This window comes from Marinobacter sp. ST-43 (assembly GCF_030541085.1).
In the GTDB taxonomy this organism is placed as follows: domain Bacteria; phylum Pseudomonadota; class Gammaproteobacteria; order Pseudomonadales; family Oleiphilaceae; genus Marinobacter; species Marinobacter nauticus.
In genome coordinates this window covers 57,672-102,380 of sequence record NZ_JASSVO010000013.1, presented here as the reverse complement: position 1 = coordinate 102,380, position 44,709 = coordinate 57,672, and the positions used below count along the sequence as shown (strand labels likewise).

At 58.7% G+C, this 44,709-nt stretch carries 44 protein-coding genes and 1 riboswitch (1 of these 45 cut by a window edge); of the genes, 20 read left to right on the top strand and 24 right to left on the bottom strand.

Features of this window, described 5'->3' with window-relative positions; translation table 11 throughout:
- From QPL98_RS14750 to QPL98_RS14740, 3 genes are all read right to left on the bottom strand, one after another.
- A partial coding sequence (locus QPL98_RS14750) for an IS1182 family transposase (RefSeq protein WP_303293517.1) occupies positions 1-1,142 on the bottom strand: 1,142 nt, incomplete at its 3' end.
- 99 nt (positions 1,143-1,241) lie between these two features.
- Positions 1,242-1,895, bottom strand: a complete 654-nt coding sequence (locus QPL98_RS14745; RefSeq protein ID WP_011783808.1) for a peroxiredoxin — start codon at positions 1,893-1,895, stop codon at positions 1,242-1,244.
- 184 nt (positions 1,896-2,079) lie between these two features.
- Positions 2,080-3,441 carry a sodium:alanine symporter family protein gene (locus tag QPL98_RS14740; protein WP_199453527.1) on the bottom strand — a complete coding sequence of 454 codons (1,362 nt, stop codon included), beginning with the start codon at positions 3,439-3,441 and terminating at the stop codon, positions 2,080-2,082.
- A 198-nt stretch (positions 3,442-3,639) separates the two neighbouring features.
- On the opposite strand from QPL98_RS14740, the gene QPL98_RS14735 reads away from it, so the two are divergent.
- Both QPL98_RS14735 and fghA read left to right on the top strand, forming a co-directional pair.
- Complete coding sequence (locus tag QPL98_RS14735; protein ID WP_199453529.1) at positions 3,640-4,071, top strand: CBS domain-containing protein; 432 nt, start codon at positions 3,640-3,642, stop codon at positions 4,069-4,071.
- A 33-nt stretch (positions 4,072-4,104) separates the two neighbouring features.
- Positions 4,105-4,950 (top strand): S-formylglutathione hydrolase, encoded by an 846-nt coding sequence (fghA, locus tag QPL98_RS14730; RefSeq protein ID WP_199453531.1) that lies wholly within the window; start codon positions 4,105-4,107, stop codon positions 4,948-4,950.
- A 1-nt stretch (position 4,951) separates the two neighbouring features.
- Here fghA and QPL98_RS14725 read toward each other — a convergent pair whose 3' ends face one another.
- Positions 4,952-6,079, bottom strand: a complete 1,128-nt coding sequence (locus tag QPL98_RS14725) for an HD-GYP domain-containing protein (protein WP_199453533.1) — start codon at positions 6,077-6,079, stop codon at positions 4,952-4,954.
- Positions 6,080-6,328: 249 nt separating this feature from the next.
- Between QPL98_RS14725 and QPL98_RS14720 the strand changes: the two genes are divergently transcribed.
- Positions 6,329-7,348, top strand: coding sequence for a GGDEF domain-containing protein (locus QPL98_RS14720; RefSeq protein ID WP_199453535.1), 1,020 nt, complete (start codon positions 6,329-6,331; stop codon positions 7,346-7,348).
- On the opposite strand, the gene QPL98_RS14715 is transcribed toward QPL98_RS14720, so the two are convergent.
- Positions 7,309-8,745, bottom strand: a complete 1,437-nt coding sequence (locus QPL98_RS14715) for an MATE family efflux transporter (protein ID WP_199453728.1) — start codon at positions 8,743-8,745, stop codon at positions 7,309-7,311. The two genes, QPL98_RS14720 and QPL98_RS14715, sit on opposite strands and share 40 nt — an antisense overlap.
- A 168-nt stretch (positions 8,746-8,913) precedes the next feature.
- Between QPL98_RS14715 and QPL98_RS14710 the strand changes: the two genes are divergently transcribed.
- A complete protein-coding gene (locus QPL98_RS14710) occupies positions 8,914-9,786 on the top strand; it encodes a carboxylate/amino acid/amine transporter (protein WP_199453537.1) in 873 nt (290 codons plus the stop codon).
- 410 nt (positions 9,787-10,196) lie between these two features.
- Complete coding sequence (locus QPL98_RS14705) at positions 10,197-11,591, top strand: sodium-dependent transporter (protein WP_199453539.1); 1,395 nt, start codon at positions 10,197-10,199, stop codon at positions 11,589-11,591.
- Positions 11,592-11,667: 76 nt separating this feature from the next.
- Here the strand turns inward: QPL98_RS14705 and QPL98_RS14700 are convergent, their stop codons facing one another.
- The 4 genes from QPL98_RS14700 to QPL98_RS14685 form a co-directional block, all read right to left on the bottom strand.
- The gene (locus QPL98_RS14700; protein ID WP_199453541.1) at positions 11,668-12,291 is read right to left on the bottom strand and encodes a hypothetical protein; all 624 of its coding nucleotides are present in this window, start codon (positions 12,289-12,291) and stop codon (positions 11,668-11,670) included.
- 83 nt (positions 12,292-12,374) lie between these two features.
- Positions 12,375-12,953 (bottom strand): QsdR family transcriptional regulator, encoded by a 579-nt coding sequence (locus QPL98_RS14695; protein ID WP_011783819.1) that lies wholly within the window; start codon positions 12,951-12,953, stop codon positions 12,375-12,377.
- 61 nt (positions 12,954-13,014) lie between these two features.
- The gene (locus QPL98_RS14690; RefSeq protein WP_199453544.1) at positions 13,015-13,737 is read right to left on the bottom strand and encodes a 3'-5' exonuclease; all 723 of its coding nucleotides are present in this window, start codon (positions 13,735-13,737) and stop codon (positions 13,015-13,017) included.
- Positions 13,730-15,604 carry a putative nucleotidyltransferase substrate binding domain-containing protein gene (locus tag QPL98_RS14685; RefSeq protein ID WP_199453546.1) on the bottom strand — a complete coding sequence of 625 codons (1,875 nt, stop codon included), beginning with the start codon at positions 15,602-15,604 and terminating at the stop codon, positions 13,730-13,732. Before QPL98_RS14685 ends, QPL98_RS14690 begins: the two co-directional genes overlap by 8 nt.
- 140 nt (positions 15,605-15,744) lie before the next feature.
- Between QPL98_RS14685 and cobU the strand changes: the two genes are divergently transcribed.
- Positions 15,745-16,275: a bifunctional adenosylcobinamide kinase/adenosylcobinamide-phosphate guanylyltransferase gene (cobU, locus tag QPL98_RS14680; protein WP_199453548.1), complete on the top strand. Its 531-nt coding sequence runs from the start codon at positions 15,745-15,747 to the stop codon at positions 16,273-16,275.
- On the opposite strand, the gene QPL98_RS14675 is transcribed toward cobU, so the two are convergent.
- The gene (locus QPL98_RS14675) at positions 16,259-16,858 is read right to left on the bottom strand and encodes a histidine phosphatase family protein (RefSeq protein WP_199453550.1); all 600 of its coding nucleotides are present in this window, start codon (positions 16,856-16,858) and stop codon (positions 16,259-16,261) included. The two genes, cobU and QPL98_RS14675, sit on opposite strands and share 17 nt — an antisense overlap.
- A 4-nt stretch (positions 16,859-16,862) precedes the next feature.
- Entirely contained in the window at positions 16,863-17,921 is a 1,059-nt protein-coding gene (gene cobT / locus QPL98_RS14670; protein ID WP_303293516.1) for a nicotinate-nucleotide--dimethylbenzimidazole phosphoribosyltransferase, read from the bottom strand.
- Positions 17,922-18,047: 126 nt separating this feature from the next.
- On the opposite strand from cobT, the gene cbiB reads away from it, so the two are divergent.
- Together cbiB and cobD are read left to right on the top strand one after the other, a co-directional pair.
- The gene (cbiB, locus tag QPL98_RS14665) at positions 18,048-18,995 is read left to right on the top strand and encodes an adenosylcobinamide-phosphate synthase CbiB (protein ID WP_303293519.1); all 948 of its coding nucleotides are present in this window, start codon (positions 18,048-18,050) and stop codon (positions 18,993-18,995) included.
- Positions 18,992-20,113, top strand: a complete 1,122-nt coding sequence (cobD, locus tag QPL98_RS14660; protein ID WP_303293515.1) for a threonine-phosphate decarboxylase CobD — start codon at positions 18,992-18,994, stop codon at positions 20,111-20,113. Before cbiB ends, cobD begins: the two co-directional genes overlap by 4 nt.
- Here cobD and QPL98_RS14655 read toward each other — a convergent pair.
- A complete protein-coding gene (locus tag QPL98_RS14655) occupies positions 20,069-21,268 on the bottom strand; it encodes a hypothetical protein (protein ID WP_303293514.1) in 1,200 nt (399 codons plus the stop codon). The two genes, cobD and QPL98_RS14655, sit on opposite strands and share 45 nt — an antisense overlap.
- Before the next feature lie 19 nt (positions 21,269-21,287).
- Positions 21,288-23,273 (bottom strand): TonB-dependent receptor, encoded by a 1,986-nt coding sequence (locus QPL98_RS14650; protein ID WP_303293513.1) that lies wholly within the window; start codon positions 23,271-23,273, stop codon positions 21,288-21,290.
- Between the two features lie 116 nt (positions 23,274-23,389).
- Positions 23,390-23,619, bottom strand: a riboswitch (cobalamin riboswitch).
- An 81-nt stretch (positions 23,620-23,700) separates the two neighbouring features.
- Here QPL98_RS14650 and QPL98_RS14645 point away from each other — a divergent pair.
- The 6 genes from QPL98_RS14645 to bluB are packed head-to-tail and all read left to right on the top strand — an operon-like array spanning position 23,701 to position 29,132.
- The gene (locus QPL98_RS14645) at positions 23,701-24,582 is read left to right on the top strand and encodes a cobalamin-binding protein (RefSeq protein ID WP_286714147.1); all 882 of its coding nucleotides are present in this window, start codon (positions 23,701-23,703) and stop codon (positions 24,580-24,582) included.
- 30 nt (positions 24,583-24,612) lie between these two features.
- Complete coding sequence (locus QPL98_RS14640) at positions 24,613-25,572, top strand: iron ABC transporter permease (RefSeq protein ID WP_094624422.1); 960 nt, start codon at positions 24,613-24,615, stop codon at positions 25,570-25,572.
- Positions 25,572-26,342: an ABC transporter ATP-binding protein gene (locus QPL98_RS14635; RefSeq protein WP_286714146.1), complete on the top strand. Its 771-nt coding sequence runs from the start codon at positions 25,572-25,574 to the stop codon at positions 26,340-26,342. The genes QPL98_RS14640 and QPL98_RS14635 overlap by 1 nt, the downstream gene beginning before the upstream one ends.
- A gap of 10 nt (positions 26,343-26,352) precedes the next feature.
- On the top strand, positions 26,353-26,964 hold the full coding sequence (gene cobO / locus QPL98_RS14630; RefSeq protein WP_303293512.1) for a cob(I)yrinic acid a,c-diamide adenosyltransferase: 612 nt from the start codon (positions 26,353-26,355) through the stop codon (positions 26,962-26,964).
- Entirely contained in the window at positions 26,965-28,434 is a 1,470-nt protein-coding gene (locus QPL98_RS14625) for a cobyric acid synthase (RefSeq protein ID WP_303293511.1), read from the top strand. It begins immediately after the preceding gene.
- Complete coding sequence (gene bluB, locus QPL98_RS14620; RefSeq protein WP_303293510.1) at positions 28,431-29,132, top strand: 5,6-dimethylbenzimidazole synthase; 702 nt, start codon at positions 28,431-28,433, stop codon at positions 29,130-29,132. The genes QPL98_RS14625 and bluB overlap by 4 nt, the downstream gene beginning before the upstream one ends.
- A 14-nt stretch (positions 29,133-29,146) precedes the next feature.
- On the opposite strand, the gene QPL98_RS14615 is transcribed toward bluB, so the two are convergent.
- Positions 29,147-29,566: a hypothetical protein gene (locus tag QPL98_RS14615; protein ID WP_303293509.1), complete on the bottom strand. Its 420-nt coding sequence runs from the start codon at positions 29,564-29,566 to the stop codon at positions 29,147-29,149.
- A gap of 15 nt (positions 29,567-29,581) precedes the next feature.
- Positions 29,582-30,178 (bottom strand): nucleotidyltransferase domain-containing protein, encoded by a 597-nt coding sequence (locus QPL98_RS14610; protein ID WP_368389061.1) that lies wholly within the window; start codon positions 30,176-30,178, stop codon positions 29,582-29,584.
- Between the two features lie 96 nt (positions 30,179-30,274).
- On the opposite strand from QPL98_RS14610, the gene QPL98_RS14605 reads away from it, so the two are divergent.
- Positions 30,275-30,943: a DNA-3-methyladenine glycosylase I gene (locus QPL98_RS14605; RefSeq protein ID WP_041654455.1), complete on the top strand. Its 669-nt coding sequence runs from the start codon at positions 30,275-30,277 to the stop codon at positions 30,941-30,943.
- Positions 30,944-30,956: 13 nt separating this feature from the next.
- Here the strand turns inward: QPL98_RS14605 and cobS are convergent, their stop codons facing one another.
- The 9 genes from cobS to QPL98_RS14560 all read right to left on the bottom strand — a co-directional run bounded on the left by cobS (position 30,957) and on the right by QPL98_RS14560 (position 40,112).
- Entirely contained in the window at positions 30,957-31,718 is a 762-nt protein-coding gene (gene cobS, locus QPL98_RS14600; RefSeq protein WP_303293508.1) for an adenosylcobinamide-GDP ribazoletransferase, read from the bottom strand.
- A gap of 75 nt (positions 31,719-31,793) precedes the next feature.
- Complete coding sequence (locus QPL98_RS14595; RefSeq protein WP_303293507.1) at positions 31,794-33,542, bottom strand: glycosyltransferase family 39 protein; 1,749 nt, start codon at positions 33,540-33,542, stop codon at positions 31,794-31,796.
- Between the two features lie 9 nt (positions 33,543-33,551).
- Entirely contained in the window at positions 33,552-34,220 is a 669-nt protein-coding gene (locus QPL98_RS14590) for a TVP38/TMEM64 family protein (RefSeq protein ID WP_141066790.1), read from the bottom strand.
- A gap of 1 nt (position 34,221) precedes the next feature.
- Entirely contained in the window at positions 34,222-34,989 is a 768-nt protein-coding gene (locus tag QPL98_RS14585; protein WP_031211751.1) for a glycosyltransferase family 2 protein, read from the bottom strand.
- A gap of 87 nt (positions 34,990-35,076) precedes the next feature.
- A complete protein-coding gene (locus QPL98_RS14580) occupies positions 35,077-36,489 on the bottom strand; it encodes an ATP-binding protein (protein WP_303293506.1) in 1,413 nt (470 codons plus the stop codon).
- Positions 36,486-37,169, bottom strand: a complete 684-nt coding sequence (locus QPL98_RS14575) for a response regulator transcription factor (protein WP_011783840.1) — start codon at positions 37,167-37,169, stop codon at positions 36,486-36,488. Before QPL98_RS14575 ends, QPL98_RS14580 begins: the two co-directional genes overlap by 4 nt.
- Before the next feature lie 25 nt (positions 37,170-37,194).
- Positions 37,195-38,742 carry a glycosyltransferase family 39 protein gene (locus QPL98_RS14570; protein WP_114434339.1) on the bottom strand — a complete coding sequence of 516 codons (1,548 nt, stop codon included), beginning with the start codon at positions 38,740-38,742 and terminating at the stop codon, positions 37,195-37,197.
- The gene (locus tag QPL98_RS14565; RefSeq protein WP_278349798.1) at positions 38,726-39,733 is read right to left on the bottom strand and encodes a glycosyltransferase family 2 protein; all 1,008 of its coding nucleotides are present in this window, start codon (positions 39,731-39,733) and stop codon (positions 38,726-38,728) included. Before QPL98_RS14565 ends, QPL98_RS14570 begins: the two co-directional genes overlap by 17 nt.
- A complete protein-coding gene (locus QPL98_RS14560) occupies positions 39,705-40,112 on the bottom strand; it encodes a GtrA family protein (protein ID WP_011783843.1) in 408 nt (135 codons plus the stop codon). The genes QPL98_RS14565 and QPL98_RS14560 overlap by 29 nt, the downstream gene beginning before the upstream one ends.
- 226 nt (positions 40,113-40,338) lie before the next feature.
- Between QPL98_RS14560 and QPL98_RS14555 the strand changes: the two genes are divergently transcribed.
- The 5 genes from QPL98_RS14555 to QPL98_RS14535 all read left to right on the top strand — a co-directional run.
- Positions 40,339-41,049, top strand: a complete 711-nt coding sequence (locus tag QPL98_RS14555) for a thermostable hemolysin (RefSeq protein WP_181861270.1) — start codon at positions 40,339-40,341, stop codon at positions 41,047-41,049.
- Complete coding sequence (locus tag QPL98_RS14550) at positions 41,033-43,222, top strand: AMP-binding protein (RefSeq protein ID WP_153739791.1); 2,190 nt, start codon at positions 41,033-41,035, stop codon at positions 43,220-43,222. Before QPL98_RS14555 ends, QPL98_RS14550 begins: the two co-directional genes overlap by 17 nt.
- Positions 43,209-43,991 carry an SDR family oxidoreductase gene (locus QPL98_RS14545; protein WP_153739792.1) on the top strand — a complete coding sequence of 261 codons (783 nt, stop codon included), beginning with the start codon at positions 43,209-43,211 and terminating at the stop codon, positions 43,989-43,991. The genes QPL98_RS14550 and QPL98_RS14545 overlap by 14 nt, the downstream gene beginning before the upstream one ends.
- Positions 43,988-44,608, top strand: a complete 621-nt coding sequence (locus tag QPL98_RS14540) for a hypothetical protein (protein ID WP_303293505.1) — start codon at positions 43,988-43,990, stop codon at positions 44,606-44,608. Before QPL98_RS14545 ends, QPL98_RS14540 begins: the two co-directional genes overlap by 4 nt.
- Before the next feature lie 78 nt (positions 44,609-44,686).
- Positions 44,687-44,709, top strand: the 5' portion of a protein-coding gene (locus QPL98_RS14535) for a diguanylate cyclase (protein WP_199453591.1). 1,492 nt of this gene lie beyond the right edge of the window; the window shows 23 of its 1,515 coding nt (coding positions 1-23); it begins with the start codon at positions 44,687-44,689; the stop codon falls past the right edge of the window.

The window sequence follows — 44,709 nt, the reverse complement described above, 5'->3', positions numbered from 1 at the left end:
GTGCATTGGCTCTGGAGCGGGCATTGATTGCAGCCTGAGCGTGCGTACAGATGCAGACGATCCTTGTTGCTCACCGTCTTGTGAGGCAGCCGCTCTCCAGCAGGGCAGAGGTAAGCGTCCTGTTCGGGCAAATAGGTGAAGTCACGTTTCTGGAAGTACTCGCCGTTTCCCTGATTGTTGACCGCCCGGTTCGATGGCACTGCCACATCGTACCCAGAAGACTGAAGCTCTTTGATCTGCTGACCGTTGGAGTAGCCAGCATCGGCAACGAGGGTTTCTAGTCTGCCCTCCAGTACATCATGGGTCTCTTGGGCGATCGGTTTCAGTTGCTGGTTATCGCTACCTGCCTGTGTCAGGTCGTGGTGAACGATCAGTTGGTATTCCTCGTCAACGGCATTCTGCGCGTTGTAGCCCACCACCGTGCCTTCCCGGCCAGATTTCATCAGCTTGGCGTCCGGCTCTGTACGACAGAGCTGAGTCTTGTCCTCATCGACCAGCGTCTTCAGCTCATCCTGCAGTTCCGCCTTGTGGGTTTCCAGATAAGCCAAGGCTTCGGATACTTTGTCACGGTTCAGATCGGCGTCATCACCTTGTTCCGATGCTGCCAGCTGAGCGAGATAACGATCGATTTTCTGATCCAGCTTGCCCAGCTGCTTCTCCAGCTGCTTGCGGGTAACAGCCTGGTCTTTACTGGCGGCCGCTTTGAACTTGCTGCCATCAATCGCCACCAACTGGCCACTGACCAGTCCTGCCTGTTTGCAGAACACAATGAACTGCCGGCACACCTTCTTGACCGCGTCACCGTTATCTTTACGGAAGTCCGCGATGGTCTTGAAATCCGGTGCCAGCTGCTTCATCAGCCAGAGCACTTCCAGGTTGCGATGACATTCTTTTTCCAGCCGTCGGGTACTGCTGGTCTGGTTGAGGTAGGCGTAGATATAAAGCTTGAGCAAATCGCCGGGGTGGTAAGGGCGGCGGCCGGTATGAGCCGTCTGAGCTTTCCTGAACCCCATCTCTGACAAATTCAGTGAATCCACAAACGCATCAATGACGCGAACCGGGTGATCTTCGGGGACATAATCTTCAACGCTGGGTGGGAGCAACAGCGCCTGACTTCGAGGGGTGCCTTCAAGATGCCTCATAAAAAATAACCGCGAGCCATGTCGCGGTTATTTTGCCAGCTTCGGAGGCTGTTTTCACACAGCCTCCATTTGGCTGCCCTTTTTGTTTGTGGCGGTGGATCAGTCACCACTCCAGTTAGCACGTGGGTCTGGTGTCATCCGCAGGTAGGACTTCACGGCTTTGTAGCCTTTCGGGAAGCGCTTTTTGATCTCATCTTCATCCTGCAGTGACGGCACAATCACCACATCACTGCCACTCTCCCAGTTGCCGGGTGTGGCCACGCGGTGTTCGTCGGTCAGTTGCAGGGAATCGATTACCCGCAGCACTTCATTGAAGTTACGACCGGTGGATGCCGGATAGGTGATGATCAGTCGAACCTTCTTGTTCGGGTCGATGATAAACAGCGAACGCACGGTCAGGCTGTCGTTGGCGTTCGGGTGGATCATGTCGTACTTCTCGGACACCTGGCGGTCGTGGTCCGCAATGATCGGGAAGTTGACCGTGCAGCCCTGAGTCTCGTTGATGTCCTTGATCCAGTCGTGGTGAGAATCGACCGGGTCGACACTCAGGGCAATGGCCTTGACGTTACGTTTGGCAAATTCGTCTTTGAGCTTGGCAGTCAGGCCCAGCTCGGTGGTGCACACCGGGGTGAAGTCGGCCGGGTGGGAAAACAGCACGCCCCAGCCATTGCCCAGCCACTCGTGAAAGCGAATGCGGCCCTCGGTGGAATCCTGTTCAAAATCGGGTGCAGTATCTCCAAGACGCAGACTCATACTTACTCTCCTTCGACACGGTTGTTGGCAAATTCGTGTATTGCGCCGGCGTTGCCCGCCGTTGTTGTCTGATCAGTGTATACGAGTAACTGTGGTGATGGATGCGCCAGTTACAAGGGGGACTTGATCTGGCGCATCCAACGGTTCGCTCACATCCTTGTGAGCGTCTTGCATAGACAGGGTATTACTCCACGCCCAGAGCCTTCTGCTTGTCGAAGTGCTCCCGGGTCAGTTTGAACACTACCGGGCTCAACAGCAGCAGGGCGATCAGGTTGGGCAGTGCCATCATGGCGTTCAGGGTATCGGCCACCAGCCAGATAAAGCCCAGGTTGATGGTGGCGCCCACCGGAATGGCCACAATCCACAGTACCCGGTAAGGCAGAATGGCCTTCACACCGAACAGGAATTCAATACAGCGCTCGCCGTAGAAAGACCAGCCAATGATGGTGGTGAACGCGAAGATCGCCAGGGCAATTGCCACCACGTAGTTGCCAAAGCCCGGCAGGCCGGTTTCAAAGGCCAGGGAAGTCAGTGCCGCGCCGGTTTCGCCGGACGTCCAGGCACCGGAGGTGATGATCACCAGGCCGGTGATGGAACACACGATAATGGTGTCGATGAAGGTGCCCAGCATGGCCACCATGCCCTGCTTGACCGGGTTCTTGGTTTGCGCTGCCGCGTGGGCGATGGGGGCCGAGCCCAGGCCGGCTTCGTTGGAGAAGATACCCCGGGCCACACCAAAGCGGATGGCAGCCCAGACCGCAGCACCGGCAAACCCGCCCTCGGCCGCGGCCGGGCTGAAGGCATAGCTGAACACCATGCTCACCGCTTCCGGAATCTGGTTGGCGTTAATGGCCAGCACAATCAGGCCAATCAGTACGTAAGACACGGCCATGAAGGGCACCAATGCGCTGGCTACCTGGCCGATACGCTTGATGCCGCCAATCAGTACCATGCCCACCAGTACCATCAGGATCACACCGGTTACCCAGTGGGGCAGGCCAAAATTGGTTTCCAGCACATCGGCGACGGAGTTGGCCTGAACCGTGTTACCGATGCCAAAGGCGGCCACAGAGGCAAACACCGCAAACAGGATGCCTAGCCAGGCCCACTTGCTGCCGAGGCCGTTACGGATGTAATACATGGGGCCGCCCACGTGGTTGCCGCGCTCGTCCACTTCCCGGAAGCGAACCGCCAGCACCGCCTCGGAGTATTTGGTGGCCATGCCCACCAGGGCTGTGAGCCACATCCAGAACAGCGCACCAGGGCCGCCCAGGAAGACTGCGGTGGCAACGCCGGCAATATTACCGGTACCCACGGTGGCAGACAGCGCGGTCATCAGGGCCTGGAACGGGGGAATGTCACCGTCGTCCTCGTCACCGCGGGCCCGGCCGCTCCACATCAGGCGGAAACCGGCCCCCAGTTTCATGATCGGCATCAATTTCAGGCCGATACTCAGAAACAGGCCGACGCCCAGGATCATCACCAGCATGGGAGGGCCCCATACCAGTCCGTTGATTTCACTTACAAAATTGGAAATGGCTTCCATGGGTTCTCCCACTGTTTACCACGGATGAATCAGGATTATTGAGCCCTGAAAGGGCATAACCCATTGAGTTTAGTCGACAATTATCCGATGTAAACCGTTTTCATAACGCCGGTTTTTCATTTCGGTGTGCTTTGCCTATGTTTAGAGTATGGAAGTGCTCAATCGGGCACCGTTATTCTGTCTGAAAGGAAGTTGTCGATGCGCTCATTGAAAATATCTGAAGTGATGTGGAACCACATTGAACCGATACGCTGTGGTACGCCGGTCACCAGGGTGGTGAAAGCCCTGCTGGCCAATCACGTCACCGGTTTGCCGGTGGTGGATGATCATCGCCGTGTGCTGGGCTTTGTCTCGGAACAGGACTGTATACACTCGCTGCTGGTCAGCAACTACCACCACGAAGGTGATCCCCTTGTGGATGACGTGATGTTCCGGCAGCCGATGACGGTATCGCCGGACATGTCGGTGGTGGATCTGGCCCAGAATCTGGGGGCTGGAAAGCCAAAAGTGTACCCGGTGGTTGATCATGGCAAACTGGTTGGTATCGTAACGCGTACTGCCATTCTGGCGGAATTTGCCAAGTCCGGTTTCAGCATCGACAAACCCAGCTATGCCGGGGCTGAGGACTGATCGCTAACCACATCTTTGACTCCGGGGGGATCTATGGACCTGTTATCCACCAACGTCTGTTTCGATGGCGAACACCGCCGCTATCGCCATACCTCCGCTACCCTGGAGTGCGACATGGAATTTGCGGTGTTTCTTCCTCCTGCGGCGCTGGGTGCTCAGGCCAAAGAGGTGCCGGTGCTGTACTGGTTGTCGGGCCTCACCTGCACCGATCAGAATTTCATGCAGAAAGCCGGCGCCCAGAAACTCGCTGCAAAGCTGGGCCTGGCCATTGTCTGCCCGGATACCAGCCCCCGTGGCGTAAATCTGCCCGGCGAGGATGACAGCTATGATTTTGGCTCCGGAGCCGGATTCTATGTGAACGCGACCCAGCAGCCCTGGGCGCCGCATTACCGGATGTATGACTATGTGGTCAAGGAGCTGCCGCAGCTGGTGGAAAACGAATTGCCGCTGAATGGTGAACGTTCGGTCAGTGGCCATTCCATGGGCGGGCACGGGGCTCTGATTGCGGCTTTGAAGAACCCGGGGTATTACAGGTCGGTATCGGCCTTTGCTCCAATTGCCAACCCGATGGCTTGCCCCTGGGGCCAGAAGGCGTTTAGCGGATACCTGGGTGACGATCAGTCGGCGTGGGAAGCCTGGGATGCCACCATGTTGATTCCGACGGCAAAGGAACGGCTGCCGCTACTGGTGGACCAGGGTACGGCCGATGAGTTTCTGGACAGCCAGCTGAATCCGGATGCCCTGGCCGATGTGTGTGAGAAGTTTCATCATCACCTGAACCTGCGTATGCATCGGGGCTATGACCACAGCTACTTCTTTATCGCCTCGTTCATTGACGATCACCTGAACCATCATGCCCGGGCGCTGGGGCTGACCTGAGTCAGGAGCGGAAGCCCCAGAGCATGCTGAAATCCATGGTTGGCATGATCTCGGGCTCTTCCGGCGCGCGCACGTTGTATTCCAGCAGGCTGGTATCGCGCTCAAAGGTGCCGCTGTAGCGGTTGCCTCGGGGGCCGAATATCGCCTTCACGAAAGGTCCCCGGGTTCGATCAGCCCGGCGTGTGACCACCCCCACCTCGTTATTCACCAGCCGGACCAGCATGCCCGGGGGGTGATCGCCCAGTACCTGCAGCAATGAACGCGGAATGGCCGGCCGGAACTTGCCATCTGCCAGGGTGGCGATGAGTTTGCGGGCCTCGGTGATGTTCATACGATTGCGGTAGGCCCGTTTGGTAATCATCGCCACATAGCGTTCAGACAGCGCCAGAATTTCCGCTTCCGGCAGGATTTCCCCGCCACTGAGGCCCTCCGGATAACCTGAACCATCCGCCTGTTCGTGGTGCTGGGCAACAATCCGGAGCAGCAGCTTGTTGCTTATGCCGGCAGACTTCAGTGCGTCGATACTGCGCAGGGGGTGCTTGCGAATCACCGCGCGCTGGTCGTCCGTGAGCACCTTATTGGAGGCGTTGAGTTGGTCTGCCACAGGCACCAGCGCGAGGTTGGCGGTGAGCGCGGCGGCGGTGAGCACGGTGGCCCGCTTTTCCTCCAGCCCGAACTGGCGTGCGATGAAATGGCACAGGATGCCGTAGAACAGGATCTGTTCATGGATAGTGGGGCCGATGGAATACAGGTGCACCAGTGCCAGGCTGGCGTCGGGTGCCTCCTGGCAGGTTTTATCCAGCATTCGGCACAGCCCCAGCAGGCGTTTCTGGGCGGTGGGATCTTCCGAGGTAATGGCGTTGAGTGTGACTTCCAGCGTGGTCAGCAAGTCACCGTATTCTGCAAACGGATTCCGCTGGCGCAGGTCTTCAAAGGTTTCCTCTTTCGGCCGCTCGATCTTTCGGGGCTTGAAGCGCCCTCTTTCAAACAGCTGCTCGAGCTGGCTGTTGGTCTGAATCACATAGCCCTGACGCAGAAGAATATTGCCTTCTGAGTCGAAAACATCCCAGGGCAGTGGCTTGCCTATGGTGAGTGCCCCGGGGGCTATTCTTATCAGTGAGTTAGACACAATGTTCCTGAATCTGCAGCCGGTGCGCGATAGTATGACTGGCCAATAGGTTTGAAGCTAATGATCGTTGCCTGGACGATTATAAAGTGGATTACATTGGAATATTAGAGAAAAGCAAAGCGTGATGCAGGTCACGTTATGTCGCCTTTGGTGGTAGATTTGTTAAGAATCGTTGCCCTGGAACGACCGTTTGAAAAGCTTGCGCTATTCTTGGATGCTAAATAAGACTTTTGTCGGATCCAGGGCTGCATGTTTCACCGTCTGAAAAACGATTTTCGTTTATCCATCATTACCTTGCTGGGCATCAGCGGGCTGGTGGGCATCACGCCGTTTGCGGTGCTGCGGTTTATGCAGGGAAACCTGTTGGCGGGTGTGGTGGATAGCGTGATCCTGGGCGGCATTGCGACGAGTATGGCTTATGCCTGGTTAACGGGAGATACCCGCAGGACGGGCCTGGTCATGGCAATTATTTCATCCTACGGTGCTGTGGTAGTGGGCAGCATCGTGGGTGATCCGGGGTTGTTCTGGTTGTACCCCTGCCTGGTCACTTCTTTCTTCCTGGTTGGTCCGAGAATCGCCGTGGGTATCAACCTGTCCGCTATCCTGGCGATGATGGTGGTAGGGCTGGCATTCAGTAGCCAGGAGCAGATGTGGTCGTTTTCTTCGACCGCCGTTGTGGTCAGTGCCTGTGCTTATGTCTTTGCTCATCGCAACCACAGCCAGCGCAGGCGCCTGGAGCAACTGGCCACCATTGACCCGCTGACCGGCGTAAAGAACCGCCGTTCCATGGATGAAGAGCTGGATGTGGCCGCTGCCAATGCCGAGCGTTCCGGCCTGCCCTACGCTCTGGTGTTGCTGGACCTTGATCACTTCAAGAAGATCAATGACGAATATGGCCACGGCGTGGGCGACGATGTGCTCACCGAGCTGGTGGCCCTGCTGGAGAGCAATACCCGCCGTTCCGATCAGTTGTTCCGATATGGCGGTGAGGAGTTTGTATTGCTGCTGCCAGGCGTTGATGGCGTGAATCTGCGTGCGGTGATGAACAATCTTCAGCAGGTGCTCCGAAAATACATGAAACACCCCGGCGGGCCGGTAACCGCGTCATTCGGCGTGGCCCTGCTGGGCCATGGCGAAAGTGTGGAAAGCTGGCTGGCCCGGGCCGATAACGCGCTGTACACCGCCAAGGAATCCGGGCGCGACCGGATTGTCTATGCCGAGGATATTGGTCAGCCCATGCCAGAGCCGGTGCCCACGGCTGCGGGTTGATTGTTTTCATCAACCGGTGGTGGCTGAAAACGAAACAGGCGCCAGCCAAGTAACAGGCTGGCGGAGGTCAGTCCGGCGGTCAGTCCTACCCAGAAGCCTGCAGCGCCCAGCGCCGGCCACAGCCAGTCGGTAAATGTCAGTACATACCCCAGCGGCAGGCCCACCCCCCAGAACGAAAACAGCATGATAAACATGGGAATGCGCGTGTCCTTGTAGCCGCGCAGGGCGCTGATGCAGGTTACCTGGATAACATCGGCAATCTGGAACATGGCGGCGAAGGTGAGCAGCCGAATGGTGACGGCCTGAACCTCGGCATCGCCGGAATACAGGCTGGCAATGGCGCCGGAGAACACGAACAGCAGGGTGGCAAACAGCAGCGCGATGGCCGAGGCCAGAATCAGCGAACTGCGGGAGATCAGCCGGGCGGAATCCGGGGCCCGCGCACCTACCAGAAAGCTCACCCGCAGGGTCAGCGCCATGCCGATGCTCAGCGGCAGCATGAACAGCAGCGACACCACATTCAGGGCAATCTGATGCCCGGCGACCACCACTGGCCCCAGCGGCGCCAGGAACAGTGCAATTATCGCAAACATGCTGGCTTCCACGAAGATGGTGAAGCCGATGGGCACGCCGATGCGCAGGATGTAGCGAATGCCGGCCAAGTCGGGCTTGACCCAATCGGCAATCAGATGAAACTGGCGGAAGGTCTCGCTGCGGTTCAGGTAGATCAGCATGGCGATGGCGGCGACACCGTTGGAGATGGATGTGGCCCAGCCACAGCCAACGCCGCCCATGGCGGGAAGCCCGAGTTTGCCGTAAATGAAGATGTAGTTCAGAGGCAAATTAATCAGGGTGCTGAGAACGGAAAACGCCATGATCACCCGGGTATGTCCCAGACCGTCGGTCAGGCCCCGGAGGGCGTTAATCAGCAACAGGGCGGGTATGCCCCAGGCAAAGGCGTCCAGATAACCCTGGGTGATGCCGGCGGTGTGCGGGTCGAGTTTCAGCAGGGCCAGGATGGGGTGGACATTGGTCAGCAACAGCGCCATCACCACGGTGCCGGCCGCCGCAATGTAGATGCCTTGCCAGGTGGCGGGCATGATCTTTTGGGTGGTGCGGGCACCGTTGTAGCCGGAAATGATCGGTTGCAAGGCGCCGAGCATACCCATGAAAAACAGGAAAAGCGGCATCCACAGGCTGCTGCCGATACCCACGGCCGCGAGATCTTCGGCACTGGCGTGGCCGGCCATCACGGTATCGATCACACCATTGGCCATCTGCGCCACCTGGGCAATCAGAATCGGGCCGCCCAGAATAGCCAGGGTTTTCCACTCGGCCAGCATGCGCTGAATCAGCGGCTGGCGGGCTTCGGGTAGTGGCTGATGGGTTTCGTCCATGGCGCTCTGGTCTTTCGGGAGTTGTAGCGTGGCACTGGTACAGGACCGGCCATGGTACCTCAACCGGCAGACTCCCGCTTATAGGGGTTTCCCCGCCTGCCACCGCTGCAAAACCCACCGTAAAGCAGTAAAGTAGGCGCCCGGCATACAACAGGGGTGATGCAATCAATGGTCTTACTGGTTCTGGTTACCGTGCTCTGGGCATTTTCGTTCAGCCTGATCGGCGAATTCCTGGCTGGCCGGGTAGATAGCGACTTCGCGGTATTGAGCCGGGTCTTGCTGGCAGCCCTGGTGTTCCTGCCGTTTACCCGCTGGCGCGGCGTTCCCTCCGGGATGAAGCTGGGCATACTGGTGACCGGTATGCTGCAGTTCGGCATCACCTATCTGTGCCTGTATCGCTCGTTCAGTTACCTGACGGTGCCGGAAGTGTTGCTGTTCACCATTTTTACCCCCCTGTACGTAACCCTGGTGGATGATGCCCTGGCCCGCCGGTTTTCGCCGGTGGCCTTGCTGGCCGCGGCCATTGCCACACTGGGGGCCGGTATTATTCGATATGATGGCCTCAGTGAGGATTTCATTACCGGGTTCCTGTTGCTGCAGGTGGCCAACTTCACCTTCGCCGCCGGGCAGGTAGGCTACAAGCACGTGATGCAACGTTATCCTCTGGCGCTGCCGGGGTATCGCACCTTCGGTTATTTCTTCTTTGGCGCCTTGATTATCGCGCTGCCCTCTTTCCTGATTTTCGGTAATCCGGACAAGTTGCCCTCAACGCCCTTGCAGTGGGGCATTCTTGCCTGGCTGGGCCTGGCGGCGTCCGGTCTGGGCCTGTACCTGTGGAATCGCGGTGCCTGTAAGGTGGATGCCGGCACCCTGGCGGTGATGAACAATGCGCTGGTGCCCGCCGGCCTGCTGGTCAATCTGCTGATCTGGAACCGCGACGCAGATCTACTGCGCCTGGCCGTCGGTGGCGTGGTGATCGGGTTCTCTCTGTGGGTGAATGCTCGCTATCACCCCAGGGCAAAGCTGGCTGCATCTGACTGAGTGACCTGCATTTTTTCTAAAGCGTCGTGGCCTGTTGTCGTTGCACGAGTAGGACACGGCGTAACTCATTCGCTATTTCATTGATATATCTATAACTAAGCTGTCGCCGTTAAATTTTATCGGGCCAATGGACCCGGTAGTCGACGGTACGCATCCACGAGGTAGTTAAAGATTTTCGTGTCTAGGTGGCAGGCGGTCCGAAAGACCTGATTGTCCGATTTGTCAGTAAAACCCGCTGATTAGCATTCCCGGGCCGCGCCGGGGACGATGAATTGTCCCGGCGCTCGCCCCTCAGCACTGGCATCATGCCGCCAGTGCTGGCAGAATCCCGCCCCAATAGCCTGCACGCCGTGTGCCGGGCGATCTGACAATTCGTATTTTCCTCAGCCAAAAGCACAGGAAGCAAACACATGAATCAGTCCAACTCCGCAGCAGACAGCGGGAACGGGGCTCGCGGACTCTGGTCTTCCAAGTTCGCGTTTATTCTGGCAGCCACCGGTTCCGCGGTTGGTCTCGGTAATATCTGGAAGTTCCCCTATGTCACCGGCGAGAACGGCGGTGGTGCCTTCGTTCTGGTGTACCTGCTCTGTATTGCCATCATCGGTATTCCTATCATGATGGCGGAAGTGTTTATCGGCCGGAATGGTCGTCATAACCCCATTACCAGTTTTCGGCTGGTGGCGGAGCGCAACCTGGCGTCGCCGGCCTGGCGAGTCTCGGCCATTGTCGGCATGCTGGCTGCATTTATCATTCTGTCGTTCTACTCGGTCATCGGTGGCTGGGCGGCCTCCTACATTGGCCACGCGGCCATGGGCGATTTCACCGGTGGTACTGCAGAATCTGTGGGCGAGCTGTTCGGTGGTCTGCTGGGCAGCCCGATTCAGCTGTTGGCCTGGCATACGGTGTTCATGGCGCTGGTGGTGCTGGTGGTTTCCCGGGGCTTGAAAGGCGGCCTGGAGCGCGCAGTCACCATCCTGATGCCGGCGCTGTTCCTGTTGCTGTTGCTGGTGGTTGGTTATGCGACGACGACCGGCCATTTCGGCGAGGCGGTTAGTTTCCTGTTCACCCCGAATTTTGAGGCATTGACGGTCAAAGGCGTACTGGTTGCCCTGGGGCACGCCTTCTTCACACTGAGCCTGGGTATGGCCATCATGATGGCTTACGGTTCCTACCTGGGCCGTGATGTCTCCATCGGCCGAACTGCCGTCAGTGTGGCGATCATGGATACTGTGGTGGCACTGCTGGCGGGTCTGGCCATTTTCCCGGTGGTGTTTGCCAACGGCCTGGAAGCCGGTGCCGGCCCCGGTCTGATCTTCCAGACCCTGCCCCTGGCGTTCGGTAACATGCCGATGGGCAGCCTGTTCGGCACCCTGTTCTTCGTTCTGTTGCTGTTTGCTGCCTGGACCTCTGGCATTTCCCTGCTGGAGCCGGTGGTTGAGTGGGTTGAAGAGAAAACCAGCCTGGCCCGCACCGGCAGCGCTATTCTGGTGGGCGTGCTGTGCTGGGCGCTGGGCATTGTTTCCATTCTGTCCCTGAACGTCTGGTCTGATGTGACGCCGCTGGGCATGTTCGCCGCCTTTGAAGGCAAGACGGTGTTCGACCTGCTGGACTACTTCACCGCCAACATCATGCTGCCACTGTCTGGCCTGCTGACCGCCATTTTTGTGGGCTGGTTTGTGGCCAAGGAATCGCTGAAGAGCGACCTGGCCCTGCAGGGTGGCGCGTTCAGCCTGTGGTACAACCTGATCCGGTTTGTGACCCCGATTGCCGTGGCGATCGTGTTTGTTTACAACCTGACGGCCTGATTGCCTCGCTGCTCAGGCAGCAAAAAGAAACCCCGGTGCTGGCGACAGTACCGGGGTTTTGTTTTTGGGGAGCGTGTTATTCGTAGTCGCTCTCGTCCTGCTCCATCACAGCCTTGAGGCGTTCTACGTGGGGCCTGACAGCACGTTTGTCGGCATCGCTCACTTGCTTCGCCGCACTGGATGCGCTTTTGACGGTCACCATCATCTGTTCCATCATTTCGCGCATCTGGGCTTTGGCGGCTTCGGGCATGTCGGGATTGTTTTCCATCTCGGCAATGGCGCGCTCCATTTCCGCGATATCCGGAGCCATGTCGGGCTGGGCTTCCATTTCAATGGCAAACCAGGCGCTGACGATGCGGTCGCCTTTGCGGGCCCAGGCTTCCGGGCTGGAGAATCCGAAGTCATCGACCAGGTCGTCCAGGTCATCGTACATTTCGTGCCCTTTCACTTCGTCCACCATCGAGGACATCATCCGGGCGAAATCCACTTCTCGCTCATCGTCGGCTGGATCTTCGATGGATTCGATGAAGTCCTGATGCTTGTCGATCAGGGGCTGCATGGCTTCCATGCTGGTGATGAAGGAAGTGACATCGTCCTCGGTGAGGTTTTCACTGTGCGCTAACGGTGCCAGAGCCAGGCTGAGCAGTAGCAGGCTGGCGTGCAGTACGCTAAGGCGAGGTTGGGTGGTTCGGGGGTTCATGGTGCACTCCTTGCTGATGATTTCCTGTGGATGTCAGCAAAGAGTAATCCCAGGCTGGCCAGGTTTCCAGCGGTATCAGGAGCTCAGACCTTTCCGCCCAGCAAAATGCGCACAGCAGTACAGGCATCCTCAAGCTCTTCATCCCGCGGTTCGCGGCCGCCGATGATGTCGCTGTACAGGCAGGACTCGGCGATTCGTACCATGAAGTAGGACAAGCTCTGGATGTTCATGGGTGGGCTCAGATGGCCGGCGCGCACTTCGTCTTTGAGTAAGCGGGTGTTCACTTCCACGGTGCGGGCGTGCAGCGTGGAGTGGGAGGAAGTGAGCATTTTCAGGGCGTATTCCGGATCCTGGTGCAGGAACTTTCGCAACGGGGCGAAGTGCAGGATGGTCATGTTGATGTGGCGGAACACGCCCACCACGTAGTCGACGCCATGGCCGGGGGTAACGGCTCGGGCTTCTTTGTACAGGGGCTCGTACAGGGACCACAGGATTTCACCAATCAGCAGGTCGCGGTTACCAACCCAGCGGAACAGGGTGGCGCGGCCGATGTGGAGGTCGTCGGCGAGGGCGGCCAGGCTGATTTTTTCTCCTTTTAGCCACATTCTTCTGGCGCGGCGGAAGGCGTCCAGGGGGGTGGTTTTGGCGGTTGGTGTGGTCACTTCGGTCCCTTTGACTGGTTTGGGGACATTTTATCGGTTGCCGGGGCTTGGGGCTATGGCATCACACCCACAGATCGCCAATGGGGGTCTCCGGGCTGAAGTGGTGCAGGATCTGGGCCTGCAGCAGTTCCGCGGTGGCGATGGCGTCGATCAGGGCGTTATGGGAGGCATAGTGGGGCAGGCCGTAGCGGAGCCGGCTGTCGGCGAGGCGGATGGAGATCGGCTTTTTGCCCATCAGTTGCTGCCAGCGGCTGGGATTGCGGTTTGGGTGCAGGTGGGCTTCGATGGCCATGGTGTCGATGACCGGGAAGCGGAGTTGTTCGTTCAGGCGCCATTGCAAGGCAGTATTCAGGAACGGGCGTTCGATGTTGCGGTAGTGCACCACGGGGATTCGGCCGTTGAGGTGTTCGAACAGCGGGTCGAGTACGTCTTCCAGGTCCGGGGCGTTTTCGATTTCGCTGTGGGTAATGCCGTGGATGGTCACAGAGGTTTTGTGCAGAGGCAGTCTGGGGCGAACCACCTGGTGCCAGCATTGGCCGAGCTGGATGCCTGTCAGGGTAAAGGGCACCAGGCCGATGCTGACGATGGAATGCTGGTCGGCTTCCAGGCCAGTGGTTTCGAAGTCCAGGGCCAGTAACGGGACATCCCGGACAGGCGTGTCCGGACTGGGGCAGCCGGCTTCGTAGAAGGCGCGAATTCTGGCGTCTTTCGCCTGTTCGGCGCCTTTGCGGTAGTTCTCTGGCCAATTCTGCTTGCTGTTGCTGCTTTTGATCACGCTAGACATTCCGGGTGGCTCCGGCGTTGTAGCGGAAGCGCAGGAATTTCTGGGCGTTGCTGACGATCTGGAAGGCGTCTTTCAGATGGCTGCGTTCAAACGGCGACAGGTCTTCCGGGCGAACGTTATTGTCTGGGTCGCGGCCCTCTTCGATGGCCAGGGCCTGATGGCGGATACGGACGATGGAGATGAATTCCAGAGCATCCCGCAGGTTGCCGGCGTCGTCGTCCAGCATGAGTTTGGTCTTGGCAATGTCCCGCAGCCGCTCGAACGAGTTCTGGGAGCGGGAACCGCAGGCCAGGGCGTGCACCCGGATGAGGTCAGAAACCGGTGCGGTGCCGCGGCGTTTGAGGTTGAAGGTTTTCTGGTGCTTGCCGTCTTCTTCCAGGACGAAGGTGCGGAAGAAGCCTAGGGGCGGCGTGCGGTTCAGGGCATTGCGGGCCAGGAAGGTAAGGAAGCGCTGGCTGTTGCTGGCCTTGTTCACGATCAGGGTTTTCAGCTGTTCGGCATAGTCAGTTTCGCCGTAGATGCCGTCCAGGTCGAAGAAGATGTTGCTGTTGAGCAGGGCTTCGGCCTTGGGATTGTCGATCCAGTCGGTGAAGTAACCCTTCCACACACTCAGCGGCTGCCGCCATTTCGGGTTGGTGGCCATGATGTCGCCGGTGCAGTAGGTGTAGCCGCATTCAGCCAGGCCGTCTGACACAAATTTGGCCAGGGCCAGGAAGTATTCGTCGTGCTCTTCCGGAATGAAGCTGTCGTCCAGCACCATGGCGTTGTCCTGGTCGGTAACAACCAGTTGTTCATCCCGGGCCATGGAGCCCAGGGCCATGAAGCAATACGGGATGGGTGGCGGGCCGAGTTTTTCTTCGCCCAGTTCCAGCAGGCGCTGGCTGAAACTGCGGCCGATGCCAGCCATGGCGCTGCCGATCATGTGGGAGTTGGCGTCTTCATTCACCATGCGCACGAAGCTGTCGCGCACTTCGCGGCTGATTTTCTTCAGGCCTTTGACGTCGTTCTGGTGGTAGATGTTGCTCACCAGGTACAGGCTGCTCTGGCTTTCGTATTTGACGATGTCGGACAGTGCAATAACGCCACGCACTTCGTGGTCTTCCATCACTGGCAGATGGTGCACGTTATTGTGCAGCATGGTAAGCATGGCTTCGAAGATGTAGCTGCGGGCGCTGATGGTAATCAGCCCTTCGGACATGATCTCGCTGATGGGGGTTTCTGATGGCAGGGCGTTGGTGACCGCCCGGGTGCGTAGATCCCGGTCGGTAATGATGCCCTTAAGCCGGGGTGACTCCCCACTTTCGTCCATCAGCAGCAGGGCCGACACGCCGTTGTCGGTCATGATCCGGGCCGCTTCCTGAAGGCGCACGGTGGTCGGGGCAGAGACCGGCTCCCGGGCAATCAATCGGGTGACCTTGGCGGACATCAGTTCGTTGGATTTGTGCCGGCGCGAGACCGCCGAACGCAGGCGACTGTGGTCTTCAATCTCGACAAAATCCGCGAAGTTCTCGTCGTTTTCCCACAGATACTGGAAGGTCTCGTAGGGGATTTTGTAGATCAGGCAGTCTTCGATGGCTTTGGCGGGGAAGCGCACTTTCTGATTGCGCAGCAGGCCGAACTGGCCAAAGATTTCGCCTTCGCCGATGCGGTTGTAAAGCTCGCCGGAGCGCCGGAAGATTTCCACCGCACCACTACGGATGTAGTGCAACCAGTAGTTCTGCTGGCCCAGCTCAAGGATCTGGGTGCCGGCCCGGTAATAGGCCACTTCGATGCCAGTGACGATGCGGTCGAGCAGTTCTTCGGGCATTTCGTCGAAGGGAGCGTGTTGGGCGATGTGGTTGCGGATGTCGAGCAGCTCGGCCTGCATGGGCTCTCCAGGGTTGATCGATCTTGTTCTAAAGCCGGCGTTGGTTGTGCCGGCTTTCCGGAGTGTGGCCAAACTATAGCAGTTGTCTGCCCGGTTGGTGTACCTTGGCGGCGAGAATGGCGCTGGTTGGAGAAAGGTTTATGGTCAACAAGTTACTGGTAACCGGCGGGATTCGCTCCGGTAAGACCGGGCTGGCTGAGCAGAGGGCCAAAGCGGCCGGTAACGACGTGGTTTATGTGGCGACCGCGACGGCAGGCGATGATGAAATGGCACTGCGTATCCAGCGTCACCAGGAACTGCGGCCGGACCACTGGCAACTTGCTGAAGAGTCGCTGCGCCTGGGTCAGGTATTATCAGAGTATGCCAGCGGCCCGGGAGAACCGCCGTTGCTGTTGGTGGACTGTATGAGCCTGTGGCTGAGCAATCTGCTGTTTGCCGACGGCGCCTTGTTCCAGCCCGAACGGGCGGCCTTTCTGGAGGCGGTTGAGGTCTATCCTGGCTCCCTGGTCATTGTGACCAACGAAGTGGGGCTCGGGACCATCGGCATGGATCCGCTGACCCGTCGCTTTGCGGATGAGCTGGGCTGGCTCAATCAGGCCCTGGCCCAGCGTTGTGATGAGGTGGTGATGGCCGTGGCGGGTTTGCCACTTACCCTCAAGGCTGGTGGCTGATCAGGCTGCGAAACACACCGAATTCGGACTGGTCCACCTGTATCCGGCTGCGGCAGGCGTAAGGCACGGCAAAGCCGGTGAATGATCTCTCCAGCGGAATGCCCAATACATTGGCCAGCACCATGCGGATCACGCCTCCGTGGCAGACCACCAAGACCCGTTTGCCGGCAAGTGTTTGCTGCCATCGATCAAAACCGTCAATAGTGCGCTGGTAGAAATCCGTCACAGCTTCACCGCCGGGGGGGAGGAAGTTGATGGGGTCCTGCCAGAAGTGGTTAAGATGATCCCCATAGCGCTCCTGGATCTGCCCAGCGGTCAACCCTTCCCACTCACCGAAGCCAATCTCCCGCAGATCTTTATCGATATGCAGTGGAATTCTGTGTTCCTCGGCCAGTTGCTGGGCAAAACGCTGGCATCGTTGCATGGGTGAACTGACGATAGCATCCCACTGATCACCCTCGGCGATGGCAGCTATCATCTGTTGCCACCCGGTGTCGCTCAAGGGGTCGTCTTTACTGCCCCGGAACATCTGGCCGCCTTCCGGTTCGCCGTGGCGTATCAGGTCGATTACTGTGGTGGTCATAGGGCTATTCTTCCGCTTTGTCACTGACGCCAGCGTCGGTAAAACTGGCCATCCGGTTATGCAGCGCGCAGGCGGCGCGTAACAGGGGAACGGCAACGGCGGCGCCACTGCCTTCGCCCAGGCGCATGCCAAGATCCAGAAGCGGCGAGGCATCAAGTGCCTCCAGCACGGCAGTGTGGCCGGGTTCGGCTGACCGATGCGCAAACAGAAGCCACTCGCGCGCAGCCGGTTGTTGATGCACAGCCACCAGTGCAGCGACTGAGACAATAAAACCGTCCACCAGAACCGGGATCCGGCGCGCGGAGCAGCCCAGGATGGCGCCGGTCAGTGCGGCTATTTCGAAGCCTCCAAGAGAAGCCAGTACCATCAGCGGATCACGGTCGGGACCATGCCGTTGCAACGCGTTTTCAACCACCCTCGCCTTGCGGGCAACGCCCTCGGAGTTCAGCCCGGTGCCCGGGCCAACGAGGGTGGTGGGCTGCTGCCCCAGCAGGGCACAGGCCAGTGCTGCAGCACTGGTGGTGTTGCCTATGCCCATGTCGCCACCAATAAACAGGCGGCAGCCAACGTTTGCAGCACGCCTGGCGGCTTCGTCGCCATTGGAGAGCGCGGATTCAACCTGGTGAGAGGACATGGCTGGCGAATCTGCCATGTTGGCCGTGGAAGGGGCGATAATCTGATGTATGACGCCCGGTAATTCCGGTACTTCGCCAACGGTACCCAGGTTGACCACTTCCAGACTGGCACCGAGTTCCTCGGCCATCACGCTGATGGCGGCGCCGCCGCTGGCAAAATTGGCGATCATCTGGGCGGTGACAGCCTGAGGAAAGGCGGAAACGCCTTCAGCGCAAACGCCGTGATCGCCGGCAAACACCACCATTCGCACCGGATCAACGCTGGGTCTGTCGGTGCCGTGCAGGCCCGCCAGACTGATGGCGAGCTGTTCCAGCTGCCCGAGAGAGCCGGGTGGCTTTGTGAGCACCTGCTGACGCTCGGCGGCAAGCGCTGTGTGCTGAACCGAGGGCCGTGGGGGAGACGTGAGCCAGCTGTCGGGCAGTGCCATGGCGATGGGTCCTTGTGGGCGGAAAACCGAGGATGGTCTAACCGGGAGGCAAGGCTGTCAAGTTTCGTGACCGGTCGGTTAGACTTGCCGGCAATTGAATCAGGGAGACCGGCTTTGGATACGTTTGTGGTTGCAGTGCTGGTGTGCGGTGCGGCGGTTTTGTTGGACTGGTTGATGGGTGAGCCCCGGCGATGGCATCCGCTGGTGGGTTTCGGCTGGTGGGCATCCCTGTTGGAACAACGCCTGAATGGTCAGCAAGCTGTCGCAATACAAAGCCTGTGGCGGGGGGTGCTGGCGACCCTGGTAGCGGTCATGCCAGCCGTCGTGCTGGCAATTTTGCTGCAATTCCTGCTGGAGGGCTGGCTGTGGCTGCTCACTCAGGTGGCCGGTGTCTGGCTTGCCATTTCATTAAGGGGGCTGGCGGAACATGGCCGGGCGGTGTCGACTGCGTTGGCGTGCGGGGATGGTGCCAGGGCCCGGCTCGCGGTTGGGCAAATTGTCAGCCGGGATGCAGCAGCGCTGACCGACGAAGGCGTTGCCGCCGCCGCTTCGGAATCCATGTTGGAAAACGGCGCGGATGCTGTGTTTTCAAGCTTGTTCTGGTACCTGCTCGCAGGCTTGCCCGGGTTGGTTTTGCACCGCCTGGTGAACACGCTGGATGCCATGTGGGGCTACCGGACGCCACGATATCTGTATTTCGGGCGCTGCGCCGCCAGGCTCGATGATGCTATGAACTGGGTGCCTGCCCGGCTAACTGCTTTGACCTATGCGTTGCTGGGCAATACCCGGCTGGCCGTGAAATGCTGGCGTGAACAGTCCAAGGCCTGGGACAGCCCGAACGCCGGCCCGGTGATGGCAGCAGGAGCGGGCGCGCTCGGTGTCACACTGGGCGGCCCGGCGCCGTATTCCGGTGGCGTGAAGCAGCGACCGCTGCTGGGCAGCGGGCAAGGCGCCACGGCGCAAACCGTGGAGGGCGCGATTTCCCTGGTTCAGCGTGGCGTGATGTTGTGGCTGTTGGTGTTGTTGGCCTTGGCCGCAAGTCTGAATGCGTTCTGGTCAGGAGGTATCGGGTGACAGCGTTCGATGGTGCTGATTTGCCGGAGCATGGAGGTCGCCTGAGGGCAGCGGCTCAGCACTGGGGCATTCCTCCGGAACAATGGCTGGATCTCTCCACCGGTATTAACCCTGTGCCCTGGCCGGTTCCGGCAATTCCGGCGGAGGTATGGCAACGGCTGCCGGAGCCGGAAGATGGGCTGGAAGAGATTATCCGTATCTGGGCCGGGGCACCGGAGCGTGCCTGCTGCCTACCCGTAGCGGGTTCCCAAGCGGCGATCATGGCCCTGCCAGCGGTTCGTGCCCGTAAGCATGGTTTCGGTCGGGTGGCCGTGCCCATGCCCGGTTATCGTGAGCATGGTCGTGCCTGGCGGCGAGCGGGTTTCGACGTGGTGGCGATTCCTGAACAGGCGACAATGCAAGCGGAGCTGGCATGGCTGGATTCTGTGGATGTGGTGGTCTGGATACAGCCGAATAATCCGACCGGGCAGCTGATCCCCGTTGAACAGTTGCTGGTTTGGCGGGAACGTCTGCGAGCGCGGCAAGGTTGGCTAATAGTTGATGAGGCCTTTTTGCCGGCTTGTGACCAACAGAGCCTGATAGCTGCGGGGGCCCTGAAAGGAGTGATCGTCCTCAAGTCCATGGGCAAGTTCTTCGGTCTTGCGGGGCTTCGTGCAGGCGCTGTGATAGCTGAGGCAGAGACAGGCAGAGCTTTGAGATCTGAGCTGGGCCCCTGGCCCGTGAGCGGACCAGCGCGCTATATGATGGCGGAAATGCTTCAGGATAGAGCCTGGCAGCAGCAGACAAGGGATCTGCTTGAACACCAGAGCCAACGATTGGGGGAGCTGTTGTCTGAGTCAGGGCTTGGTCTCAGTGACGGCACGATTCTGTTCCGTTATCTGAGACACGCCTGGGCTAAGGACTTTCACCGCGAACTGGCGCAGAAGGGTATTCTGGTGAGGTTGTTCGAGAATCCCCTTGCAATCAGAGTCGGACTTCCGGGCACTGAGCAGGAATGGCAAAGACTGGAACAGGCGTTAGAGCGCCTGGTCGGGCACTGGGCGGGCGGCCACCAAAGCCGCCCGCTGTCGAGGTCAAGGATTGGCGACCACCGTGCCGAAGCTGATCGCGATGGGTAGCAGCGAGGTTTCAATGAAATCGGCCTGACTGTTGTCGGAAGGGTCGATGACCCGCACGCCCGGATTCGACAGAGTGGCATCTGCCAACCACAGGCGGCCTTCAGGACTCAGTTCGATATCTCGGAAGTCCATTCCGGTCAGATTGTTGACCGTAGCCAGGGAGGTTGCGCCCTCGGACGGATTGAAGGACTGTAGTGAGATGCTCTGCCAGCCTGCGTAGTTCAGGATGTATCCTTCAGTCGGGCTGATGATGACGGCATCATTGATCTGAGTTTCTATGTCGGCATCTGGAATCATTGAAGAAACCTGATAGGTCTCAGGATCAATGATATCCAGGCTTGTGCCGTTGAAGGGCGCGGAAAAGCCTCCCAGATTTGTAACGACCAGCCCTATGCCATCAACGTGCTGGATGTTGGAAGGGTTCCGGCCAATGAGAGGGATGCCTTTCATTGTGTCGGTAGCACTGGCATTGGTCTCGATTTCTGTGTCCGTTGTGGTATCAAAAACCGCAACGTATCCGTCATTGGTGGGGCTGTAATTGCTATCGAGCCGTTGCATGGTGATAAACAGTTTGCCGTTGACGACAGCACCCGCTGACATCTGAACTACATCGCCCTGACTGTCTGCGGGTACATAGACGCTCAGATCCAGGGTTTTGCCGGTGAAAAAGTCCTCAGCCCTGTTGGCGGAAGGGTTTACAACCCATGCCTCGTTTTTTCCGTAGCGGAGCAGGTACGCTTTGGCTTCATTGGCAAAGACGATCTGGTACGGGTTGGCGCTGCCCTGATCACCGGCTTCCAAAGTGCTGGCTTCCCAGACTTCTTTCCCGGGGTTTTCAATGTCGACCTTCAATACCTGATCGCCAAAGAACTTTCTGATCAGGTAATAGTGCTGACCATAGCCATTCACTGTGATGTCCGAAATGCCGCTGAAGTAACCGCCCGAAGCTTCCATTCCGGTTTCTTGTATCGATACCAGTTCTACCTCACCCGAGGTGTAGTCATCGGCCGCCGTGGCCACGACACCAAAGTTCTCGGTAATCACCGGATCCTTTGTTGAAGATGAGGAATCGCCGCCACAGCCGGTCAGTCCGATGGTCAGTGCAAGCGCAGCAAGGGTGCCTTGGCGCAGTGAAAATAGCTCCGTGTGGTTCATGGTATAACCCTTGTAATGGTTAGAGGGAATGCTTGATGTTGATAAACCAGCCGCGTCCGGGGCCAGGGAACCGATTGAAATCCTGGTAGATTTCGTCGGTGATGTTGCGAACTTCCAGTCGTGCCTCAGTCATGCTCTTGTCCGGCCAGATCCGTTGCCATTGCACCGTTGCGTTAAGCGTCTCTCTGGCATCAGCCTCCAGGATATTGGCGGAGTCATAATAGAGTTCATCGTCCACCTGATAGGACAGGTCGATCTGGAATGGCCTGAAACGCCAGCGGGTACCGGCAAGAAACGATTCGTGATAAATACCCGGCAACCGCTTTTCGAAACGCGTGCGCACTGACTTGTCGGTATTTTCCGACTCCTGTACCGTGGCATTGCCGTAGAGGGACCAGGCGGGGGTGATGGAGAAAACCGCATCCAGCTCCACGCCATAAACCTCGGCTTCCAGGTTGCGATAACGGCCGACGCCGCGCGCATCGTAGGTTGCGATCACCGCAGGGTCGAGCACCCGGAAATACCCCGTGGCTTCGGCATGCCCCCAGCCCTGGTCTGTGCGCAGTGTCAGGTCGTAGTTCATCGATTCTTCCGGCTGCAGGTCCGGGTTGCCGATAAACAGCCCCTGCTGACCGTATAGCTCTTGAAGGGTAGGAACGCGCACGTTGTTTGCAATGTTGCCAGAGAGTGTCCAGTTGTTATCAACCAGATGGGTCAGGCCGAGCTGCCAACTGGTGTAATTGTCTCGGGAACGGGTAGCCTGGGTGGTTCCGTCTCCAAGTGATTCGTCTGATTCATCCCGAACGTGTACCTGACGAATGGCGGCCTGGGTTTTCCAGCGGTTATCGCGACTCTGCCAGGCGTGTGAGAGTGACCCGGTAGCCTGGAAGCGTTCCCGCTCATCCCGAGGATCTGGGTCTTGTCTGTCGTCTTGCTGGTAGTCATAGCGGGTGGTATCAACGCTCAGCGTGATGGTGTGGTTGCCGAGTAAAGCGGATAGGGTATTCACCAGCCCAAGCTGTTGTGTGTCGGTTTTTACATCGGAGACTCCGAGACCTACCCGGCCGCTGGTATTGTCGTAGTGTTCGGTGATATCGCCGACAATCAGGCGATGGCTGGAGTGCAGCTTGCCCTGTAACCATCCACGTTCCTGACCCTGAAGTTGTAGGCGAAAAGTTTCGTTCGCCAGAGACGCATCGTTGTCCCGCCAGTTCTGGATGGTTGGCACACCCTGCTCATAATGGGTGTATTGGAACAGAGCGTCGACCTGGGCTGTCCGGCTGATCTCCCAGCCAAGTTTCGTGCTGACAGCATCCTGTTGATAATCCGCATTGCGCCGCTTGGTGTTATCACCATCATTCGGATTGAACCAGTCACTGAGGTTGGGGTATTCAAAGTCGTTATTGCTGGTTTGTCGATCAAGCGACACCCAATAGTAAAAATCGTCGTGGCTGCCGCTGTTGAAGAGGCCGGTTCGGTAAGTATCAAAGGAACCAGCGCCGACATTGATGCTGGTGGCATCCTCGATGTCTTTGCCAAGACTTTCCAGTACCACCACACCACCGATGCCCGCCTGAGGCAGCTGTGCCGGGGCTCCACTGGGGTACACCTGAATACGGCTGACATCAGTTAACGACAGTTTGCCGAGGTCAACACCGCCGGTGACCGGATCGTTCAGTAGCATACCGTCCAGAACAACCTGTACCTGCCGCGAGGTCGATCCTCGAATGGACACTGACGAGGCGCTTCCCAGTCCGCCGCTTTGTCGGATCTGGACGCCGGCCTGATCGCTAATAACGTCAGCGACTGAAGCGGTCCGGTTTTCGATGCTGGACCGATCCAGAACGCGCACGGGGCCTGTCGCCTGGCTGGGGTCTACATCGCTGGCGGCGTTGATGGGAGTGGCTTCCACCACGATAAAAGGAAGTGTATCTTCTGCGATGACATTGGTGGCCATCAGCGAAAAAATGGAGATAACGATTTTCTTCATCAGGGAGATGGGCACCGGCTGTATTTCTCTGCGTCTGCAACCAGCATTGTTGCGGTTTCTGGTTGCCTGAACAGCTACCAAAAGAGAAGAGGCATATACGCCTGCTCCGTGTTCTGACCCTCCGTCAAAAGCACTGATAGCCGGTAGCAGGCCGGTCTCCGGGCTTGCGGCTGGCATTCTTGCCAGAGTAGGATGCCTTCCCACAGCGTTTTGCTGCAGTGGCTGGCTCAGGGCCATTCCTCTCGTACCGCATACCGTTGCGGGGGCAGCGTCGGAATTTCACCGAACTTCCCAGTTTCACCCATCGCTCAGTCGAACAGTTGTCGCGCTTGAGGTGGGCACCTGCTACGGATAAAAAATTTGAGTGAGAGTTTACGGTGTGGCCAAGAGGTCGTCAATAAATGACAAATAGTTCAGAGTTAGCCAACGCTCAGGAGGTCTCATGATAGTCATTCGGGTTTTCGTGCTTTTCCTGATGCTCTCCAGCCATGTGGTGGCTGATGTCTGTGCCACGGACGATAACGGAGTGGAGCTTTGTTTGCCCGGGCCTGCCCAGCGCATCGTGACACTATCCCCCGGGGCGACGGAGCTGGCGTTTGCCGCCGGTGCTGGTGAGCAGGTTATCGCTGTTGTTGATTACAGCGATTATCCCCCGGAGGCTGAAATGTTGCCCAATGTCGGGAGCCATACCCGGATTGACCTGGAGGCATTGGTCGCTCTTAAGCCGGATCTGGTGGTTACCTGGGTGTCTGGTAATCCGGTTGAGCAGGTCGCTATGCTCAATCAGCTTGGCATGGCCACTTTTGCGATTGAGCCACGAACGTTTGAAGGTGTGTCCTCGGTGCTGGAGAGGCTGGCGTTGCTCGCGGGTACAGAGTCTGAGGGTTATGCTGAGGCGGCCCGGTTTCGACAGGGAATTGCCGCATTGGCCAAGCAATATCGGGGGCGTGAACCCGTTCGTGTGTTTTATCAAGTGTGGGATCAGCCTTTGATGACGATCAATGATGAGCATCTGATCGGAAAGGTGATTTCTTTGTGCGGTGGCCAGAATATTTTTGGCGAGATGGCTCGCCTGGTGCCGCGTATCGGGCCGGAAGATGTTCTGGCCGGTGACCCCGAAGCCATCCTGTCGGGCGGCACCGATGAAGACGGCAACAGTTATACAAGCCTTGAGCGCTGGAGGGAGTTTGGCGCGATGGCGGCGGTAGCGGCGGATAATTTGTTTATCATTCCGGCCTCGCCCATTTCACGCCCCACGCCGCGTTTGCTGGATGGAGCGCGCACGGTTTGCGAGAAACTGGATATGGCGCGTGCTCGGTTGTAATAACACAAGGATCCGCTTGAGGGACCGGGAATGATGCGAGCGCTGACAATACTGACGGTTATTGCGGCACTGGCTTGTGCGCTTTCCCTCGCCGTCGGCAGTGTAACTATCCCGCCCGGTGATCTGTGGCAGGTTGTTCTCGGGCAGGGTGATACGCTGGATCGAACCCTTCTGATTGATCTTCGTTTACCCAGGACGCTCTCGGCGTTTGCTGCTGGTGGTTTGCTGGCGATCGCCGGGGCATTGATGCAGGTATTGTTGCGAAATCCGCTGGCCGATCCCTATGTTCTGGGGCTGTCCGGTGGTGCTGCCACCGGTGCGCTGCTGGCCATGCTTGCGGGGGCTGGCATGGTTTTGGTGTCTGGCGCCGCCTTTGCTGGCGCCCTGTTTGCGACTTTGCTGGTGTTTGGGCTGGCCCACGGTACCGGCAGCTGGACCCCATCGCGATTGCTGCTTACCGGGGTGGTGACCGCCGCTGGTTGGGGAGCGGCCATTACCCTGATGCTTGCCATCACCCCCGCTCATCAGTTGCCGGGTATGCTGTACTGGCTGATGGGCGATGTGTCTTATGCACGTCTGCCCTGGCCCTCCATCGTGGTGCTGATGCTTGCGGTTATTGCCTTGCTGCCACTGGCTCGTAGCTTGAATGTACTGGCGAGGGGACCATTGCAGGCTGCGGCTCTGGGGGTGTCTGTTCGCCCTTTGGAATGGAGTATCTACCTGTTGGCCAGCCTGCTGACCGCAACGGCGGTCACCTCGGTGGGCAGCATCGGGTTTGTTGGCCTGATTGTGCCCCATATGCTGCGTCTCGTGCTGGGGAATGATCAGCGGGTTATCTTGCCGGCCAGTGCTCTGGCAGGCGGCACCTTGCTGGTTCTGGCTGATACTCTGGCCCGGACTGTGATTGCACCCGAGCAACTACCGGTGGGTGTGATTACCGCCTTGCTAGGCGTACCCACTTTCCTTTATCTGCTTCATCGGAGCCGATGATGACGATTCTCTCTGCTCGCGAGCTGATCATCGATATTCCCGGGCGCTCGAACGGTGCGAAGCTGAACCTGGACGTGGCTCCTGGACAGATCTGGGGGGTTCTGGGGCCGAACGGAGCGGGGAAAACCACGTTATTGCATACCCTGGCAGGACTGAAAGCACCCCGGTGTGGCGAAGTATGGCTTGATGATGTTGAGTTGGCTGCCATACCCCGGCGTGAACTGGCCCGGAAGCTGGGGTTGGTATTTCAGGAGCGACAAGACAGCTTTCCTGCCACGGTACTCGAAACCGCATTGATTGGTCGCCATCCTTGGTTGTCAGTTTGGCAAAGTGAACAGGCCGAGGATATCCGTCGGGCAGAAGCCGCGCTTGACGCCCTGGACGTTGGTGAGCTTGGGGAGCGTTTGCTGAATACCTTGTCCGGCGGTGAACGACAGCGCGTTGCGATCGCCACATTGATGACTCAGGATCCTGCTGTATGGCTGCTTGATGAACCGACCAACCATCTGGATTTGCATCATCAGGTCCAGGTGATGCGGCTATTGAGTGTCTGTGCCCAGCGCGACAAGAGCATCTTCATGTGCCTGCACGACCTGAATCTGGCCGCTCGATGGTGCACTCATGTTTTATTGCTGTACCCGGACGGCCAAGCCTGTTGGGGGCCGACAGAGCTGATGCTGGTGCGCGACGCACTGGAAGGCCTTTATGACCAGAAACTGATTGAGCTGAATAAAGATGACATTCGCCTGTTTGCTCCGGCGAACGACTGAAGGAGATCCTGTGAAAGAGCGCGCCAAAGACCCCGAACGCCATGCCAGGCGCATGGCCGCCAAACAGAAAATCATGCAAGAGCGCATTGCCAGTGCCCAGAAAGAACAGGGCGTGTTGCTGGTGCTCACCGGCCCTGGCAAAGGTAAGAGCAGTTCCGGCTTCGGCATGGTCGCCCGGGCCCTGGGCCATGGAATGAAAGTGGGCATCGTCCAGTTTATCAAGGGCGCTTTCAGCACCGGCGAGGAAGCGTTCTTCCGGAGCCTGCCGAACGTGACCTACCACGTGATGGGCCAGGGCTATACCTGGGACACCCAGAACCGGGAACAGGATGTGAAGAGCGCAACCGATGCCTGGGAAGTCGCAGCTGACATGCTCAAAGACGACAGCTATGACCTGATTCTGCTGGACGAACTGAATATCGCGCTGAAGTACGACTACATCGATCTGGACCGGGTGCTGGACGACCTGCAGGCCCGTCCGGAAATGCAGCATGTGGTGGTCACCGGGCGCGGGGCTCCGCAGGAACTGATTGATCTGGCTGATACGGTCACCGAGATGGGTGTGGTCAAGCACGCCTTCAAGGATCAGGGTATCAAGGCCCAGAAGGGCGTGGAGCTGTAAATGCCCACCCTGATGGTGCAGGGCACCACCTCGGATGCTGGCAAGACCACGGTGGTGGCGGCCCTGTGCCGCTGGCTGGCGCGTCAGGGGGTGTCGGTGGCACCGTTCAAACCCCAGAACATGGCCCTGAACAGTGCGGTCACCGTGGATGGTGGCGAAATTGGCCGCTCCACGGCGTTGCAGGCACTGGCCTGCGGCCTGGAGCCCCACAGTGACATGAACCCGGTGTTGCTGAAGCCCCAGAGCGATTGCGGGGCCCAGGTGATCTTGCGGGGCAAGGTCCATGGCAATATGGATGCCCTGGATTACCACGCCTACAAGGCGCAGGCGATGGCCTCGGTGATGGCCAGCTGGAAGGCATTGAGTGCCCGTTACGACGTGATCATTGCCGAAGGCGCCGGCAGCCCCGCGGAAATCAACCTGCGGGCCAACGACATTGCCAACATGGGTTTTGCCGAAGCTGCTGATTGTCCGGTGTTGCTGGTAGGGGATATCGACAAGGGCGGGGTTTTCGCCCAGCTGGTGGGTACGCTGGCGTTGATTTCCGACAGTGAGCGGGACAGGACGGCGGGTTTTATCATCAACCGGTTCCGGGGCGATATTGCGCTGTTGGAGCCCGGGCTGGACTGGCTGACGGAACACACGGGCAAGCCGGTGTTCGGGGTTTTGCCATACCTGCACGGGTTGGTGATCGACTCCGAAGACAGCGTCAGTGCCGCCGGCATCAGTGAGGCCGGAGCCCTGAAAGTGGTCGTGCCGGTATTTCCGCGGATCAGCAACCACAATGATTTTGATCCGTTGCGACTCCACCCGGGCGTTGACCTGGTGTTCGTGGGGACGGATGAACCCATTCCGCCAGCGGATCTGATTATCTTGCCCGGCAGCAAAAGCGCCCGGCACGACCTGCAGTGGCTGAAGCAACAAGGCTGGCCGAAGGCCATCCAGAAACACCTGCGGTATGGCGGCAAGCTACTGGGTATCTGTGGCGGCTTCCAGATGCTGGGGCTAAAAGTGGAAGACCCGGAAGGGCTGGAGGGTGAAGCCGGCACTACCGAGGGCCTGGCACTGTTCGAAATGGTTACCCGTATGGTGCCGGGCAAGCAGCTCCGAATGGTAAATGGCGGGCTGACCTCTCATGTTGCCAGCACGGCGGTGACAGGCGCTCTGAAAGGCTATGAAATGCACAACGGTGTCACCGAAGGCGCCGCGCTGGTGCGCCCATTTGCAGAGCTGGAAGGCAGGCCGGATGGCGCCGTCAGTGCGGATGGCCAGGTGGCGGGTACCTATATCCACGGCGTCTTCGACGAGCCAGCCGCCTGCCATGCCATTCTGGCCTGGGCAGGCCTTAAAGCACAGGGCGAGCAGTCGGTGGACTACCAGCGTCACCGTCTGCAGCAACTTGATCGCCTGGCCGATCAGGTGGAGCAGTGCCTGGACACAGACCGGTTAAGGAGGCTGTTGCAGTTGTGAGTAACCCGAATGATCCCTTCACCGATGCCCAGCGCGAAGGCCTGTACCGGGCCATCTTCGAGCGCCGGGATGTGCGCTCCCAGTTCCTGCCGGATGCCATTCCGGAGGAGGTTCTGGCGCGCATCCTGAGAGCTGCCCACCACGCCCCGTCGGTCGGCTTCATGCAGCCCTGGGATTTTATCGTGATCGACAGCCTGGCGGTGCGCGAGCAGGTGCTGGACAGTTTTAACAATGAAAACGCAAAGGCCTCGGAAAACTACACCGGCGAGCGCCAGCAAACCTATCGGAGCCTGAAGCTGCAGGGCATTCTGGAAAGCCCCATCAACCTCTGCATCACCTGTGATCGATCCCGCGGCGGCCCCAATGTCCTGGGGCGTAATTCCATTATGGAAATGGATCTGTTCAGCACCTGCCTGGCGGTGCAGAATCTCTGGCTGGCGGCACGGGCCGAGGGCATTGGCGTGGGCTGGGTGAGCATCCTGGATCAGGATGTACTGTCGAATATCCTGCAGTTACCGGATCATGTATACCCACTGGCCTATCTCTGCCTGGGCTATGTCAGTGAATTCCTGGAGCAACCGGAATTACAGTCCAAAGGCTGGCGTTCCCGGCTGCCGCTGGAAGATCTGGTACATGGTAATACCTGGGGTGGCGCCCTTGATCAGGAGTCCCTGCTGGCCCGGTTAAAGCAGGTCTGACATCGCGGTAGACGTCAGTTTCCTATTGGCGGCAGATCCCTCACCAGTGATTGCAGCTCGCGAGTGATCGCAATCAGCTCCTTCAGCAATTGGGGGTTCACGTCCATGTGGCCCTCGTATTCGGCCAGATTGCGGGCCGAATGACACTTGTCCAATATGCGCCATTTGGCATTGGGTAAGCCAATGGTGTGTTGCAGGCACTGGAAGACAATATAACGGCTTTCGGAACGATACCCGTGCCATCTCAGGGCGGCGAGCGATAATGCGTGGGCGGCGCCATAAGCCAGAGAGAACTGGCTGTCCTCAGACAATCCCTCAATGCAGGCGTCCCGGAGCTTGGTGTCGGCAGCCTTGAGCATGCCTTCGAACTCCCGGGCATCAGGTGGTTCTGCCTTGAGTCGTCGGATCCTGACCAGATTATCGAGTGCTTCCATGCAATGTGTCCTGTCTCAGTGGCTGAAGCGGAGGTCGAGGCGGGCTTGGTCCAGCACCCGGGTGACAAAACTCTGATTGTCTTTGATACGCTGCTCGAACTCGGCGGGAGAGTATAACGTGGGATTGATGGTTCGTTGTAATTGTTGTTCGGCGGGGGCCAGCAGTTCCATAACCTCGCTGTAACTGAGATCGTGGCCGATCAGCATGACATCGACATCGCTGCCCGCATGGGCATCCCCTTTTGCCACGGACCCGTAGATAAAGGCCTGTTCGAGAGTATCCGCCAGTGGCGCCAGGGCATTCCGGAGCACATCGGAAATACCAAAGGTTTTCTGGACGATGTGTTTCAGCTCATTGAAGATCGGGTTGTCCGGGTTGGCCTGGTAGTGGTTCTGGTTGCCTTGGCGGGTCATGACGACCAGACCGGAATCGGTCAGTTTGGCCAGCTCCCGGACAACGGTGCCGCGCCCTATATTTGCCAGCCGTACCAGTTCATTCAGGTACAGGCTCTGGTCTGGATGGCCGTAGATAAGCGATAGCAGGCGCTGTTGGGTTTTGGTAAACAGTGCGTCACCGATACTGGTTCCGGGCATGGTCAGGTTGCATCTCATGAGTCTCAATATGGGTACTTTAGTACCTGATTTGGGTATTTTCAATCCCATATTGGGCTCTTTAAGTCCCAATTTGGGGATCTCTGTGGAGGGTCTATGAAGTTTTCTGTGTTTTACCAGCAGGCCTTGGCCCGGAAGGGTGGCGAGCAGGCCCTGAAATCCCTGTTGCCTCCGGTCACCGAAAAACATCGTCTGGCGGAGATCGGCGACGACCGTTACCTGTCCGAGATCACCCGATGCATTTTCAAGGCTGGTTTTGTCTGGCGGGTAATCGAGAACAAGTGGCCGGATTTTGAGGCGGCCTTCGAAGGGTTTGTGCCCGCCTACTGGCAGCAGGTGCCGCCAGAAGTGCTCGAGCAGCTGGCTACAGACGAGCGTATCGTTCGCAACATGCAGAAGATCCGGACCGTGCCGGAAAATGCCCGGATGATCATGGATGTGGCGAAAGACCATGGCAGCTTTGGTCAGTTTCTGGCCCAGTGGCCGTCGACCGATCAGGTGGGGCTGCTGCTCTACCTGAAGCGTAACGGTGAGCGTCTGGGGGGGAACTCAGCCCAGTACTTCCTGCGCCGGGTGGGTTGGGATGGTTTTATCCTGTCCCACGATGTGGTTACCGCTCTGACCCGGGCCGGAATACTGGATGCCTCACCGGCCAGCAAGAAAGGCATGAGCCAGGCCCAGGAGGCGTTCAACCGTTGGCACGAAGAGACGGAAATGCCCATCAGCCACCTGTCCCGGATAGTGTCCTTCACGGTGGATAACTGACGATGCCCCCACGTTAGAGAAACAGCAACAGCGCCAGTTCACTGAACACGACAGCTGCGCCCAGGGTGTCGCCGGTGTAGCCGCCAAGCTGGCTACGAAGATAGCTGCCCCAGAACACAGCAACCAGCAGGACGGCCGTTATGGCTGCGGGAATCAGTAACGGCTGCCAGAGTGATAATCCGGCTGCCAGCAACAACACAAACCCCGCGGCCGCCAGCAAACGGCTGCGGGAGAAACCGTCTGCCACCGGCTTGGATTTACTCTTGTCGGGGTCAGTGACGTACGGCAGGCAGGCCATCAATATCAGTGGTGTCAGCCGGGAAACCGCAGGTGCCACCAGCAACGCAATCCAGATCAATTCAGCCTCAGCCAGCAGAGCTACTTTCAGCAGCAAGGCCATCACCAGTGCCACCGTGCCATAGGTTCCGATCCGGCTGTCTTTCATGATCTCCAGTCGTTTTTCCACGGTATAGCCGCCGCCGAGAGCATCCACACTGTCGGCCAGGCCATCTTCGTGGAAGGCCCCGGTGATAAACAGGTGCAGAATAACCACCAGGATAATGGCCGCCAGCGGGCTGGCCACCAGTGAGAACAGAAAATAGGCGGCGCAATAGCCAAGGCCGAGCAGAAGGCCCACCAGGGGAAAATAGACGCTGCTCTGGTTCATCAGGCGCTGGGAGTAATCAATCCGGACGAGCATGGGGATACGAGTCAGGAATCCCAGTGCCAGCCAGAAAGCCTGCCATTCTTGTGCAATCCGCGAGCGAGGGAGCAAGGGCGCCTCCTTGAGAATTCAAAAGCGCCCATTGTACGTGAGACCAGCAAAGTTTGCGGCGTTCTCAGAGTAGCATCAGTCCAGCCACTCCCCGGGGTTGTCGGTGGTAAAGCGTGTCACCTTGTCCGGTGGTTCACAGCTGTCAGTCATGTCCTGGTCGCTCAGCAGCACGTAGGTATCCCGGTGAGCAGTGCCCAGCGGTCGGGCACCCTGCTTATTGAAACAGCCAAGCTCTCCGTCTTCAGCCACCATTAAATAGCTATCCGGTGTCTCCCGCATCCAGAGCCATGCGTTGCGGCTTTCCTGTTCTGTGTCACTGAAGTAACTGAAATGGGTAAAGTCCCGCTTTGAAAACAGAATGAACTGTTCCCGGAAATTGATCATGCCAATCTGCCCGCCGGCAGGCACGAACTGCTCGGCTGCGGCGAGCACATTTCTGGGTGTGCGCAATGGCTCGAGAATCCGATAACCCCAGGTTGTGAACACCAGCCAACTCGCCATCAGGGCAATGAACCAGCGCCCGAGTGCCCGGCAGCGCCAGAACGCCATGAGACTTGCGACCCAGATAAACCCAAGGGTGAACAACAGGGTGCCGGCTTCGTGCAGTCGAGCCGGATCCTGGGTGTAGTCAGCGACCTTTTCCACCAGACGAGGGTGGTCATTCCAGGCTAGGACGCCCAGGATGATCAAGGCTGCACCAAGCAGCAGATGCAGAACACTGGTGACCGCCCCGAACCAGCGTGCCGGGTTTTGTCCACTCAATGCCGGGGCCAGGCTCAGGGCCAGTGCCGGCAAAGCCGGGAGCACATACACCCCGCGTTTGCCCGGGCTCAGGCTGAAAAACGCCACCACCAACGCGACCCACGCCAGCAGAACCACCACGTCCAGCCTGTGTTTGAGAATCTCACGAATGGGCCGCAGCAGTGCCAGGAATAGCAGCGGCAGCGGAAACCACAGCGAGGGAATCACGCTGGCGAGGTAGTAATACCAGGGCTGAATGTGCCCCCAGGAATCGGCATAGCGCTCGCCGGTCTGTTTGAACAGAATGTTGTCGCGATAGGCAAGGGCCTCGTCGGTGCCCAGGTGACTGACGGCCAGCACCATCGGCACCAGCCAGGCGGCCACAACGGCCAGCATGACCAGGGGGCCGAGGGCGCAGCGCCAGCGGAGTGTGCCCTGAAACCGAGAAGTGTCCTGCAGTTTCAGGGCCAGTATCGGAATGAACAGCAAGGCGGGCAGAAAGCCAACCCCTTTGGTAATAATGCCAAGCCCCATAAAGGCCCAGGCCACGAAATACCAACGCCAGGACGGCTGCACGAAAAAATGCCGGATCAGACCGTAACAGGCTACCATGATCCAGCAGGCCACCATGGCATCAATCTGGGCTCGCTGGGCCTGAATCAGGAACTGGGGTGCCACCATCAGCAGCAGTGCGGCAATGGCGCCGGTGCGTTGGTTCCACAAGCGTGTGCCCAGATCGAACACCAGGCCCAGGGTTAGCAGGCTGCACAGGGCGTTCGGTAGCAGAAACGCGATTTTCAGGTTGCCGGTCAGCCAGTAGAAAAAGGCGATGGCCCACATGAACACCGGTGGTTTGTCCGGGTAGAGTTCGCCGCCCCGCATCGGCAGCAGCCATTGCCCGGAGGTCACCATTTCCCGGGCCACTTCGGCGAATCGCGGTTCGTCGGCGGGCCACGGAGAGCGTAACCCGATGCCGGTCAGAATCATGAGTGCTGCGAAGGCCAGTACCACCAGTAACAATCGGTTGTACGGCAGATTGAATAAGGTGTCGGGTAAACGCCGAAGACGGAAGTCGAGTGTCATAATCGCAACTCAGGAGGGGTCAGATACGGAATCAGCTAGGGTCTGATTGCGCTGGTTGTGATACAGGTAAGCGCCAATGGCACTTGCCAGCGCGAACAGAACCGCGCTTACCACAAGCTGATCGAGACGGGCCTGGCCAATCCCTGCGCCGGCCATTGCAAAGATCACCATCTGGGGCAGGTAGCCAAGAACGCTGCCCAACAAAAATGGGACGAATCGTATCCCGGAACACCCGGCGAGGAGATTGGTGACAAGATTGCTGCCTACCGGCAACAGCCTGATCATGAGTATTTTGAGCAGAGTGCCTTCCGTGAACAGCAGGTCAAAACGTTGCATGCGATCTGAAAAACGGTTCAGGAGTGATGTTCGCAAAAGCCAGCGTGCGACAAAAAAGCAGCCTGTCGCGCCAATGGCTGTAGCGATAGTCGATAGGATCGCACCCTGAATGCTGCCTGCGGCAAATCCCAGAACGAAAGCGAGGACCTGTCTGGGGGCTCCGAATCCAGTGAAAAGTGCACCGAGCAGCGTAATGGCTGAAAGTCCTGCCAGCCCATTACTGTTCAGGAAATCTGCCACGCGCTCCTGATCGGTCAGAAAACCGAACCAGTCCCCGCTCATGGTCAGATAGCCTGTTAATACCAGGATGGCGAAAGATAGCCAGCGCAGTCCCGAAGCCATATCAAGCCCGTTCCGTTGCCGGTCGACTGTTGTTCGGATCCTCTAGGTTTGCAATTTGAGGAACTCGTGTGCGGTGAAGTAACCACATAACGCCGATCATATCGACGATTCCGGCCCATGCACGGTTCCAGGCATTGTATTTGGAAATCCCGGCCATTCTTGGGCGATGATTGACCTCGACAATGGCGATTTCGCCTCCCGCGCCTTTCACCAGCGCGGGAATGAACCGATGGGCGTGATCGAACCACGGCAGTTTGAGAAAGGTCGATCGGGGAAACAGCTTCAGTCCACAGCCTGTATCGGGAACTCCATCATGTAGAAAGGCGTTGCGAATACGATTAGCCAGGCGTGATTGGAAACGTTTCCATGCTGTATCCTTCCGATTTCTGCGATAGCCGGCAATACAAAAGTCGGGATTGTGGAGTCTGTTCGCTTGTTGCAACAGTGCTGGAATATCGGCGGGGTCGTTTTGACCATCTCCGTCCATTGTCACAATCAGTTGGCCTGTGGCGCGAAGGATACCGGTCGCCAGTGCCCCGCTCTGTCCGATGCTCTGTTCATGTCGAACCGCCAATAGCCTGCCCCCCAAAGCCTCGGCAGTGCGACGAGCTGTTGCCAGTGTCTGGTCGGAACTGCCATCGTCCACGAGCACGACTTCAAAGCCCGGGTAATCCCTCATAACGTTGAAGGCCTCGGTCAGCAGCTTCGCGATGTTTTCCTGCTCGTTTTTTGCAGGAATGACCAGTGACAGAGTGCTGTGCTGAGACATTGAGATATTCTCCAAGATGTTAACCAAACCACGTTGCCGTGCGGTTTATGCCTTGGAGAATTATCAGCCTTGAAGCTTAACCGAATCTTAAGAGCGTTTCGTGAGCGCCGGGCATCGTGCTGGCAGCCATACTTGCACACAAAGCCCGGGTTGACCGTCTGCCCTGTCTGCCAGGATAAGATGGCCACCATGGAGCTCGGCAATACGCCGAGCAATCGCCAGCCCCAGCCCTGCGCCTCCTCCTTTACGTTGATCCAGTCGCACAAACCGGCTGAGTGCGCGTTCACGCTCCTCCGCGGGAATTCCAGGACCCTGGTCACAAACCGAAATGGCGTAGCCTTCACCTGCGGGAACGAGATTGGTGGTGATTATGGTATGAGGCGGACTGTATTGGATGGCGTTAGCCAGCAAGGAGCGCATGAGGGTGTTAATCAGGGCACTATGGCAGCTAATCAGGGACTGACCTGTTTCGTCCTGGAGCACCGGCTCTATGTTTTTCTTTAGCGCCAGCGGTGCAACATCTGCGATGCTTTGTTCCAGAATGGCGGAAAGGTTGTGATGCTCCGGCGGAAACTGAGCGCCGGAGTCCACCAGACTCAGTAACAGCATTTGTTCGACCAGATGAACCATTCGGTCTACGGCCTGGATAAGGTCTCCATATTGTTCGGGGTTGTCACCGTAAACTTTCTCCAGATTCAGGCGCAGCGCGGCCAATGGGGTTCGCAGCTCATGTGCCGCATCAGCGGAGAAGCGGCGTTCACGTTCCAGAGCCTGATTCAGCCGTCTCAACAGGCCGTTGACTGCGTGCACCAATCCAGCTACTTCTTTCGGAGCCTGACGATCATCGAGGGGATGGATGTTCTCAGGCGCCATGTTCCGAACCGGTTTTTCGAGCTTTCTCAAAGGCTTGAAGCTCACCTGAATTGATGCCAGGACGGCTATGGCCAGTAGAGGCAACGCCAACAGAAAAGGCAGAACGTTGCCCAGCGCAATTTCCTGGCTCAGTTCATCCCGAACGTCCTCTCGCTGGGCGGTACGTATCCAGAATCCGGTCGATGTATCTCGCATGGTAAACGTTCGCCATTGATAGCCGGCGGCCTCCTGCCAGGCAAATCCTGGCTCAAGGCCCTGGGCATCGTTAGCCCGGAGCGTGTCCAGCACAGGTTGTTGATCAGGAGACCAGACTTCGAAAGCGATTTTGCGTTCGTATTTATGCCCGGCACCGTCGGGCAGAATTTCGTCCTCTTCTTCATCGCCCTGAAATAATGCGTCCGGCAATTCGAGAGTTTTCGACAGCGTAAAGGCTAACTGCTCGATAGACTGAGTGCTCGAGAGATGTTCCACCAGCCCCTGCACAATCCGGGTACTTTGTGCCAGCTCCGCATCGAACAGTTCGTCCAACTGGTGATTGCTGACATAGAACCCCCAGCCTGCCGCGATCAGAGTGATCATAAAAACAGTGCTGGTAATTAGCAGAATCAGCTTCCGTGTCAGGCTCATATTTCTTGGCCTTCCGAGGCTGCTTTGCTGTCCAGCATGTAGCCAACGCCGCGCACAGTGCGAATGGCCTGCTTACCCAGCCGCCGGCGCAGATGGTGAACGTGAACTTCCAGGGCGTTGCTCTCGGCACCCTGATCCCAGCCGTAAAGTTGTTCCTCCAAACGTCGTCTGGTTGCCACCTGATCAGGGTGCCGCATCAGATAGTGAAGGATCTGCAGTTCGCTACGGGGTAGCACGAACGTCTCTGTGCCTACCTGCAATTGCGCAGAGTCCGGATCAAGCACGAGTCGCCCCACCTTGAGTCCTGAGACTCGTGTGCCTGAGCGGCGGCGAGTAACCGCCCTTATCCGGGCTTTCAGTTCTGACATGGCAAAGGGCTTGGTCAGGTAATCGTCTGCCCCTGCATCCAGTCCCTGTAGTTTTTCGGTCAGTTCGCTCCGCGCAGTCAGGATGATGATGGGCAACTCTACGCCCTGCTCCCTCACCTGGCGGACAATGTCCAGGCCATCGACACGGGGTAACGTCAAGTCAAGAATGGCCAGGTCAAAGCTCTCGTTCAGTAAGGCGTTCAGAGCCTGTTGGCCATCATCGACCCAATCTACGGTATTCTGGTCGTCCCGGAGCATGCTCAACATGGTGTTGGCCAGGGGGTGGTCATCTTCGGTCAGAAGTATGCGCATTCTGTTACAGCCATCCGTTTGGTGTTCAACTCAAAGGTTGTTTGTGCTCTTCAGTGTAATTGAAAGCTGGCGGAGTGCGGCCGGAATCATTGCTCAACGCTGCACTCTTGGTTACCGGTTCCAGCAGAAACAGAATGTAACGCCGGTTTTGATCGACCGGATCGGCTATCTGCTCCAGTTGGTCGAGCAAGTCCCGCTGATCTTTATCCACCGCTACAGCGATGGGCAACGTTCGATTTCCATCAGCGAGTTCGCGCCTGAGGGCTTCCACCTCAATGCCATCAACTCTACCCGCGCTGTAAAACCGGGCAGAAAACGGAGGTTCGCCGGTATAAACAAGCCTCGCAGAGGGCTTGTCAGACAGATGACTGGCGGTCATCACCAGCTCCCGTTCCGTTCTCAGCAGCTCCGGATGAAGGCTCACCCAGCCGCTGGCAAGTGAGCCAAGCACGGGGATGAAAAGGGTGGCGGCCACTGAGGAACGCTTCAAGCGTCGGCCGATGTCTGGCATCAGTAGCCCGGAGCTGAGCGCGGCAACAAATGGCAGACCAGGCAGCACATAGGTCCAGAGTATGTTACCGGCCAGGGTAAAGAACACGGCCGGTGTCACCGCGGCCAGGAGTACCAGCGCGCTGACATGTTGTTCGCCAGTATGCCATTGCTGCAGCTGGAAGGCGCCGCACCAGTGGTTGCGAAGCACGCCAGCCACCGCGACAAGCCCCCAGGGCATGCTGGCAAGCACAAGATAGAGCCAGATCGTGCCCCGGGGGAAATCATGGGCACTGCCGTAAAGGTCACCCTGCCAGCCGCTGACGACAAAGCGCTTGATGTGCTCACCGACAATGAAGTAATCCAGGAAACCCGGTGTCTTCAGCTCTGCCAGGACATACCAGGGCGCTGACATCAACAGGGTCAGGGCCAGCCCGCGCACCCAGGGCAAACTGTGCCAGAGGGTCTGCCAACGGTTGAAGGTGAGCGCCCAGAGGAACACCGGCAGGCCAGCAAGCACCAGAACCAGTGGTCCCTTGGCCAGCAGGCCAGTAGCCAGGCCGATGAAGAACAGCCAGCCCCAGAGCGGCGGCCCCCCCTGCAGGCGAATGATCAGGCTCACCAGTGTCAGGCTGGTGCCAAGGGCCAGGAATGAATCCGTCATTACCGTGCCGGCAGACAGAAAGCCCAATGCCGTAGTGGCGTAGATTAACGCAGCCCAGAGCCCTTGAGTTTTGGCTCCGTGGCCGAGCGGGTCGGGGTGCAGGTAGCGACGCAGGTTGTAGACCAGCCAGACGATGCCGACATTGGCCAGCCAGGAGGGCAGTCGGCCGGCGAATTCGCTGACGCCGAACAGCTTGAACGACAGTGCCTGAGTCCAGAACGACAGGGGCGGCTTGCCCCAGAAAGGCACACCAATATCGAACCAGGGGGTTATCCAGTCGCCGGTTTCCGCCATGATCCGCGCCATCTCCGCGTAGCGGGGCTCGGTGGTGTCCGCGAACGGCAACAAGGCAGACAGGCCGAGCCTGGCAGCAAGCACCGAGACCAGCAGCCACAGCAAGGTGTTACTGATTCTGGTCATGGCCGGCCACTCGCAGCATGGGTTGTATGTAAGTCATGGTCTCCTGACTATCTTCCGCCACGATAAAGACCGGGCGTTGCTTGGTTTCCATATAGATGCGCCCGATGTATTCCCCCAACAAGCCGACACACAGAAGCTGGACGCCGGACAGGAAGGTGATCATGGCAATCAGGGAGGCATAGCCCGGTGTTGAAATGCCGAAGGCCAGCGCCCGGATTACCTCCCAGAGGCCAACGGTGCCGCCTGCCCCCGCGGCCAGTAAACCCAGCACAAGGGCCAGTCGCAGTGGTCGGGTCGAGAATGAGGTGATGCCCTCCATGGCCAGGTGTAAGAGTTTCAGGTAGTTCCACTTGGTGCTGCCTGCGATTCGGGGGTCGCGATCGAATTCCAGGGTTACGGTGGGCATACCGACCCAGGCAAACATGCCCTTGAGGTAACGGTTGCGTTCCGGAAGCCGGTTCAGGGCCTCGACCGTGCGCCGGCTCATCAGCCGGAAGTCGCCGGTATCGACCGGAATCGGAGAATCGCTGATCCGATTGATCAGACGATAGAAAAGGCTGGCCGTGATGCGTTTAAGCCAGCTTTCGCCGGCCCGGGATCGGCGTTTCATCAGCACGACATCGGCCCCTTTGCGCCATTCGGCAAGCATGTCGGGAATCAGTTCGGGGGGATCCTGAAGGTCTGCATCCATAAGCACCACGGCCTCGCCGCGGGCGTGCTCCAGGCCGGCCGAGACTGCCGCCTCCTTGCCGAAGTTTCGGGACAACTGCAAGACACGCATTTCTGGCTGCCGTTGCCTGGCGGCCATCAGAATGGCGACCGAATCATCCCGACTGCCGTCGTCGACAAACAGCAGCTCAAAGCTGCCGTCGAGCTTTTGCCCGGTTGTCCAGAGTCGAGCCAGCAGGGCCGGGAGCACTTCAGCCTCGTTGTGGACCGGAATAACTATGCTCAGCATAGGTTCAGGGGAGCTTGAGCGTTGTTTTTTCATGGAAAACAAACCTCTTGGCAAAGAAGTAATTGGCAACCGTGACGAGTGCCGTGGCCAGGAACTGTGCTGACAGGACTTTGAGGCCAGCCAGGCTGAGAACGGAGAAGCTGAAAAGGTTCAGGGTCCAGCCCAGACTGGCTGCCGCCAGGTATCGCGGCATCGCGACTCGGTGCGGCAGGTTCGAGGCAAACGCGTACTGATGCTGGGCCACGTAGTTGAAAACCAGTCCGGCCGTGGCTCCGGTTGCTGTTGCTAGCCTGGGGTCAAGCCCGGCCTGAACCAGCAGGCCCATCATCAGCCAATGCAACAGCGTGGCCAGTCCGCCGGCTGCAAGGAAACGGGCAAGTCGGCGTTGAAAAAAATGGCGAGCTTTGGGCATAGGTGTTTGCGTCTGTGTCGATTGTTTTCGGGATAGCCCCGAGGTTGGCCGCAATCTACCCCTCCTTTCTTAAGTGAGCCTTAACCGTGCAGGCACAGAAACCTTAAGGCGCTCTTAAGGTTTCTGTGGTGCCGTCTTAAGACTGGTTTAAGCCAGCCTTTCTAATCTGTCAGCCATGACCCTGCGTCCGTCTGGGCCAGGAAAAGCAAGCAGAGAGAAGGCAGCCATGACTGATCCGTTAACAATGTCGACCTGTTGTCCTCCGGATTCCGGGGAGTTGGTTCCGGCCGTCCGTTGTGCTGGCCGGTGGTTTTGCGAAATCCAGTCCAACACGCCATTGGCCCACACGGTGTCGGATTTCATTCGGCGCCGCTTCCTCCACGCGTACGGGGCCGAGCCTTCCCTGCGTATTCCACGGCTTCTGGCCCTGACAACCGCTCAGGGAACGCTGCTGGCCGCCGTTGGCGTGCGCAATGCGGAACAGGAACGGCTTTTTCTGGAGGATTACCTGTCGGTGCCGGTGCAAACACTGATGCCGGAACCGGGAACAAGGCGCAGCGGTATTGCCGAAATTGCCCACCTGGCCGGGGTGGAAGCCGGGGTCAGCCGCTATCTGTTCGCCTCGCTCTCAGTGTGGTTGGATGCTGCCGGCTATGACTGGGTGGTGTGTACCGGTACCGACCAGTTGCGCAACAGTTTCCATCGGCTCGGCATCGCCACGCAGGTGCTGGCGGATGCCGACCCTTCAAAATTGCCGGATGGCGGCGCTGGTTGGGGTCGCTATTACGACCATCATCCGGTGGTGATGACCATCAAGGTCGCTGATGGTATGGCGGCCTTGCGCGCCGCCGGCTTGCTGAAGCTGGTGCAGCCGGTTGTTGCGGTCGAGGATAAACCGCAGGCGGACCTGGGAGGTGCCTATGGCCGCCTTGCCTGATCTCCTGTCTCAGCGGGTCCGGCAACATCCGGAGCGCATTGCACTGCAGGGGCCCGCCAGTTTCAGTTATCAGCAGCTATGGCGGGCGGCGCAGTTGGTGGCCGAGCAGTTGCGGAGCCTGGGCGTGAAACGCATAGGCCTGTGTGGCGACAACACCCCGGCCTGGGTGGTTGCGGACCTGGCTTGTCTGATGGCGGACGTGGTGTGTGTACCGGTGCCGGTGTTTTTTTCCAGAAGCCAGACCGAGCACCTGATTCAGCGGGCCGGGCTGGATGCCCTGGTATTCAGTGGCGAAGCAGAACAGGCGGAGATGATCGGTCATGGCGTCTGGCTGAGACATTTGCCGGTGTCCCCTGCTGCCTCCTGGATGCCGGAACACACCGGCAAGATTACCTTCACCTCCGGCAGTACTGGTACCCCCAAGGGCGTGTGCCTGTCGGCGCAGCAGCTGGCGGCGACCGCCGGTGCGCTGCAGCAGCGGCTGGAAGGTGTGGAGCTGGAGCAACACCTGTGCATTCTGCCGCTGGCAACCCTGCTGGAGAACATTGCCGGGGTTTACCTGCCCCTGCTGATGGGCGCCACGGTGACGGTTGCCCCGTTGCAGACCCTGGGCATGACCGGCAGCAGTGGCCTCGATCTCGGCCAGCTGGTGGCCGGCCTGAATCGGCATCAACCCCATTCCGTGATTCTGGTGCCTGAGCTGGCGATGGCGCTGGTCAATGCCGGCGAGCAGGGATTGCTGACAACGGATTCGTTTCGCTTCCTGGCGGTCGGCGGCGGCCGGGTATCGCCGGACCTGTTGGCCCGTGGACGGTCGATTGGGTTGCCTCTGTACGAGGGCTACGGCCTGTCCGAATGTGGCTCGGTGGTGGCGCTGAACGTGCCCGGAGCGGAACGTGAAGGCTCGGTGGGCCTCCCCCTGGGGCATGTTCAGGTAAAGGTGGATAACGAGCACCGGATTCTGGTCCGGGGCAATACCCATCTGGGATATCTCGGTGATGAGCCGCAAGCCGATGACTGGCTCGACACCGGCGATCTGGGCGACCAGGACACAGAGGGCTTTCTGACCGTCAACGGTCGGGCCAAGAACCTGTTGATTACCAGCTTTGGTCGGAACATCAGCCCGGAATGGCTGGAAAGTGAACTGGTCCAGGCATTGGGGGCTGCTCAGGCCGTGGTATTTGGCGATGGTGAGCCGCAACCCGGTGCGTTGGTGGTGATCACCGATAACCGAAGCCCTGACGATATACGTGCGGCCCTGACGTTGCTGAATGCCGGATTGCCGGATTATGCCCGCTTGCAGGCCGTGTACCTGCGCCGGCAACGGCTGACCCAGGCCGAGGGCCACATCACGGCCAACGGTCGCCCGGTGCGGCACCAGATTCAGGCGGACCTGCCCAGGCTCATGGCCGAATCCTTTCCCTTATTCATGAATCTCTCAGTGCCTGCGGGCACTTCTATCCAACAGACAACGCCAGGAGACTCCAACATGGCATTTTTTGACCGACTGCAATCCGAAACTGAACAGGCCCGGGCCCATGTCACCGGTGCCCCGGTGATTCAGGCTATCCGCGAGGGTCGCTTTGATCTTGAGGGTTACACCTGGTTCCTGATCCAGGCCTATCACCACGTGAAGCATACGGTGCCACTGATGATGGCCTGTGGTGGCCGGCTGCCCGAACGGCTGGAATTCGTGCGCAAGGCACTGGTGGAATACATTGAGGAAGAATACGGCCACCACGAGTGGATTCTCAACGACCTTGAAGCCTGCGGCGAAGACAAGGAAGCCATTCGTCATGGCCAGCCCGATACCTCCATCGAGTTGATGGTGGCCTACCTGTATGACCGCATCCAGCGGGGTAACCCGGCGGCGTTTTTTGGCATGGTTCAGGTGCTGGAGGGCACCTCCATTGAGCTGGCAACGCCCCTGGGTGAAGCCATCCAGAAACAGCTAGGCCTGCCCAATCAGGCGTTCAGTTATCTGTACTCTCACGGCGCCCTGGATCAGGACCACTTCGAGTTCTTCCGCAACCTGATGAACGACATCACCGATCCGGAGGACCAGCAGGCCATCATTGAGGCCGCGCGCATGGTGTATCGCCTGTACGGCGATATGCTGCACAGCATTCCGCTGCGGGCCCATGGCAAGGAGCAACGTCATGAGGCTGCATGACCGTACCTTCCTGCTGCTGGGTGGCACCGGTGGCATTGGCCAGGCCCTGATCGGGCCGCTGGTGGAATGCGGAGCCCGGGTGATCGTTGCGACCCGACATCCGGAGCGGCTGGAAAAGCGCGCCGGCGTTTCTCCGGTACACCTGGAGCTGGCCAGCCCGGAGCTGGATCAACAGCTTCAACAGTTGAGTGAGGTGTATCCCGATATTGATGGTGTGATTCATTGCGCCGGCCAGAACCGGTTTGCGGCGCTGGATGCCATGGCCGTCGGCGACCTGGATGCACAGCTTATGGTCAATCTGCGTTCCGCCATGCTGGTGGCCCGGCATTTTGTGCCTCGTTTCCGTAAAGCCGGCGTGGGCGCCCTGGTGTTGGTGGGGTCCACCTTCGGCAGCATCGGGTTTCCCGGCTACACCGCCTATTGCGCCAGCAAGTTCGGCCTGCGCGGCTTCAGCGAAGCCCTGCGCCGGGAGCTGGCGGACACCCCGGTGCAGGTGGTGTACGTAGCGCCCAGAGCCACGGCCACGGCCATGAACCCGGCGCCGGTGAACGAGCTGAACCGTGCCCTGGGCAATGCCATGGACGCACCGGACGCTGTCGCAGCCCAGATTCTTCAGGCGATGAAAAAAGATGAACGTCGGCGGTTTCTCGGCTGGCCGGAAAAACTGTTTGTGGTGATCAACGGCATCCTGCCGAAGCTTGTGGATAAAGCGATGTTAAAACAGCTGCCGGTGATCCGGCGCTTTCTGGATTCAGGAGTGGTGTCATGAAGTGGATCGTAATGATGTTGGCGGGGGTCATGGCCATGCCCCTGTGGGCTCAGGACATGCAGGCGGAACTGGCCCAAATCCAGCAACGCTGGGCTCAGATCCAGTATCAGTTGCCCGAAGATGATAAGGAAAAGGCATTTGAGGCACTGGCCAAAGAGGCCGAGACCTTTGTCGCTGATTATCCGGGCCGTGCCGAACCGCTGATCTGGCAGGGTATTGTGCTCAGCACCTACGCAGGTGCCAAAGGCGGCCTGGGTGCGCTGGGGCTGGTGAAAGAGGCCCGGGCCTCCCTGGAAGCGGCCCTGAAGATCGCTCCGGAGGCGCTGGATGGCTCAGCCTATACCTCGCTGGGTAGCCTGTATTATCAGGTGCCGGGCTGGCCGCTGGGGTTCGGGGATGATGAGATGGCCCGGAAGTACCTGCAGAAATCGCTGGCAATCAACCCGGACGGTATTGATGCCAATTACTTCTTTGGAGATTTTCTGGCGGAGCAGAACGAGTCGCAACGGGCCCGGGTCTATCTTGAAAAAGTGTTGGCAGCCCCGTCGAGACCTGGTCGTGAAGTGGCGGATGCCGGCCGTAAGGCAGAAGCAAAGGCCCGCCTGGACAGTCTTTGAAGAGCATTCGCCGCGACTGTCGGGCTGGACTACACTAAAAGAACCTAGTGTAGACAATAGCAGGGAGACCGGCCATTTATGGCGAGCCAGCCCGACGATGA

Excerpts from the sequence above, each read along its gene's own strand:
- QPL98_RS14745 (WP_011783808.1), bottom strand. The coding sequence starts at position 1,895 with ATGAGTCTGCGTCTTGGAGATACTGCACCCGATTTTGAACAGGATTCC.
- QPL98_RS14740 (WP_199453527.1), bottom strand. The coding sequence starts at position 3,441 with ATGGAAGCCATTTCCAATTTTGTAAGTGAAATCAACGGACTGGTATGG.
- QPL98_RS14735 (WP_199453529.1), top strand. The coding sequence starts at position 3,640 with ATGCGCTCATTGAAAATATCTGAAGTGATGTGGAACCACATTGAACCG.
- fghA (WP_199453531.1), top strand. The coding sequence starts at position 4,105 with ATGGACCTGTTATCCACCAACGTCTGTTTCGATGGCGAACACCGCCGC.
- QPL98_RS14720 (WP_199453535.1), top strand. The coding sequence starts at position 6,329 with ATGTTTCACCGTCTGAAAAACGATTTTCGTTTATCCATCATTACCTTG.
- QPL98_RS14715 (WP_199453728.1), bottom strand. The coding sequence starts at position 8,745 with ATGGACGAAACCCATCAGCCACTACCCGAAGCCCGCCAGCCGCTGATT.
- QPL98_RS14710 (WP_199453537.1), top strand. The coding sequence starts at position 8,914 with ATGGTCTTACTGGTTCTGGTTACCGTGCTCTGGGCATTTTCGTTCAGC.
- QPL98_RS14705 (WP_199453539.1), top strand. The coding sequence starts at position 10,197 with ATGAATCAGTCCAACTCCGCAGCAGACAGCGGGAACGGGGCTCGCGGA.
- QPL98_RS14700 (WP_199453541.1), bottom strand. The coding sequence starts at position 12,291 with ATGAACCCCCGAACCACCCAACCTCGCCTTAGCGTACTGCACGCCAGC.
- QPL98_RS14690 (WP_199453544.1), bottom strand. The coding sequence starts at position 13,737 with ATGTCTAGCGTGATCAAAAGCAGCAACAGCAAGCAGAATTGGCCAGAG.
- QPL98_RS14685 (WP_199453546.1), bottom strand. The coding sequence starts at position 15,604 with ATGCAGGCCGAGCTGCTCGACATCCGCAACCACATCGCCCAACACGCT.
- cobU (WP_199453548.1), top strand. The coding sequence starts at position 15,745 with ATGGTCAACAAGTTACTGGTAACCGGCGGGATTCGCTCCGGTAAGACC.
- QPL98_RS14675 (WP_199453550.1), bottom strand. The coding sequence starts at position 16,858 with ATGACCACCACAGTAATCGACCTGATACGCCACGGCGAACCGGAAGGC.
- cobT (WP_303293516.1), bottom strand. The coding sequence starts at position 17,921 with ATGGCACTGCCCGACAGCTGGCTCACGTCTCCCCCACGGCCCTCGGTT.
- QPL98_RS14655 (WP_303293514.1), bottom strand. The coding sequence starts at position 21,268 with ATGAACCACACGGAGCTATTTTCACTGCGCCAAGGCACCCTTGCTGCG.
- QPL98_RS14645 (WP_286714147.1), top strand. The coding sequence starts at position 23,701 with ATGATAGTCATTCGGGTTTTCGTGCTTTTCCTGATGCTCTCCAGCCAT.
- QPL98_RS14640 (WP_094624422.1), top strand. The coding sequence starts at position 24,613 with ATGATGCGAGCGCTGACAATACTGACGGTTATTGCGGCACTGGCTTGT.
- QPL98_RS14635 (WP_286714146.1), top strand. The coding sequence starts at position 25,572 with ATGACGATTCTCTCTGCTCGCGAGCTGATCATCGATATTCCCGGGCGC.
- QPL98_RS14625 (WP_303293511.1), top strand. The coding sequence starts at position 26,965 with ATGCCCACCCTGATGGTGCAGGGCACCACCTCGGATGCTGGCAAGACC.
- QPL98_RS14615 (WP_303293509.1), bottom strand. The coding sequence starts at position 29,566 with ATGGAAGCACTCGATAATCTGGTCAGGATCCGACGACTCAAGGCAGAA.
- QPL98_RS14610 (WP_368389061.1), bottom strand. The coding sequence starts at position 30,178 with ATGAGATGCAACCTGACCATGCCCGGAACCAGTATCGGTGACGCACTG.
- QPL98_RS14605 (WP_041654455.1), top strand. The coding sequence starts at position 30,275 with ATGAAGTTTTCTGTGTTTTACCAGCAGGCCTTGGCCCGGAAGGGTGGC.
- QPL98_RS14595 (WP_303293507.1), bottom strand. The coding sequence starts at position 33,542 with ATGACACTCGACTTCCGTCTTCGGCGTTTACCCGACACCTTATTCAAT.
- QPL98_RS14590 (WP_141066790.1), bottom strand. The coding sequence starts at position 34,220 with ATGGCTTCGGGACTGCGCTGGCTATCTTTCGCCATCCTGGTATTAACA.
- QPL98_RS14585 (WP_031211751.1), bottom strand. The coding sequence starts at position 34,989 with ATGTCTCAGCACAGCACTCTGTCACTGGTCATTCCTGCAAAAAACGAG.
- QPL98_RS14580 (WP_303293506.1), bottom strand. The coding sequence starts at position 36,489 with ATGAGCCTGACACGGAAGCTGATTCTGCTAATTACCAGCACTGTTTTT.
- QPL98_RS14575 (WP_011783840.1), bottom strand. The coding sequence starts at position 37,169 with ATGCGCATACTTCTGACCGAAGATGACCACCCCCTGGCCAACACCATG.
- QPL98_RS14570 (WP_114434339.1), bottom strand. The coding sequence starts at position 38,742 with ATGACCAGAATCAGTAACACCTTGCTGTGGCTGCTGGTCTCGGTGCTT.
- QPL98_RS14565 (WP_278349798.1), bottom strand. The coding sequence starts at position 39,733 with ATGAAAAAACAACGCTCAAGCTCCCCTGAACCTATGCTGAGCATAGTT.
- QPL98_RS14560 (WP_011783843.1), bottom strand. The coding sequence starts at position 40,112 with ATGCCCAAAGCTCGCCATTTTTTTCAACGCCGACTTGCCCGTTTCCTT.
- QPL98_RS14555 (WP_181861270.1), top strand. The coding sequence starts at position 40,339 with ATGACTGATCCGTTAACAATGTCGACCTGTTGTCCTCCGGATTCCGGG.
- QPL98_RS14550 (WP_153739791.1), top strand. The coding sequence starts at position 41,033 with ATGGCCGCCTTGCCTGATCTCCTGTCTCAGCGGGTCCGGCAACATCCG.
- QPL98_RS14545 (WP_153739792.1), top strand. The coding sequence starts at position 43,209 with ATGAGGCTGCATGACCGTACCTTCCTGCTGCTGGGTGGCACCGGTGGC.
- QPL98_RS14540 (WP_303293505.1), top strand. The coding sequence starts at position 43,988 with ATGAAGTGGATCGTAATGATGTTGGCGGGGGTCATGGCCATGCCCCTG.